Raw genomic sequence first — 42,910 nt, 5'->3', positions numbered from 1 at the left:
ACCTTGCTGTGTGCCAAAACGGTAATTTGTGGCCGACGTATTTACCTAACTGGTCTGTTTCCGGTTGGTAGTTTATTAATAAGTTGCTAAAAAACAAAAATAACCACCCACGACCCAATCGAAAAGCCGGGCAAAGCACTCAAATCGGGTACCCGAATCGCCACTCCCGGCTCACCCGACCAGCGGCCATACGACTTTGCCGGGCCCTGGCGCCTCACGCAAGGAAGGAGTCCTTCATGTACTCGGCATGGTGTGAAGGTCGAGTCTCCTCGGCTGAGCCGAGGGAAGGGCGCCTTCACGCGTGGCCGCTGTGACTGCTGGTGCGCGTGAGGCGAATGTGGCGACCCGCAAGTCTGTGAAGGCCTCCTTGAGGGACTCTGGGTCCCTCAAGGAGGCCTTCACAGACCAGGTCTGGCATCTACGCGGCAGGAGCGATGTAGGTACCCGAAACACGAGAACCGGCCGAAGACCAGCCGCTGGGAAAACGGGTCGCCCCGCCGTCATCCGGCCTCTACCCTCCGGCCGTGACCGCCGAACTCGCCGCCGCCCCCAGCCAGCACGTCGCGCGTCGCGGCCGGGGCATCACGCTGATCCTGCTGGCCGCGCTCTTCTTCGGCACCTCGGGCGTGCTGGGCAAACCGGCGATGCAGGCCGGGCTGTCCCCGGAGCAGGTCGCGGCGATCCGCATCGGGCTGTCGGCGATCGTGCTGCTCGCGCTGGTCGCCGTCTTCCGGCCGAAGCTCCTCAAAGTCACGAAGGGCGAGTGGCCGCTGCTGCTCGCGTACGGCTCGCTCGGTGTCGCGGGCGTCCAGCTCATGTACTTCCTCGCGGCGGGCCGGATCCCGGTCGGCATCGCGATCCTGCTCGAGTTCACCTCACCGGTGCTGATCGCGCTGTGGGTGCGGTTCGTGCGCCGGGTGCGGCTGCCGAGGGCGATGTGGGCGGGGATCGCGCTGGCGATGACGGGGCTCGTGCTGGTCGCGCAGGTCTGGGAAGGGCTCAGCCTGGACGTCCTCGGGTTGCTCGCCGGGCTGGGCGCGGCCGTCTGTTCGGCGGGCTACTTCCTCCTCGGGGAGCGTGGCGTCGCCGACCGGGATCCGCTCGGCATGGTCACCTGGGGGATGACGATCGGCGCGGTCCTGGTGTGCGCGGTCGCCCCGCCGTGGACGATTCCGTGGGGCGTCCTCGACGCGCCGACGTCGTTCGGGCCGTGGGAGCCGCCGGTGTGGTCGTTGCTGATCGCGCTGGTGCTGATCGCGACCGTCCTCGCCTACGCGACGGGCATGGCGGCGCTTCGTCATCTCCCGGCGTCGGTGGCGAGCGTCGTCGGGCTGGTGGAACCACTGATCGCCGCCGCCGCGGCCTGGCTGCTGCTGGGCGAGGCGCTCAGCTGGGTTCAAGCCGCCGGCGCGGTGGTGCTGCTGACCGGCGCGTACATCGTGCAGCTGAATTCGAACGTGGTCCAGACGGACTCAACCCTGCTGGAAGCCCCGTAGGTCGGCGATCTCCTGCTGCTGCGAACGTGAGGTCGTGGCGGCGAGGTCGCGGGCGTCGGGGTTGCGGCCGTGCTGGGTTTCGGCGTCGGCGATGCGGACGCCCGCCTCGCGCTGGCGCAGCAACCGCGCGACGAACTGGCGGTCGAAGTCCTTTCCGGACAGTCCGGCGAGTGCCGCCATGTCACCGGGGCCGATGTACCCGTCGCGCTGGATGTGTTCGAGGTTCGGGTCGTCCGGCGCGGGCTGCCCCCACGTCTCGATGAGCCCGGAGAGCCGCGCGATCTCCGGTTCGTGCGTGTCGATGATCCGCTTCGCGAGCGCCTTCAGCTGCTCGTTCGCCGAGCGGGTTTCCGCCAGGGAAGCCAGATCCACACCCTGCTGGTGGTGCGCGAGCGCCTGTCGCGCGAAGGCGACGTCCGCGTCGTTGAACGGAACGGCGGCCTGCTGCGCCACCGGTGACGACTCGGGAGGCGCCGTCTGCGACTGGGGCGCCTCGTCCGAGCAGCCCGCGAGCGCGACGGCGGCCAGGGCGACGGCGGGCAGGAACCGGAGGACGGCGTGCGGCATCGAAGAGCTCCTCGGAACGCGCGGTGGAGGCCACAAGGTTGGCAGAGTCCACATCGGCCGGTTCACCTGGGGTTGCGCAAACACTTTTCCTCCCGGCCCCGCGGTGCGACAATCCCGCGATCCACCGCAACTCCGACAGGAGGCCACCGCGAATGGGCGCAGAAACCACCCCGGAAACCACCACCGAGCGGGCGGGTCTGCGCCCGGACCTGCGGCAACGCCACGTCCGGATGATCGCCCTCGGCGGCATCATCGGCGCGAGCCTGTTCATCGGCAGCGGCGCGGTCATCCACACCGTCGGCCCGGCGGCCGTCCTCTCCTACGCCATCGGCGGCCTGATCGTCGTGCTGGTGATGCGGATGCTCGGCGAGATGGCGACCGCTTCGCCGTCACAAGGGTCCTTCATGGAGTACGCGCGGACGTCGCTCGGCGGCTGGGCGGGTTTCACCGTCGGCTGGCTGTACTGGTACTTCTGGGTCGGCGTGGTCGCGTTCGAGGCCGTCGCCGGGGCGAAGATCCTCCAGACCTGGATTCCCGTTGTGCCGCAATGGATGTTCTCGCTGGTCCTGATGCTGCTGCTGACCGCGACCAACCTCGCCTCGGCCCGTTCGTTCGGGGAGACGGAGTTCTGGCTCGCGTCGGTCAAGATCGCCACCATCGTGGTGTTCCTCGTGGTGGGCATCCTGTTCGTGCTCGGGGCCTGGCCCGGCGGATCGTTCTCGGTCGGCAACATCGCGCAGGACGGCTTCCTGGCCAACGGCCCGTTCTCGGTGGTGCACGGGGTGGTGATCGTGATCTTCTCCTACTTCGGCGCGGAGATCGTCACCATCGCCGCCGCCGAATCGCGTGAGCCCGAGACCGCCGTGCGCAAGGCGACCTCGTCGATCGTCTGGCGAGTCATCGTGTTCTACGTCGGCTCGGTGACGCTGCTGGTGATGATCACCGGCTGGCGCGACATCCCGACCACGACCAGCCCGTTCGCCGCCGCGTTCGGCCGGTTCGGCATCCCCGCCGCCGAGACGGTGGTCAGCGCGGTGGTGCTGACCGCCGTGCTGTCGGTGCTGAATTCGGGGCTGTACACCGCTTCCCGCATGTTGTTCGCGTTGCGCGGCAACGGCTGGGCGCCGAGGTGGATCGCGGACACGAACCGGCGCGGCGTGCCGTGGAAGGCGATCCTGGTGTCCACTTCGGTCGGTTACGTGGCCGTGGTGATGAACTTCGTGTCCCCGGACAAGATCTTCTACTTCATCATCAACTCCGCGGGCGCGGTCGCGCTGTTCGTCTACGCGATCATCGCCGGCTCGCAGCTGCGGATGCGGCGCCGCTTGGAGGCCGAAGCACCGGAACGGCTGAAACTGCGCATGTGGGGTTACCCGTGGCTGAGCTGGCTCACCCTCGCCGGAACGCTGGCCGTCGTCGCGTCGATGTTGTTCGTGGACGCGGACACGCGGGCCCAGCTTTACCTCAGCCTGATCAGCCTGGCGGTGATCCTCGGGGTCTACTTCATCCAGCGCCGGCGATCCGGGCGAGAGCGCCGTAAAACACCTCTTCGATCTTCGCGGGATCACGGCTGAGGAAGGCCTGGCCACCGGCGGGGGCGACGAGCTGCCCCAGTTCGGCCTCGTCGGCGTCCGGGCCGATCCCGATGGCGATCAGCGGCACCGGGCGGTCCGGGTCGCGCAGCTTTTCCAGCTCGGCCACCAGGTTTTCGCGGCTGATGCCGCCGGGATCGGTGTTGCGGCCGTCGGTCATCACGATCACGAGGTTCAGCCGTCCCCGCTCCCATTCCTTGTGCGCCAGCCGATAGACGTCGAGGACGCTGTCGTAGAGGCCGGTCTGCCCGTCCGGCACGGCGCGGACCGCGCGCAACCGGCCGACCGCCGCCAGCTGCTGCCCGACGGGGGCCATCGGCAGGATCTCGCGGTAGTCACGCTCACCGTCCACTTTGGTCGCGAAGGCCAGAAAACGGACCTGTGACGTGGCTTTGAACAAGTGCAGGGCGTTCTCCGCCGCCTCCAGCGTGAGCCGCAGGCGGGACTTCCCGGTTCCCGGGACCGGCGCGCTCATCGAACCGGACACGTCGATGAGGACCTGCACCCGGGCGCTCGCGTTCACTCCGGCCCACTGGCTGAGCACCTTGCCGACCTCGGTGGCGGCCGGGATCTCGGTACTGCGCTGCCCTTGCACCGCGACGCGCGGATCGTTTTCGGTCAGCCGCAACGCCTGTCCGCCGGGGGCGCGCAGCTCGGACCGCGTGCCGGTCGCGGCGCCGCGGAGCAGGACGCGTTTCAGCTCGGCGACGGCCTCGCCCTGCCGCGGGGTCGCGCCCGCGATCTCGACGAACGGATAGTCGAGCGCCGGAGCCGCGGGCGAGTACGCGGCCACCAGCGCGGTCTCACCCTCGGAGAGCTCGGAATTGTGCCGCAGCACCGCGTTCTCCGATGCGGGGAAGACTGTCGCGCCGACTGTGCCGGCAGCGAACTTCCGGAGCAAGGCGACGTACGCGGCCGCCGGATCCGAGGCGCCCTTCGCGGCCTCGCGCAGTGCCAGGAGCGCGGAGACTCCGACGGGGTCGTGCACGGGATCCGGCATTCCGGCGACGACGCCGCCGCCGTCGAGCACTTCCGGCCAGGTCAGCGGCTTGCGGGGCCAGCCGAGTCCTCGCGCGACCGGTTCGGCGACCGCGAGCACCACCGGTGAACTCGCGATCGACGGCCCGGAAACGGGAACCCCGTTGGCGCGCCTCAAGAACAGCGTCGAAGACGGGATCCAGGCCTGGGGTTTGGGCGCCGTTCCGGACAGCTCGTCCGCCACCTGGAGGGATTCCCTGGGCTGGACATCGAAAGCGACACACGCGAGATCGAGCGCGTCCGCGGCCCGAGTGACGGCGGGGGCGATGTCGGGCGACGCCGCGACGACCACCCGAGCGGGCTCGCAGGCCGGTTCGGACCGCGCCATGGCCACGGCCACCCAGGTCGCCGCGCCGAGCACGGCCGCCAGCGCGAGCGCCAGCAGCGGGAGCAGTATCCGTCTTCGGGTCCGGGTGGTGGCGTGGCGTCCCATCGGCTCTCCCGGCATGGGGCTCGAGGAGCGTCCGAGGGTACGCCGACAGCACCCCTAGGGGAAGGCTACGACTTTCGGCGTAGAGAAACCGTACCGAGGCGGGAGGTGCCCGGACTCCGGCCACGGAACACTTGCCTGGTAAGGAAAAGACTCGAAACCAGGGGAATCCGTGATGAACCGGCCCACTCGTGCGGAACAGCGCAAAGCCCGCAACGCCCTGTTCGGTCAGGCGATCATGATCGCCTTCGCTCTGCTGATGACGGCGGCCGCGAACCGGTCTTCATCGGGATGAGCCGTGCCTGAGCGACCGGCGAGGTCGCCCAGGCACGCCAAGGTGACGGCCATGAGTGCGCGGCGCCGGGCTGCTCCACTCGCGCGTCGGTGAAGTCGGCACCATGTACCCACTCGGCGTCGGCGAAGGTGGTCGTCCCGCTGAACATCGCGCCGACGAAGGTCGCGTACCTGGGGAACGAGGCGGCGCGGAAGTCGATGTCGCCGGTGAAGCACGCCCTGTCGAAGTTGACGTACGACAGGAACTGGGTCCGGCGGAAGTCCCCGCGGACGATCAGGCTGTCCCTGAAATCGGCGTCCTCCAGGACGGTGTCCCCGAAATCGGGTTCGACGAGCACCGTGTCCCGCAGGTCCAGGTAGTCGAGGTCCCAGAACTCGAGGGGCCGGGCCTCCCCCTGAGGCCAGCGAAAGTGCCGCGAGAGAATCCTTTGCGCGGCGAGCCGGATCTCGAGTTCCTTCTCGTCCTCGGCCGGGTAGTCGAAAGGTCTGCGCAGGTAAGTACAGACCAGCGAGACGACATCTTCTCGGTAGTGAGGGTCTTCGCGCCCGTAGCGCTCCAGCAGAGCGAAGCATTCGAGGCGCTCAGAGGCGTCCTTGCTGTCCAGCATCTCGTCGATGCGTTCCCAGTCGTCCCGCAGGAGCCCTGGCGTCGTGTTTTCGGGCTGTATCCGCTGGTCGCGACGGACGCCCTCGATGAGCATACGGACGACGTAGATCGCCCCCACGCCGAGTGCCACACCCGCCAGCGCGGCCACGACATGGACCCCCAGCATCACCATGCGCCGATTATGCGCGCGAAGGCCCCTTCACTCGACTGAGTAAAGGGGCCCTCTCGCGTACTACGGCTAAACGGGGATGACCGTCGGCACGATCATCGGACGGCGCCGGTAGGTGTCGGCGACCCAGCGGCCGACGACGCGGCGCACGGCCTGGGCGATGCGGTGCGTGTCGGTGATGCCCTCGGCCTCGGTCCTGGCGAGTTCCATCTCCACCATCGGGACCACGGCGTCGAGCGCCTTCGGGTCGTCGGAGAACCCGCGTCCGGACACCGTCGGCCGTGTCACCGCGCGGCCGGTGCTGGTGTCCACGGCGACGGTGATGGCGATGAAACCACCCTCGCCGAGCACGAGCCTGTCGGACAGGGTCGACTCGCCGACGTCGCCGACCGAGAGACCGTCGACGTACACGTGCCCGACCTCGACCCGGCCGGTCCGCGTGGCCTTGCCGTCGACGAGGTCGACCACGACCCCGTCCTCGGCGATGACCACGTTCTCCGGGGCGACGCCGGTGCGCACGGCCAGCTCTCCGTTGGCGCGCAGGTGTTTCCACTCGCCGTGCACCGGCATGACGTTGCTGGGGCGCACCGCGTTGTACAGGTACAGCAGCTCGCCCGCCGACGCGTGCCCGGACACGTGCACCTTGGCGTTGCCCTGGTGCACGACGTTCGCGCCGAGCCGGGTGAGGCCGTTGACGACACCGAAGACCGCGGTCTCGTTGCCCGGGATCATCGAGCTGGCCAGTACGACGGTGTCGCCGGCGCGGATCGAGATCTGCCGGTGTTCGCCGCGCGCCATCCGCGACAGCGCCGACAGCGGCTCGCCCTGCGAACCGGTCGACACGAACAGCACCTTGCTCTCGGGCAGGTCGCTCGCCTGGTCGAGGTTGACCAGCAGACCGGCGGGCACGTTCAGCAGGCCGAGATCGGCCGCGATACCCATGTTCCGGACCATCGACCGGCCGACGAACGCGACCCGGCGCCCGTGCCGTACGGCGGCGTCGAGCACCTGCTGGACGCGGTGCACGTGGCTCGCGAAACAGGCCACGATGACGCGCTGGCCGACCTTGCGGACGACGTCGTCGAGCACCGGGCCGATGTCGCGTTCCGGCATGACGAAACCGGGCACCTCGGCGTTGGTCGAGTCGACGCAGAACAGGTCCACGCCCTCGTCGCCGAGCCGGGAGAACCCGGCGAGGTCGGTCAGCCTGCCGTCGAGCGGGAGCTGGTCGAGCTTGATGTCACCGGTGTGCAGCACGACCCCCGCGGGCGTGCGGATGGCGACCGCGAGCGCGTCCGGGATCGAGTGGTTGACCGCGAAGAACTCGAGGTCGAACTCGCCGACCTTGCGTCGCTCGCCCTCGCGGACCTCGATCAGGTTCGGCCGCTGGCGGTGCTCCTTGGCCTTGGCCGCGAGCAGCGCGTTCGTGAACCGGGAGCCGTAGATCTTCAGGTCCGGCACGAGCCGCAGCAGGAACGGGACGGCACCGATGTGGTCCTCGTGCCCGTGGGTGAGGACGAGACCGTCGATGTCCTCGAGGCGGTCTTCGATCGCGCGGAAGTCGGGCAGGATCAGGTCGACGCCGGGCTGGTCGTCCTCCGGGAAGAGGACCCCGCAGTCGACGATCAGCAGACGGCCGGCGAACTCGAAGACGGTCATGTTGCGGCCGACTTCGCCGATCCCGCCGAGCGCGACCACGCGCAAGGCGCCTTCGGGCAACGCGGGCGGCGGGGTGGTCGGTCCGGGTCCGGTTGGCAATGAACTCACCGAGGCATGGTCCCTACGCTGGTATGTGAGGTCGGCGCCGTGTAGGCCGCCGCTGAATCTGCTTGTGCCACTCGTGCACCATGCCAGTCACTGGCGGCGCTTTCACCGAGCGGCACGCCCCCCTGGGCGAGATCGGCGGAAATCGCCTGGAGCTGCTCGTCGCTCGCGGCCACGATGGGCAGCCGCGGGTCGCCGATGTCGAATCCGCGCAGCTTCAGGGCCGCCTTCGAGAAGGCGACCCCGCCGACCCGGGACATCGCCCGCAGGACCGGCAGCATGCCGCGGTGGTTGGTGCGCGCGGTGGAGGTGTCGCCGGATTCGTAGGCGTCCATCATGCCGCGGATTCGGCCCGCCACGACGTGCCCGATCACGCTGACCACGCCCGCGCCGCCGACCGAGACCCACGGCAGGTTGAGGCCGTCGTCACCGGAGTAGTAGGCGAGCTGGGTGTTCGCGATGACCTCGGAGCCGGCGATGAGGTCGCCCTTGGCGTCCTTCACCGCGAGGATGCGCGGGTGCTCGGCCAGCCGCAGCAGCGTGTCGACCTCGATGGGGACGATCGAGCGCGGCGGGATGTCGTAGAGCATCACCGGCAGCTCGGTGGCGTCGGCGACCGTGGTGAAGTGCGCGTACAGCCCGGCCTGGCTGGGCCGCGAGTAGTACGGCGTGACGACGAGGATGCCGTGGGCGCCCGCCGCTTCGGCCTGCTTCGCCTGCTCGATGCTGTGCGCGGTGTTGTTCGTGCCCGCGCCGGCGACGATCGTCGCGCGGTCACCGACCGCTTCGACGACCGCGCGGACCAGCTCTGCCTTCTCGGCGTCGGTGGTGGTGGGGCTCTCCCCCGTCGTGCCGTTCACGACGAGACCGTCGTTGCCCAGTTCCACGAGGTGTTCGGCCAGCTCCTGCGCCCGCTTCAGGTCCAACGCGCCGTCGGCGTCGAAGGGGGTGGCCATCGCGGTGAGCACGCGCCCGAACGGTCTTCCCGGCGCTGCGGTAGGTGGAGTGGACATGCTGTGAAGGTACCTCCTGCGTGCGCCGAACCCTTGCCGACGTGGTCGTTCCCGCCGAATGCGGGAGATTTTCCGTGGCGAAGGCGAACTCGGCGCAAACTCTCTGTGAGCTATTTGACCTTGGTCGTGATCTGCGAGGGGATCTGGCTCCCGTCCGACTTGGCGAGCAGGCAGTAGTAGCCCCGCGAGTAGCTCGACGAGCTCGAGTCGTTCTTGTCCACGGGCCGCTTCCATTCCGCCTCGGTCGGGACGACCGCCCGCCAGGTCAGGGAGGCCCGCTGCGCCGCGGGCACGGCGTTCGAGTTGAAGGTCGCCGAGCAGGTCGCCTCGGCGATCCGGTTGACCGTTTCCGCCCCCGGATACTCGGCGACCTGCGCGTCGTCGTCACTGGCGGACTCCACTTCGAGCAGTGTCCGCTTGGCGAAGATCTCCAGCAGGTGGTCCTTGTCGCAGCTGACCCCGTCGTTCAGGTTGATGCCCTCTCTGAGGGGCACGTTGTAGCAGTCACCGGACGAACCGAGTTTGACCTGGCCGTTGATGCCGTAGGTCAGCGTCGCCTGCGCCTGCGCGTTGCCCTCGGGCGCGGCCATCCAGCGGCCGAGGAAGATCCCGCCGACCAGGGCGCCGATCACGGCGACCGCGGCCAGGCTCAGCCACAACGGGCGCAGGTTGCGCTTCGGCGGGGCGGGGGCGAGCCGGGTCATCGGCTGGCCGGACTGCGGCATCATCGCCGTGCCACCCGAAGGCGGCGTCGGCTGGGCCTGCACGCCCTGCGCGGCCGCGAGCAGGCTGCGCACCTGGTCGTACGACATCCGCGCCTCGGGTTTGGTGACCAGCAGGCCGAGGATCGCGGCGGCCAGCGGGCCCTGGACCCTGGTCAGGTACGGCGCCTCGGTCATGATCGCGTGCAGCGTCGCCGCGGTGGTCGACCGTTCGAACGCGACGATGCCTTCCGCGGCGTAGAACAGCGTCGTGCCCAGCGACCAGAGGTCGGATTCGGGCATCGCGTCCCGGCCCTCGACCCGTTCCGGCGCCATGAACGCGGGCGAGCCGACGATCATGCCGCTGGTGGTCAGGCGCGGGTCGTCGGCGGCGTGCGCGATGCCGAAGTCGGTGAGCTTCACCCGGCCGTCCGGCGCGACCATGATGTTCGCGGGTTTGACGTCGCGGTGCACGATCCCGGCGGCGTGCGCGGCCCGCAGCGCGGACAGCACCCGCTCCCCCACCAGCGCGATCTGCTGGGCGGGCAGCGGACCGCGGTCGCGCACCAGGTCGGCCAGCGTCGGCGCCTCGACCAGCTCCATCACGATGAACGTGGCGCCGTTCTCGGTGACGACGTCGTACACGGTGACCACGGCCGGGTCGTTGAGGCGCCCGGCGGAGCGGACCTCGCGCAGCATCCGCTCCGTCAGCACCGAAGCGTCCTCGGGAGCGTTCGGGAACTTCAGCTCCTTGATCGCCACCTGGCGGCCGATCACCTGGTCCTGCGCGCGCCAGACGATGCCCATCCCGCCGCGGCCGAGCTCGCCCAGCAGGGCGTATCGGCCGGCGACGATCCGCGCGCCGGTGGCCTGCTGGGTCTGCTGAGGCGGCCCGTACGGACGGGTCTGTTCGTCGGTCAAGGTTCGATGCTCCTTCGGTTCGCGCAGGATGCCAACTCGGACCCGTTCGCGTCCCGAAAGGTTCCTTCGCCTGGCTGGTGAGTCAGACCGTGACCTCGTGCCCGGCCTCCCGGAGCGCCTTCACGGCGCGCTCCAGCTCGGCGGCCCGGACCAGCACGTGGTCGGTGTCGAACGTGGACATCGAGAACAGCGCCACGCCGGCGGCGGCGAGCTCGCTCGACAGCGCGGCGATGATGCCGGTCAGCGTGAAGGCGAGCGGCCCGCGGACCGACAGCAGCCGCCAACCGTCCTCGACGGTGGCCCCGGCCGGCGCGAGACCGGCCGGGCAGATCACCGACAGCTCCTCGGGCGTCCGGGTGAGGGAGATCAGCACGGGCTCGCCGGGGTCGAGCAGGTTCGCCGGAACCGGCGCGTCCGGGGCGAGGCGGGCGACCGCGTACTCGCCGGGCCGGACATCGATCGCGAGGCGTCGCATCAGCCCTCGAGGACCTTCGGGCTGGACGCGACCTCGGTGCCGTCGGGCAGCGCGGAGATGGTGAAGTCGGCGAACACGTTGCTCGACGCCTTCTGCAGCTCACGCAGGCAGTCGATGGCCAGGGCGCGGATCTCGACGTCGGCGTGCTCGGTGGCGCGCATCGCGATGAAGTGCCGCCAGGCGCGGTAGTTGCCGGTGACCACGATGCGGGTCTCGGTCGCGTTCGGCAGCACGGCGCGGGCGGCCTGGCGGGCCTGCTTGCGGCGCAGGGTCGCGCTCGGCACGTCGGCGAACTTCTCCTCCAGCCCGGCGAGCAGTTCGGTGTAGGCGTCGACGGCGGCCTGCGAGGCGGCGAGGAACTTCGCGTGCAGCTCCGGGTCCTGCGCGATGACGTCGGGCTCGACGAACGCGGCGTCGCGCTCCGGGACGTAGCGCTGCGAGAGCTGCGAGTACGAGAAGTGACGGTGACGGATCAGCTCGTGCGTCAGCGAGCGGGAGATCCCGGTGATGTAGAAGCTGACGGAGCCGTGCTCCAGCACCGACAGGTGACCGACGTCGATGATGTGCTCGAGGTAGCCGGCGTTGGTGGCCGTCTTGGGGTTCGGCTTCTTCCAGGACTGGTAGCAGGCCCGGCCCGCGAATTCGGCCAGCGCCTCACCACCGTCGGCATCGGTCGACCACGGTACGTCGGACGGCGGGAAGAACTCCGTCTTCGCGATCAGTTGAACCTTGGGTGACACGGTCTCGGCCACGTTCGCACTCCTTTTCGACCCCTGCTCCACGACTCCGGGCAGCGTAACCGCAAGCGTCTTTGACGCCGGGGCGACATCACCGTGACGTCATGACCTCCTTGACTGACATCACAAGTGACGTCATAGTGGTGTCATGGACCTGACGCCGTACATCACAAGCCTTCGCGAGGACCTCGCGAACACGGCTTCGGCCGGCGACGAGCAGACGCGGCGCGCTGCCGCGCTGCTGTCGTCGGCGCTGGAGCCCGCCGCCCGCCTGACCATCATGAACGCCCTCGCGGACCTCGCCGCCGAAGTGACTTCGGCGCTGCCGGGGCACGTCGTCGACGTCCGGCTCGACGGCCGCGACGTGCGCGTCGTCGTCACCGGCTCGGCCGAGGGCGCCGAGCAGTCGGCACCCCGCACCGAGGCGCCGCGGGAGGCCCCGCGCGCGCCCAAGGTGGACACGGGCGACATCACCCGCATCACGCTGCGCCTGTTCGAGCAGGTCAAGGGCCAGGCCGAAGCCGCGGCCGCCTCGCAGGGCGTTTCGCTGAACACGTTCGTCTCGCAGGCCGTCCAAGGCGCGCTGGGCAAGAGCGGGAGCGAGCACTGGCAGCACAAGCAGAAGCCTGGCGGCGGTGCCGGTTCGCACCTGCACGGCTGGGTCCAGGGCTGAGGGGGACGAAATGACCGAGGAAAGCATTCCCGCCGGTGAAGAGACCGTGCGCGTCGAGGAATTCGAAGCCGAGGGCCCGATCGAGGTCGACGTGAGCGTGGCCATCGGCCGGGTGACGATCGAACTGACCGGCGAGACCGGGGCCCACGCCGAGGTCCGCCGGGACGGCGGCGAGCAGCAGCCGTGGGTCGACGGGATGACGAGCCTGCTCAGCTGGGTCGGGGAACGCTTCGGCGACCAGCTCGGCGGTTCGCCGGCGGGCTCGGTCGGCGACGCCGTGGCGCAGACGCGGATCGAGAAGGTCGGCAACCGGCTGGTCGTCCAGGCGCCGAAGGCCTGGCAGCTGAAGAACGTCCCCCTTGCCGTGACCGTCCGGGCGCCCGCCGGTTCACATCTGGAGGTGCGGGCCGGGGCGGCCGACGTCACGGTCACCGGCGCGGCCGGACGGGCCGACCTCATGACCGGGGCGGGCAAGATCGGCCTCGAACGGGCCGACGGTTCGGCGATCGTCCGCACCGGCACCGGCGACATCAAACTCGGCCCGACGCTGTCCGGTCTGCAACTGCGCACCGGCAGCGGCTCGGTCGAGGCCGCCTCGGTGAGCGGTTCGGCCACGGTCGCGACCGGCACGGGTGACGTCTGGCTCGGCGAAGTCGCGGGCGAGGTCCTGGCACGCACCGGCAGCGGCGACCTGTCGGTGGCGGACGCCGCTTCGGGAACGTTGGAGCTGACCACCGGATCGGGTGAAGTCCGGGTCGGGATCCGCGGCGGCGTTCAGGCGGAGATCGATCTCTCGTCGACGACCGGGTCAGTGTCGAGCGAGCTGGATGTCGCGGAGAGCGCACCTTCGGAGGTCTCGCTCAAGGTGCGGGCGCGCACCGGCACCGGCGACGCGGTGGTGACCAGCGCGGCCGGCTGAGCCGCGGACCCGCAGGGGGATCGAGGGACCTTTGCTCTCACTTTTCCACGGGGGTGGGAGCAAAGGTCCCTTGCTCATTTCTTCAGGTGGCCGGGGTTGAGCCACATCCGCAGCGGATGCCGTCGGCTCCAGCACCGGAGCTTGAACTTGTGCTCGACGGCTCGCCGGGACGAGGGGTGTGTGGAAATAGGGACACACAACGTCCCTATTTACACACACCGCTCCGGAACCGGTCGTGACAGGGACGGTGTCGCCTGACTGTGTGGATTTCGGGTCACCCAACGCACCAAAATCCACACAGTCACGAGGTCAGCGCACGAGGCGCGCAAGCACCGGAGCGAGATCGCCCCGCTCCCCCACCACGACTCCGTCCAGCCCCTGCCATTCCGCCATCAGCCGCAACTCTCCCGCCAGCTCACTGGCGACCCGCGCGACATCCACGCCAGGTTCGGCGAAGGCACCCTGAACGCGAAGCACGCCGGCGGCCCGATCGCATTTGAGGTCGACGCGGCCGACGAGTTCGCCGTCGAGCAGGAACGGGAACACGTAGTACCCGTAGATCCGCTTCGGCTCGGGCACGTAGATCTCGATGCGGTAGAAGAAATCGAAGATGCGCTCGGTGCGGGCGCGTTCCCAGATCAGCGGGTCGAACGGCGACAGCAGCGCGCGACCGGTGACCGTGCGAGGCGTCTTCGCCGCGACGTGCCGGTACGCCGGGGCGGGCCAGCCGTCCACGGTCACCGGTTCCAGCACGCCCTCCTCGACCAGTTCCGCCACCGCCCGCTTGCTGACGTCGGGGCCGAGCCGGTAGTAGTCCCGCAGGTCCGGCTCGGTGCCGATGCCCAGCGCGACGGCCGCGCGGGTGATCAGTTCGCGGGCGCCTTCCTCCGGGCTCACGGTCCGCGACAGGATCTCCGGCGGAACGACGCGTTCGGTCAGGTCGTACAGCCGCTCGAACGACCGGCGCGTACCGGTGGTCAGCTGCCCCATGCCGAAAAGCCACTCGCAGGCCTTCTTGACCTCCGAGCGCTCCCACCAAGAACCGGGTTTCGAACCTCCCGACTTGCCCTCCAGCGCGCGCTCGATGCCGCCCGCGCCGATCGGTCCCTGTTCCTTGACCACGGTCAGGATGTCGTCCACCAGCTGCGGCGTCTGCTCCAGCACCCGCGCGTAGTTCGTCCACCAGCCCATGCGTTTCGCGCCGGACCGCAGGAGCGGCCAGTCCGCCACCGGCAGCAGGCTCGCCTCGTGCGCCCAGGATTCGACCAGCATCCGGGGTTTGCGCGCGGAATGGGACCAGGCCGCGTCGTCCACCAGCGCGGGCTCGTACGCCCCGAGCCGGGAGAACAACGGCATGTAGTGCGCGCGGACCGCGACGTTCACCGAATCCAGTTGCAGCAACTGGATTCGCGACAGCACGCGCTGCAGATGCCGCCTGGTCACCGCCCCACCCGGACGTGCCTCGGCGAACCCTTGCGCGGCCAAGGCGATCCGGCGCGCGACCGGCCCGCTGATGGTCGTAGTGCTCATCGTCCGAATGGTGCCATCCACCACCGACAGTTTTCGGGCGCACCGATAATCTGCGCAGCATGGCCGCCGCCGAAGTCCGCCCAGCAGTCGTGTCCGACGCCCCCGAAATCGCGCGCATCCAACGCGACACCTGGCGAAGCGCCTACACGGAGCTGCTCGGCGAAGCGGCTGTCGCCGGGCTCGACATCGAGGAACTCGAAAAGACCTGGACCGAGACGATCGAGTACCCGGGCACGCGCGTCTTCCTCGCCACCGAAGGCGAGTTCACCGTCGGTTTCTGCGTCGCCGGCCGCGCCCCGGAGAGCGAGGTGGCCACGGCCGACGGATCGCTGCCCGACGACGCTTCGACGACGGCGCTCATCGCCTCGCTGCTGGTCGAGCCGCGCTGGGGACGCCGAGGGCACGCCGGACGCCTGCTGGCGAACGCGTCTGCCTGGCTGCGCGAGGACGGCGCCACGCGCGGGATCAGCTGGGTCGCCCAGACCGATCACGCGTCACTGGGTTTCTTCCGCCGCGCGGGCTGGTCGCCCGACGGGACCGTCCGCATCCTCGACACCGGGAGCACGAACGTGCGCGAAGTCCGGCTCACCGGCGGCCTCGACCTCGAGCTCACTCCCTGACTTCGCGAACACGACCCAGCGCATCACCGAGTACATGAACACGCCTTCGCACGCCCCGGCGATGAGCCGCGAGAGGCGGTAGTCGACGCCCAGCGCGGCCAGTCCCGCGCCGACGCCGAGCAGGAACGCCACGTAGTTGATGACGATCGCGATGACGTACAGCACCGCCTGCCTGCCGACGGGCGCGTGCGAGCGGAAGTTCATGCTGCGGTTCAGCACGAAACTCAACCCGAACGCCGTCGCGTACGCGAGCGTGATCGCCAGCCACACCGGCAGGCCGAGCCAGCCGCGGAGCAGGGTCAGCAGGAGCAGGTCGACCCCGAAGGTGAACCCGTTGATGAGCGCGAAACCGAGGAAACTCGGCGCCACCAGCCGGGAAAGCCCGAAGGGAAGGCGCCGCACCACGGCCGCGCAGAAGTCGGCGAAGCGATCCGCGAAACCCTTGCCGCGGACCGCGTCGTGCACGTCGGCCACGGATCCAGCATGGCAGCGACAGGTGGCCGCGAGCCGACGAACAGGTGATCTTCTGGTGCGCCCCGGAAGCCGGGAACGGGGGCTGGCCCCAGTGCGTCCTGGTTTTCAGCTGATAACTTGGAGAGAACGAAGATAACGGGGAGGCAACGATGGTGGGCTGGTTGCTCCTGTCGTTCGGCGTCGCCTTCGGATCGGCGATCCTGCCCGTCGTCAGTATCGAGATGTTCCTCATCGGCCTGTGCGCGAGCCAGCCGACCATGCCGTGGCTGCTGCTCGGCGCCATCGTCGCGGCCGGGCAGGTGGGCGGGAAGACGCTCTACTACCTCGCCGCGAAGGGCACGATCAAACTGCCGAAACCGCTGCACGACCGCCTGCACCGGGAGCGGCCGCCCACCCCGCGCCGGGAACGCTGGCGGGCGCGCACCAAGAAGATGCGCGCCCGGCTCGACGCCCTGCGCGAGCGGTGCCATCGGCATCCGCATTGGATGGCGGGCACGTACGGCGTGAGTTCCGTGGTCGGCCTGCCGCCGTACATGGCCACGAGCGTGCTCGCGGGCCTGGTGCGGATGCCGCTGGCGACCTTCCTGGCCACCGGTTTCGTGGGCCGCTGGCTGCGGTTCAGCCTGCTGGCCGCCTCCCCCGCCTTGTTCGCGGGCTGGTTCCACTACTGAGCGCGGAAAAGGGAATGCGCGCCGGCGCGGCCGGGCCCTAGGGTTTTCGCCCATGCCGACTTCGTCCGCGTATCCGCCGTTGAACGTGCAGGTGCACACACCCCGCTTGTCCTTGCTGGGGGCGACGGACGAACTCCTGGAGCGGTTGATCCCGACGGTCCGCAAGGGCGTGGTCACCGAACCACCGTGGCCTTTCGACGATCCCGCCTCGCTCTACGAAGACAGCCCGGAGCGCGAATGGCGGTGGCTACGCGGGATCTGGCGGGGCCGAGGTCAGGTGAGCGAGAGCAAGTGGCGGCTGTACTTCGTCGTGGTCGTCGACGGCGAGCCGGTGGGCATGCAGGATCTGATCGGCATCGATTTCGCCACGTTCGGCACGGTCACCTCCTTTTCCTGGCTCAGCCCGGCCATGCGGGGCCGCGGCCTGGGCAAGGAGATGCGGCAGGCCGTGCTGCATCTGGCGTTCGAGGGGTTCGGAGCGCGTGAGGCGTCCAGCGACGCCTTCTTCGACAACCAGGCCTCGAACGGCGTCTCGCAGGCGCTGGGTTACGAGCCGAACGGCGTCACCTGGGACACCCGGCGCGGCGAACCCGCGCAGATCAAGCAATGGCGCCTGACGCGCGAACAGTGGCGACGCCGGGACGACATCGAACTCACCGCCGTGCGCGAATGCCTGCCCGTCCTCGGGATCGAGCCCACGCATTCAGAGGACTAAATGCGGGAGGCGGCTTCCAGTTCCACAGCGCGCCGCATCGTCGCGCGGGCTCGTTTCCGATCGCCGGCGATCTCGTACGCGTACGCCAGCCGGTACCAGACGCGCCAGTTCTCCTGGTCCGCCTCGACCTCGGCGCGGCGTTCGTCGAACCACGCGTCGGCGGCGTCGCGATCCACCCGGCCCGAAGGCCTGCGGGGCAGATCGGAAACGTCGGGCAGGCCGCCTTCTTCGTCCAATCGCCGCGAGAGCCGCTGGATCTGGACGCCGGAACGCCAGGTGGTGACGATGATCCAGATCCCGAGCAGCGGCAGCAGCAGGACCCCGATACCGAAGAGCACCGGCACCGTCTCGCCGGTACGCAGCAACGCGATGCCCCGGCCCGCCAGCAGGACGACGTAGACGGCGAGCGCCGCCGTCATCACCAGCGCGAAGTTGCGGGCCCTCACAGGTCGAGGATGTTCTCGAGACCGACAGTGAGGCCGGGCCGCGTGAGCACCGAACGCACACCGAGCAGCACGCCCGGCATGAACGACGTGCGGTGCAGCGAGTCGTGCCGGATGGTCAGGGTCTCACCCTCGCCACCGAACAGGATCTCCTCGTGCGCCACCAGCCCGGGCAGCCGGACCGAGTGCACGCGGACGTCGTCGACGAGCGCGCCGCGGGCACCGTCCACTTCGGACGTCGTCGCGTCTTCGCCGGGAGCGAGACCGGCTTCCGCGCGGGCCTCGCCGATCAGCCGCGCGGTGTGCGCGGCCGTACCGGACGGCGCGTCTGCCTTGCGGTTGTGGTGCAGTTCGATGACCTCGGCCGAGTTGTAGAACCGCGCCGCCTGCTGGGCGAACCGCATCGCGAGCACCGCGCCGAGCGCGAAGTTCGGCGCGATGAGCACGCCGAGCGACGGGTCGGCCGCGAGCCACGAGCGCAGCTTCTCCAGCCGCTCCTCGCTGAACCCGGTGGTGCCGACGACGGCGTGGATCCCGTTGCCGGTCAGGAATTCGAGGTTGTCCATCACCGCGTCGGGATGGGTGAAGTCGACGACGACCTGCGCCTGATTGAGCGCCGAGAAGTCGTCACCGGCGTCGAGCGCGGCGACGAGCTCCATGTCGTCGGCGCCGTTGACGGCGTTCACCACTTCCTGGCCCATCCGGCCGCGTGCGCCCAGCACGCCGACGCGAATTCCAGCGGTCATGATGCGATCACCTCGTGCAGATCGTCCGGAAGGTCGTCGGCGTGAGCGTACGGCCCGACCACCGCCGCCGCCGACACGCCACCAGGGCGGTGCAGCAGAGTGCGAGCGAGCGCACAGACCTCTTCGGTGGTGACGGCGTCGATCCGCGCCACCGTGTCGTCGACGCCGAGATAGCGGCCGTAGTTCAGTTCGTTCTTGCCGATCCGCGACATCCGCGACGAGGTGTCCTCGAGGCCGAGCACGAGCCCGCCCCGCAACTGCCCCTTCGCCCGCGCGACCTCGGCTTCGCTCAGCCCGTCCTTGCCGACGAGTTCGAGCACCTCGCGGATCACGCCGGCGACCTCGCCGAGCTTCTCCGGCTGGCAGCCCGCGTACACGGCCATGTGCCCGGCGTCGGCGTAGCTCGCGACGGACGAATACACCTGGTACGCCAGGCCGCGCTTCTCGCGGACCTCCTGGAACAGGCGCGAGCTCATCCCGCCGCCGAGCGCGGCGTTGAGCACCGACTGCGCGAACCGCCGGTCGTCGTGCCGCGAAAGGGACCGCAGGCCGAGCATGACGTGCGCCTGCTCGGTGTCGTCGGTGTGCAGCGCGAGCTTCGGCGCCATCGCGATCCGCGCGCGACCGCCACGCGGCGCCACGGGTGTCGCCGTGCCGGTCAGCCTGTTCCGCAAAGCCTTGCGCACCAAGCGAAGCACCTGAGCGTGCTCGATGTTCCCGGCGACGGCGAGCACCATCCGCGGCAGGGTGTAGCGGCGCCGGTAGAACCCGCGCAGCGCCGAAGCGGACATCTCGATGATGGACTTCTCGCTGCCCAGCACCGGACGGCCGAGCGCGTGGTCGCCCAGGATCGCGCCGACGAACGTCTCGTGCAGCAGGTCTTCGGGGTCGTCGTCGCGCATCGAGATCTCTTCGAGCACGACACTGCGCTCGGTCTCGACGTCCTTGTCCGTGCACAGCGCCTCGAACACGACGTCGGTGACGAGGTCCATCGCGAGCGGCAGGTCCTCGTCGAGCACCTGCGCGTAGTAGCAGGTGTGCTCCTTCGCGGTGAAGGCGTTGAACTCCCCGCCGACCGCGTCGATCTCTTCGGCGATCTGAGTGGCGTCGCGGTTCGTGGTGCCTTTGAACAGCAGGTGTTCGAGGTAGTGCGCCGCGCCCTCGACCGACGACGGCTCGTCACGCGATCCGACCCCGACCCACAGCCCGACCGTCACCGAACGGGACGCGGGAACGTGTTCGGTGATGACCCGGAGGCCACCGGCCAGCACGCTGCGCTTGACCACCGCGCCGTCCGAAGTGGACTCCAGCGTGCGGGTGCTGCCGACGGGCTGTTCGTGCCCAAAGATCTGACGAGCCATGGATCCTTCTGCCTCACGTGCCGTGAAGGCCACCTTGAGGGACTCAGAGTCCCTCAAGGTGGCCTTCACGGATCACTGGTGCTGTGGAGCGGGACTACTACGCGTCGGCCTTCGGAGCCTCGGCCTTGTCACCCTCGGCGGGCTTCTCGGCGGCGGCGTCGGCGGCCTCGTCTTCCTTGACCACGACCAGGCTGATCTTGCCGCGGTTGTCGATGTCGGCGATCTCGACGCGGAGCTTGTCGCCCACGTTGACCACGTCTTCGACCTTGGCGATCCGCTTGCCGTTGCCCAGCTTCGAGATGTGCACCAGGCCGTCCTTGCCCGGCAGCAGCGAGACGAACGCGCCGAACGCGGCCGTCTTCACCACGGTGCCGAGGAAGCGCTCGCCGACCTTGGGCAGCTGCGGGTTGGCGATGGCGTTGATCTTGTCGATCGCCGCCTCCGCCGACGGGCCGTCGGCCGCGCCCACGTAGATCGTGCCGTCGTCCTCGATGGAGATGTCGGCGCCGGTCTCCTCGGTGATCGAGTTGATCATCTTGCCCTTCGGGCCGATGACCTCGCCGATCTTGTCCACCGGGATCTTCACGCTGGTGACGCGCGGGGCGTACGGGCTCATCTCGTCCGGGCCGTCGATCGCCTCGGCGATGACCTCCAGGATGGTGAGGCGAGCGTCCTTCGCCTGCTTCAACGCGGCCGCGAGGACCTCCGACGGGATGCCGTCGAGCTTCGTGTCCAGCTGCAACGCGGTGATGATGTCCTTGGTGCCGGCGACCTTGAAGTCCATGTCGCCCATGGCGTCTTCGGCACCGAGGATGTCGGTCAGCGCGACGTAGCGGGTCTCGCCGTCGACCTCGTCGGAGATGAGGCCCATGGCGATGCCGGCGACCGGCGCCTTCAGCGGGACACCCGCGTTCAGCAGACCCATGGTCGAGGCGCAGACCGAGCCCATCGAGGTGGAGCCGTTGGAGCCCAGCGCCTCGGAGACCTGGCGGATCGCGTACGGGAACTCGTCCCGCTTCGGCAGCACCGGGACCAGGGCGCGCTCGGCGAGCATGCCGTGGCCGATCTCGCGCCGCTTCGGCGAACCGACGCGGCCGGTCTCGCCGGTGGAGAACGGCGGGAAGTTGTAGTGGTGCAGGTACCGCTTCGTGGTCTCCGGGGAGAGCGAGTCGATCTGCTGCTCCATGCGGAGCATGTTCAGCGTGGTGACGCCCAGGATCTGGGTCTCACCGCGCTCGAACAGCGCGGAACCGTGCGCCCGCGGGATCACGGCGACCTCGGCGGCGAGCGACCGGATGTCGGTCAGGCCGCGGCCGTCCATGCGGATCTTGTCCGTGAGGACGCGCTTGCGCATGATCTTCTTCGACAGGGCCTTGAACGCCGCGCCGATCTCCTTCTCACGGCCCTGGAAGGCTTCGCCCTCGCCCAGGCCGACCTTCTCCAGCACCGCGGCCTTGACCTGGTCGGTCGCGTTGTCGCGGTCCTGCTTGCCCGCGATGGTCAGGGCGTTCGCGAGGTCGTCGGTCGCGATGGCGGCGACGGCGTCGAAGGCGTCCTGCTCGTAGGCCAGGAAGACCGGGAACTCGCCGGTCGGCTTGGCGGCCAGCTCGGCCAGCTGCTGCTGGGCCTCGCACAGCACCTTGATGAACGGCTTCGAGGCCTCGAGGCCCTCGGCGACGGCGATCTCGTCCGGCGCCTTGCCACCGTCGGCGATCAGGTCGAGCGTGCGCTCGGTGCCCTCGGCCTCGACCATCATGATCGCGACGTCGTCACCCACGATGCGGCCGGCGACCACCATGTTGAAGGTGGCGTCCTCGAGCTGCTTCCAGGTCGGGAACGCGACCCACTGGCCCTCGATCAGCGCGACGCGGACGCCGCCGACCGGGCCCGAGAACGGCAGGCCGGCGATCTGCGTCGAGGCCGAGGCCGCGTTGATCGCGAGCACGTCGTACGGGTCGTCCGGGTTGAGGCTCTGGACGGTGATGACGACCTGGATCTCGTTGCGGAGACCGTCGGCGAACGACGGGCGCAGCGGCCGGTCGATCAGGCGGCAGGTCAGGATCGCGTCGGTCGACGGGCGACCCTCGCGACGGAAGAAGGCGCCGGGAATGCGTCCGGCGGCGTACATCCGCTCCTCGACGTCCACGGTCAGCGGGAAGAAGTCGAAGTGGTCCTTCGGGTGCTTCGACGCGGTGGTCGCGGAGAGCAGCATGGTCTCTTCGTCGAGGTACGCGACGACGGCGCCGGCGGCTTGACGGGCCAGGCGGCCGGTCTCGAAGCGAACGGTGCGGGTGCCGAAACGGCCGTTGTCGATCACGGCTTCGGTTTCGTGCACGGTGACTCCGGTGGAGTCGGTCATAAGGTGTATCTCCTCTTTTGATCCTCTGTAACGGCGCGAGTCTCCCATCCTGGGACCTGTTTCGCCTGCGGACGCTCGAGGAGTGAGGCCGGTCTTCGATCGAAGCCCCCGGGCCGTTGCCCGGGAACCACTACCGAGGACCGGCGGACGGTTCCTCGTGCGCGCTCGCGCCCGTGTATCTCCACTTGGACCGAGGGGGAGTGACCGATGTGGTCACTCCCCCTCGGGTTCAAGCTATCGGCGCAGGCCGAGACGCTGGATCAGCGCACGGTAACGCTCGATGTCCACCTTCATCACGTAGTTCAGCAGCCGGCGGCGGCGGCCGACCAGCAGCAGAAGCCCGCGACGGGAGTGGTGGTCGTGCTTGTGAGCCTTGAGGTGCTCGGTGAGGCCGACGATGCGCTTGGTCAGCAGCGCGACCTGGGCCTCGGGGGATCCGGTGTCCGAGTCGTGCACGCCGTACTCGGCAAGGATCGACTTCTTCTCTTCGGTGGACAAAGCCACAGTGGTGCTCCTAGATATCTGTGCCGTGCGGCCCGGACGATGTCTTCACGCCGGGTGAGACGGTCACGGCCGCCACGGACTGCAGCCGGACCCAATCATCGAGGCTACCAGCCTCGTGATCAGCGGCTTCAGTCGCGGGCGTGGTTCAACGCGTACGACCGGATCACCCGGTAGCGCGACAAGCCCTGCTCACGGTCACTGCTCATCAGAACGGCCTCGGTCGCCGTCCAAGTCTCACTGGTGAACCCGGCCAGCCGCTCCACCCACGCGCTCGCGGCCTCCGGCCGGTCGCGGGGGAAGCGGGCCAGTGTCAGGTGGGCCACGTACGGCCTGCCTTCGTCCCCCGCGCCTGCCTTCACGGCCAGCTCGTGGAGCCCGGTTCCGGACACACTCAACCACAGCACCCCGGGGAATGTCGCGGCCTTTTCCAGCCGGAGGCCGACCGGGCCCGCGTCCGCCAGCCGTCCGGCGAGCCATTCGCCTCGTTCCGCCGGGTCGTCCGCGCCGTAGAAACCGAGGGTGATATGCCACTGTTCACGCTTTGACCAGCGGAAATCGCCTTCTTCGGGCGTACCGAGCGCGGCGGCGACCTGGTCGAGGACGCCGTCCGGCGGGATCAACGCGCTGAAGAGCGTCAGGAGCCGTTCCTCGCGGCGCGGCGGAGCAGGTCCGCCAGTGACGGGAAATCGTCGTCGAGCAGCTTCGCGGCTTCGGTGAGGTCTTCGTCTTCGCCGATGTCCCGCAGGGCCGCGAGGACACCCTGGTCGTCGGCGACCGCGCCGACCGGGATGCTGTCCCTGCCCACCGTCGGGCGCGAGTCGCGGACGTCTTCCAGTGCCTCCTGCATGGCCTTCCGGTCCCCCGCGGCGACCGCCGGGACCAGCACCTTGCGCTCCAGCATGATCATCTTGGCGAGGACGACCGGGTTCCCGATCTTCGCGCGGCGACCGCTCATCACCTGGCTGAGCATGGGCGCGCTGATGCCGAGGACCTCGGCGAGGAAGGCCTGGGAGATGTCGAACGCGACGACCAGTCTCCGCACGCGATCGCCGAGCGGCTCCCCGTACCACTCCCTCTGCAGCGCGATGTTCCGCTGGACGATCTTGTGGTCCTCCACCTGGTCCGCTCCCCTACCCCATCGAACGCCATGCGTGGTCCGTGACATCTTGCCACCGGAACGCACACGCACGGGCGTGTTTGTCGATTCTCGTCCGGCCAGGGCCGGGTCCGGTCAGTCCTGCCCGCCGAGCAGTTCCCTGGTCCGCGCGACGTCCTCGTCGATCTGCTTGACGAGACCTTCCGACGTGGGGAAACGGACCTGATCCCGCAGCTTGGCGACGAAATCGAGCGAAACGTGCTGTCCGTAGAAATCCTCGTCGATGTCGAGGACGAAAGCCTCGACGGTCCGCTCCCGCCCGGAGAAGGTCGGATTGGTCCCGACCGACACGGCGGCCCGCAGCCGGCGGCCAAGATCCGACGAACGAGTGAACCAAGCGCCGTAGACACCGTCGGCGGGCACCGCCGCGAACCGCGGCGTCGACAGGTTCGCCGTCGGGTAGCCGAGATCGTGCCCCCGGCCGTCGCCCCGGACGACGATGCCCTCCAGCCGATGCGGCCTGCCGAGCGCTTCGGACGCGGCCACGACGTCTCCGGCGTCGATGCACGAACGGACGTAGGTCGAGGAGAACGTGATGTCGTTGTCCGCCTGCTCCTGCGCGAGCAGGCCCTGCAGTTCCGCGCCCTGCGCCACGAAACCGAACCGCTTCCCCAGTGTGCGCAGCAGGTCGACGTCACCGGCCGCCTTGGCGCCGAAGGTGAAGTTCTCCCCCACGATCACGGCGGCCGCGTGGAGTTTGTCCACCAGCACCTCGTGCACGAACTCGTGCGCCGTCAGCCGCGACAGTTCCAGGGTGAACGGCAGCACGCAGAAGACGTCCACGCCGAGGCCCTCGACCAGTTCCGCCTTGCGGCGCAACGTGGTCAGCTGCGCGGGATGGCTGCCTGGCCGGATCACCTCCGACGGATGCGGGTCGAAGGTCAGCACCACACTCGGCACGCCGCGTTCGGCGGCGGCGCGGACCGTCCTCGAGATCAGCTCCTGATGACCGCGGTGCACGCCGTCGAAGACGCCGATCGTCACCACGCACCGTCCCCAGCTCCCGGGAAGGTCACCCAAACCACGCCAACGCTGCACTTGTGCCCCGTCTCCTCCAGGCCTGCTCCGTGCACCAGCCTAGGCTGGCAGCAACACGACCACCGACCGGGCCAGTTCGCCTTCGTCCGCCGCGAGGGCGAGCACCCGGCCGTCCGGTCCGAACATCCCGTACGTGCCCTCGATCCCGGCCGCGGGCACCCGCTGTCCATATCGGACCGACTGCGCCGTGCGGGCGTCCAGATCGCGGCGCGGGAACGCCGCGGCGACGGCGGCGTCGAGGTCCAGCGACAGCTCCGGTTTGTCTTCGAGCTGATCGAGGGTGCGGGCCTTGGCGAGGGTGAACGGGCCGACCGTGGTGCGGCGCAACGCGAGCAGATGCCCGCCTGCCCCGAGCCCGGCGCCGAGATCGCGGGCCAGCGCCCGGACGTAGGTCCCCGACGAACACTCGACGACGGCGTCGAGTTCGATCCGGCCGGCTTCGCGGCGGGTGGCGAGGAGATCGAAGCGGTGCACGGTGACCGGACGCGGCGGGATCACGACCTCTTCGCCGGCACGGACGCGGGCGTACGCGCGCTTGCCGTCGATCTTGACCGCGCTGACCGCGCTCGGTACCTGCTGGATGTCGCCGGTCAGCGCGGCGATCCCGGCGGCGATCGCTTCGTCGGTGATCTTCTCGACCACGTCCGGGGCGGCTTCGGCGATCGGCTCGCCCTCGGCGTCGTCGGTCGTGGTGGACAGTCCCAAGGAGAGGGTCGCGAGGTAGGTCTTGCGGTCCAGGGCCAAGTGGCCCAGGAGTTTCGTCGCGCGTTCGATGCCGAGCACGAGCACGCCGGTGGCCATCGGATCGAGGGTGCCGGCATGCCCGACCTTGCGGGTGCCCATGAAGCGCCGCGCCCTGGCGACGACGTCGTGGGAGGTCATCCCGGACGGTTTGTCGACGATGACGAGACCGGGCGGCGGAGCGGGACGTTTCTTGGCTTGAGCCTGATTGGGGCGCGACACGGGCCGAACCCTATCTTTCGGGCCTTCGCCTAGGACGAGACGGGCAGCGGCGCTTCGGCGTCCCAGCGGCGGCGCCGGATCTGCACCGGGATCGCCTCGCCGCGGGCCTCGGCCTCGAACAGCACGGCGCGGGTGCGCCGCCACCACACGAGCATCCGGAAGGTGCCGAACGCGAGCACCGCGATGACGGACAGCAGCGCCAGGCGGAACGTGCCGCCCGTCCACTCCAGCAGCACACCGACCGCGAGCGCCGAGATCGTCGTCGCCACGAAGCCGCCGACGTTCACCACCCCGGTCGCGGTGCCGACGCGCGAGAGCGGGTTGTAGTCCCGGGCCAGCGCGAAACCGATCATCGACACGGGCCCGCCGAGGGAAAGGAACGCGAAGACGGGCGCCAGGACCGCGACCGGCGTCGTCCCGCTCCAGCCGAGCAGGATCGCCCACATCACCGCGGCGCCGCCGATGTACCCGCCGACGAGCGGCATCCGCAGCGACGGACGCCGTCCGATCAGCCCGCCGATCACCGGGCCGCCGATCATCGAGCCGAACACGAACACGATCAGCAGCGAACTCGCGGTGGCCTTCGGATATCCCTGCCCCTGCACCAAAAACGGGACACCCCACAGCATGGTCAGCACGTTGGGCGCGAACATCGTGCTGAAGTGGACCCAGAACCCCAGCCGGGTCCCCGGCGTGCGCCACGCGTCGGCGACCTGGCGGCCCAGCACCTTCGGATGGACCTTTTCGCGCACGGGTTCCGGCATGCCGCGCGGGGTGTCTTCGACGCGGAGAGCGACGACCGCGGTGTAGAGCGCCGTCACCAGGCCGACGGCGAGGAACGTCGGGGTCCAGCCGGGACCGTCGAGCAGGAGGCCCAGCGGAAGGGTCGCGGCGAGGTTTCCGACGTAACCGATGGCCCCGGTCAGCGCGGCGAGCAGGGCGTACTGACGGCCGGGGAAATGCGCGGCGATCAGCCGCAGGATGCTCACGAAGGTGAGCGCGTCACCGAAGCCGACCACGGCGCGGGCGAGCAGGCCGAGCGGATACGAATCGGCGACCGCGAGCAGGAGCTGGCCGAGCCCGAGGAAGAACACGGCGCCGGTGAGCACGCGGCGCGGGCCGTAGCGGTCGACGAGGACGCCGGTGGGGATCTGCATCGCGGCGTAGACGCCGACCTGCAGGACGGTGAACGTGCCGAGCGCGGCCGCGCCGACGCCGAAGCGGTCGGCGGCCTGGAGCCCGGCGACGCCAAACGAGGTGCGGTGGAAGACGGCGAGGAGATAGACGGTGACGGCGGCCAACCAGATGAACCAGGACCGGCGGGTGGCTCGGCCTGTCACAGTGGTTCCTCCTTGGGCGGGTTCGGGCGGAAAGAGACGCCCGCGCTGCCGCCTCATATAGTTGTAGCTCCTAAGCAACGGCGAAACATACCCGTTACCCGGGTGGTTTTCGCCACAGCACGCAGCGCATTCAGAGGACTAAACGCGGACGGCGCCTTCCACGGCCCATCGGCCCGAGCGCCACCGCACCAGCAGGGTCGCCAGCCGCAGCAGCATGAACAGAGAGAGCCCGGTCCAGATCCCGGCCAGCCCCCAGCCGAAGGCGAGCGACAGCCAGATCAGCGGCAGGAACCCGACGGCCGCGCTCAGCAGGGTCGCGTTGCGGAGGAAGGCGGCGTCGCCCGCGCCGAGCAGGACGCCGTCCAGCGCGAACACCACCCCGGCGATCGGTTGCAGCGCGACGAAGAACCACCACGCGTGCGGGATCTGGCCGAGTACGGCCGCGTCCGAAGTGAACACTCGCGGCAGCACCCCGGACACCGACGCGAACACGACGCCGAGGAAGCAGCCGAACACCAGGCCGTAGCCGGTGATCTGCCGCGACAGCCCGCGCGCCCGTTTGCTCGCCCCCGCGCCGAGGGCGGCCCCGACGAGCGACTGCGCGGCGATCGCGAGCGAGTCCAGCACCAGGGCGAGGAACGTCCAGAGCTGCAGCACGACCTGGTGCGCGCCGACGGCCTCGGTGGACGTCCGCGCGGCGACCGCGGCGGCGGACACGAAGCACGCCTGGAACGCGAGGCTGCGCAGCACCAGGTCCCGGCCGAGGCCGAGCTGGGCGCGCATCACCTTCGGCTCCGGGCGCAGCGGGACCCGTTCCCGCACGAGGGCCGCGATGAACAGCGAAGCCGAGATCACCTGCGCGACGACGTTCGCGATCGCCGAACCTTCCAGCCCCCAGTCCGCGCCGTACACGAGCACGGGGCACAGCACGGCCGAGATCCCGTTGCCCGCCAGGACATAGCGCAACGGTTTCGCGGAATCCTGCACGCCGCGCATCCAGCCGTTGCCCGCCATCGTGATCAGGATGAACGGCGTGCCGAACAGCGCGATCCGCAGCCAGGAGACGGCGGCGTCGGTGATCGCGTCGTCCCCGGACAGGACGCGGGCGATCGGCGCGGCCAGCAGCTGTCCGGCGACGATCACCACGAGCCCGACGATCACCGCGAGCCACGTCGCCTGGACGCCTTCGCGGACGGCGTCACCACGCCGGCCGGCCCCGTGCAGCCGCGCCGTCCGCGACGTGGTGCCGTACGACAGGAACGTCAGCTGGCTCGAAACCTGCGACAGCACGACACCGCCGACGGCGAGACCGGCCAGCGGCAGCGCGCCGAGATGCCCGACGACGGCCGTGTCCACCAGGACGTACAGCGGTTCGGCCGCGAGGACGCCGAGCGCGGGCACGGCGAGACCGAGTACGCGTTTCGGCGGGACGCGCTCGTCGAGTTCGGAAGCTTCAGGCACCACCGCAGACTAGACGTCTGGTACGACAGGTCACGGTCAGCGGAGGAACGGTTCGTAGCGTCGCTGCTGACGCAGCGCCTCGATCTGCCGCGTGGTGTCGAGCGAGACACTGACCAGGAAGACGAGGACCACCTGCAGCGTCACCCCGGCGACGAACAGCGCCGGACCGACGCCCAGCAGGGCAAGACCGGCGACCGGGATCAGGGCCACCACTCCCAGGCTGAGCGCTCCGAAGGCGATGATCCGGCGGTTCACGTACTCGAGGTACTCGGCGGTCCAGTTCCCCGGCCGGATTCCGGGGACGAAACCGCCCACTCGCACCAGTTCGCCCGCCACCTTGTCCATGTCCTGCGCCACGGCGGCTCTGGCGAAGGCGAAAAGGCAGACGAGGACGAAGTAGACCGCGATCCACCAGGGACCTCCCAGGCCGAAGGGAAGCACCCACAACAGCACCGCGGCGAGCACGGCCGGGCTGTTCGCTTGAGGGAAGCGAAAGGGAATGTAGGACGGTGTCCCGCCGAAAGCGCGCCTGCCGATCATCCGCTTGGCGTACTGCACCGGGACGCGGCGCTGACCCTGCGCGACGACGATCGTGAGCACGGTGATCGACACCGTCACCACCGCCAGGACCGCGATGGCTGCCCAGCCCGTCTTTTCGTACAGGCGCAGGAATTCCGGCGGCAGCACCGCCAGGACCTGAGTGAGCAGCAGGATCCGGACGCCGTCGCCGAAGCCCCGGTCGGTGATCACCTCGGTCAGCCTCAGGACCAGCGCGGTGCCCGCCGTCAGGCACGCCACCGTCACGGCGCCGTCCAGGACGTCCTGCCCACCGGACAAGACCACGCCGACGGCACCCAGCAGGCCGAGCCCGACGACGAGCCGTCGCCGGCCCCGGGTCAGCACCCGGGCACCGGCGTCGCCTTCCGCCCGGAGCGCGGCCAGTCGCGGGATCAGGACGATCAGCGCTCGCAGGAGCGGCGCGGCGGCCAGACAGGGCAGGACGCCGAACGCGAACACCGCCACGGTGGCCAGGCCGCCGCCGGTGAGGAGGTCGAGGAGCCGGCGCAGCGGGTGATCGCTTTCCGGCACGACGACGGTCGTTTGGGGGACGGACAGGCTCTGGCCCAGCCGGAACACGGCGATCACACCCAGCGTGACCAGGATCCGGCGGCGGAGGGAGGCTCGGTCGTTCATCGTGGGGATCACGTTAGGAACGACCGATGAAATTACGATGACACCGTCGGTCAGAGGAGCGGTGCCCTCGACAAGGCTTCCCGGAGCTTGCCGAGCACCTCGTCCGCCGTGCCCTCCGCGGTGCACCCGGCCGCTTGGCGGTGTCCGCCGCCGCCCAGTTCCCCGGCCGCCGCCGAGACGTCGACACCGCCCGCCGAGCGGAGCGAGACCGTCCACCGCCGCCGCGGCCCGATCGGCTCGGCTTCCTTGAGCACCACGGCGACCCCGGCCTCCCGGGTGGACCGGACGACGTCGACGACCGCCTCGACCTCCTCGGCACGCACTGACCGCGCGGCGTCGAGCGTCACGACGGCGTGCGCGAGGCCGAAGCCGCGCGCCTCGTCCGGCTCGAGCCGCGCCCCCGCGAGGACCTCCGAAAGCATCGGCAGCCACGCGAACGGATGATCGTCGACGATCTCGCGGACCACCCTGTCCGGGTCGACACCGGCTTCGAGCAGCTTCGCGGCCATCAGATGGGTGGAGGGCCGGGCCCGGCGGAACCCGCTCGTGTCGGTGACGAGCCCCGCGTACAGGCAGCGCGCGATCGGCTCGTCGAGCTCGGTGCCGAGCTCGGCCAGCAACGCGAAGACAAGGACCGCGGTGGCTTCGGCGGTGTCGTCGACGACGTGGTGCGTGCCGTAGAAGACGTTGGACGCGTGGTGGTCGATCACCAGGACATCGCCGCCCGCCGCGCGGACGGCGTCCACCCGCGGCGCGAGCTTCCCGAGCCTGCCCGGCGTGGGTGTGTCCAGCGCGACCAGCAGCCGTTCGGTCTCCGGCAGCTCGCTCGCGGGAACGTAGAGCCCTCCGACGTCCAGGCCGCGCAAGGTCTCGGGCATCTCCTCGGGTTCGCCGACCGAGACACGGACCTTGACGCCGCCGCGCAGCTGAAGTGCCCGGCCCAGCGCCAGCGCGCTGCCGAGCGCGTCGGCGTCCGGGCGGACATGGCCGAGCAGGGTCACGTCGGTGGCGCGCGCCAGCAGGGCGGCGGCTTCCTTCAGGTTCGGCACTGGAGTCGCTGTCACAATCAGTCAAGCTACGCTCTACCGGATGTCCGAGTACGCGATCCTGGTCTACCCGTCCGCCAACCGGGTCTACACCGACTCCACCCCGGCCCTGCTCAAGGCGGAGCTGGCGGTGTTCGGTCTGTCCGCTTTGGAGACCGAGGTCTCCGAGATCGGCGAGACCCGGCTCGGCGGCGTCGGCTACCTCACCTTCACCACGCCCGCCCCGCTGAGCGAACGCGACCTCGCGCTCCTTTCGAACCTTTCCGCGCTGTACGCGCTGTTCGAGCTCGGCGACGGTGTCCTGAAGCCGGTGACGATCAGCCCGCTCGCGAACTTCGACTCGGATCTGCTGACCATCCAGAAGTACCCCGGCAAGACGAACGAGCTGTTCACCAAGCTGCTCGTCAACGTCACCCTGCTGTCGAGGGCGAACCCGGCCGCGATGCTGGACGAGCCGCTGCATCTGCTCGATCCGCTGTGCGGCCGCGGCACCACGCTGAACCAGGCGATGATGTACGGCTTCGACGCGACCGGGCTCGACGTCGACGGCAAGGATTTCGATTCCTACGAAATGTTCGTCAAGACCTGGCTGAAGCAGAAGCGGATCAAGCACAGCGCCGAATCCGGTCAGGTGCGGCGCAACAAGGTCCGGCTCGGCAGGCGGCTCGACATCGGCTTCGGGATCACCAAGGAGCAGTACAAGGCGGGCGAGGTCCGCAAACTGAGCTACCTCAACTGCGACACGCTCACCACGGACGAACTGCTGCGGCCGAACTCGGTGGACCTCATCGTCACCGACGCCCCGTACGGCGTGCAGCACGGCAGCCACCGCACCCAGGACGCGTCGCTCGCGCGCAGTCCGCGGGACCTGCTCGCGGCCGCGGTCCCGGTATGGACGCGGGTGCTGCGGCCCGGGGGCGCGCTCGGCATCTCCTGGAACACCAACGTCGCGCCGCGTGAGGAACTCGCCGCGATCCTGGACAAGGCGGGCCTGGAGGTCCGTGAGGACGGCCCGTTCGCGGAGTTCTCCCACCGGGTGGACCAGGCGATCGTGCGGGACCTGATCGTCGCTGCCAAACCGGCCTGACTCCCCGCGTTTCGTCCTCTGAATGCGGTCGTTGGCATCGCGCACCATGTCCGTGGTCTGTCGCGAGTGGGCCCGGCGAGGGAAGACACTACCGACGACCAGCCATGCTGGTGGCTTATCCGGGCGGGAGGGCGGTCGGGCCTACCTGGCGAGGGCCTCTTTCGCAGCACCCGATGTCCCCAATGTGGCATTGGAGACGCTCAGTGTCCCCAATGCGCCATTGGGGACACTGAGCCCCATCCAACCCTCCGCGTTTAGTCCTCTGAATGCGGTAGTGCGGGATCAGACGAGGCGTTCCCCCACGAACTTCAGCACGTCGGGCATGATCTCGCGCCAGTAGTCGTCGTTGTGCGCACCAGGGGACATCTTCGCGACGGCGGGGTCCAGCGCCGTGATGAGTTTGCGGTCGGCGCGGGCGAAGGGATCCGAATTCCCGCACCACACCCCCGTCGACCCGGCGGAAAGGTCACCGGTGTGCAGCAGCGGCTCGTGCGATTCCCATTGCGCGCGATCCGCGAAGACCTTGCGGGACTTGGCATCGGGCCAGCTCACGAACAGCGCCGCGCTGGCGACGGCGACGGCCTTGAGGTTCTTGTGCTCGCGGGCGTAGCGCAGCGCGCCGAACCCGCCCATCGAGATCCCGAACATCGCCGACGGCGGCCGCAGCTGGCGCTGGGCTAGCCAGCCGGGCAGCTCGTCGGACAGCATCCGTTGCGGGTCGTCGGCCTTGCCGACATCGACCCAGTAGTTGTCCCCGTCGACGGCGGCCACCGCGAAGCCGGGCAGCCCGGCCGAGACGGCCTTGTTCAGCGCGTCCTGCACGCCGAGGTTCAGGAACGTCCTGGCATCCGCGCCGCGCCCGTGCAGGGCGACGCAGACCGGCATCCCGACCCGGGACACGCCGTCTGGCGCGATGATGACGAGGTTGACGTCGCGGTTCCGCGCCGCCGACCGCATCTTCTGCACCGTGACCGCTTCGGTGAGCGGGGTCGGAGTGGTCGGCGGGGCCACCGGCGGCGGCCCCACCAAGGGTGGTTTCTCGGCGCCGCAAGCGGAAATCAGCGCCGAGCCGCCGAGAGCCGCGGCTCCCAGCAGGAGACCACGCCGGCTCACGGCGTGGTCCGGTCCCTCAGCGACGGGTCTCCTCGTCGGCGAACTCATCGTCTTCGGCCTCTTCCCGCGGCGGCTTGTACGGGTCGGCTTCGCCGGCGTGCTGCGCCCCAGTGGCCCGCCGGGCGACCTCGGCATCGGCTTCCCTCGCCTTCGCGAGAAGATCCTCGATGCGCTTGGCGTCCTCAGGAATACTGTCGGCCACGAAGGCCAGCGTCGGAGTGTAGCGGACTCCCGTGCCCTGACCGACCTTCGTGCGCAGGACACCGCGGGCGGATTCGAGCGCCGCCGCGGCACCGGCGTGATCGGGCGTGGACTCCAGGTTCTCGCCGAGCACCGTGTAGTAGACCGTGGCGTCGTGCAGATCCGCCGTGATCTTCGTGTCGGTGATCGTCACGTGGTTGAGCCGCGGATCCTTGATGTCGTGCTCGATCGCGTGCGCGACGATCTGTGAGATCCGCTTGGCGAGCTTACGAGCCCGAGCGGGGTCGGCCATGGGATTTCGTCTCCTCGAAAATTCGTCAGTCATCCGGGCCGAGCAGCCGGCGGTGGCTGGAGAGCAGGTCGAACTCCGGCCTTCCGGCCACGAGGCGCTCACACGAGTCGAGCACGTCACGAACCTGCTCGCCACTCGCCGCGACCACGGCCACACCGATCAGCGCGCGCCGGTGCAGGTCTTGATGGCCCGCTTCGGCGACGGAGACGTCGAAACGCCTGCGCACCTCGGCCAGCACCGGCTTGATCACGGATCGCTTCTGCTTGAGCGAATGGACGTCGCCCAGCAGGATGTCGAGCTCAAGAGCTCCTACGAACATATGGGGTTCTGGGTTGTTTCGAAGGTGAAGCGGCGCTCCCCCGCCCAGATGCGGAGGAGCGCCGCTTTGTCACTTACGCACGCGGCTTTTCGCGCTGCTCGTAGGTCTCGATGACGTCGCCGACCTTGAGGTCGCTGTACGACCCCAGCGTCAGACCACACTCGTACCCGTCGCGAACCTCGACCACGTCGTCCTTGAACCGCCGCAGCGAGCTGATCGGCAGGTTCTCGGCGATGACGGTCGCGTCGCGGAGCAGACGGGCCCGCGCGTTGCGGCGGATCTCGCCCGAGATGACGAGACAACCGGCGATGGTGCCGATCTTCGACGACTTGAAGACGTCGCGGATCTCCGCCTTGCCGAGCTCGACCTCTTCGTACTCCGGCTTGAGCATGCCCTTCAGAGCCTGCTCGATCTCCTCGATCGCCTGGTAGATGACCGTGTAGTACCGGACGTCGACGCCTTCGCGGGTGGCCCGCTCGGTCGCCTTGCCCTGCGCACGGACGTTGAAGCCCAGGACGATCGCGTCAGACGCGGTCGCCAGGTCGATGTCGGACTCGGTGACGCCACCGACACCGCGGTGCACGACGTTGAGTTCGACGTCGTCGCCGACCTCGAGCTGCACCAGCGAGGCTTCGAGCGCCTCGACGGTACCGGAGTTGTCACCCTTGATGATCAGGTTGAGGCTGTTCGTCTCCTTCAAGGCGGAGTCGAGGTCCTCGAGGCTGACCCGCTTGCGACGCGACGCGTTGAGGGCGTTGCGCGTCCGGGCGGAGCGGCGCTCGGCGATCTGCCGGGCGACGCGGTCCTCGTCGACCACCAGGAAGGTGTCGCCCGCACCCGGCACCGAGGTGAACCCGATGACCTGGACGGGACGCGACGGGTACGCCTCGGTGACGTCGACGTTGTGCTCGTCGACCATCCGGCGGACGCGGCCGTAGGCGTCACCCGCCACGACCGAGTCACCGACGCGCAGCGTGCCTCGCTGGACCAGCACCGTGGCCACCGGACCGCGGCCGCGGTCGAGGTGGGCCTCGATCGCGACACCCTGGGCCTCCATGTCCGGGTTGGCCCGGAGGTCCAGCGCGGCGTCGGCGGTCAGCAGGATCGCCTCGAGCAGGCCGTCGATGTTGATGTTCTGCCGCGCGGAGATCTCGACGAACATCGTGTCGCCGCCGTACTCCTCGGCGACCAGGCCGTACTCGGTCAGCTGCTGCCGGATCTTGTCCGGGTTCGCGCCTTCCTTGTCGATCTTGTTGATCGCGACCACGATCGGCGCCTTGGCGGCCTGCGCGTGGTTGATCGCCTCGACCGTCTGCGGCATCACACCGTCGTCGGCCGCCACCACGATCACCGCGATGTCGGTCGAGTTGGCACCACGGGCACGCATGGCGGTGAACGCCTCGTGACCCGGGGTGTCGATGAAGGTGATCAGACGCGGGTTGCCTTCGAGCTCGGTCTCGATCTGGTAGGCGCCGATGTGCTGGGTGATGCCACCGGCTTCACCTTCGCGCACCTTCGTCTTGCGGATCGTGTCGAGCAGGCGGGTCTTACCGTGGTCGACGTGACCCATGATGGTCACGACCGGCGGACGGACCTGCAGATCCTCTTCCTCACCCGCGTCTTCGCCGTAGGTGATGTCGAAGGTCTCGAGCAGCTCCCGGTCCTCTTCCTCGGGACTGACGACCTGAACGTTGTAGTTCATTTCGCCGCCGAGCAGTTCCAGGATGTCGTCCGACACCGACTGCGTCGCGGTGACCATCTCACCGAGGTGGAAGAGCACCTGCACCAGCGAAGCCGGGTTGGCGTCGATCTTCTCGGCGAAGTCGGTCAGCGAGGCACCACGCGGCAGGCGGATCGTCTCGCCCTGCCCCTTGGGCAGACGGACACCACCGACGCTGGGCGCCTGCATGTTGTCCATGTACTCCTGGCGCTTCTGCCGCTTCGACTTGCGACCCTTGCGCGAGGGGCCACCGGGACGCCCGAAGGCACCCGCGGTACCGCCACGGCCACCGGGGCCACCACGGCCGCCGCCACCACGGAAACCGCCGCCACCGGCCGGGGCACCGCCGCCGCCACCGGGGCCACCGCCACCGGGACGGAAACCGCCGCCACCGCCACCGCCGGGACGGAAACCGCCACCGCCGCCGCCACCACCACCGGGACCGCCGCGGAAACCTCCGCCGCCGCCACCGGGACCGCCACGAGCGCCGCCGCCGGGGCCACCACGGGCTCCGCCACCGGGACCACCACGGCCGCCACCGGGACCACCGGCCGGACGAGCCGGGCGGCCCGGCATCATGCCGGGGTTCGGGCGCGGGGGCATGTTGCCCGGGCTCGGCCGGTTACCACCGGGAGCGCCGCCACCGGGACGGGGAGCCGGACGGTCGCCGCCCTGGCCACCACCGGGACGCGGAGGACGGTTGTCGCCGCCCTGCTGGCCGCCACCGGGACGGGGGCCGGACGGACGCGGGGCCGGAGAACCGGAACCCACACCGAACGGGTTGTTGCCGACTCGCGGGGTGCGCGGGCCGGGCTTCGGGCCGCCGGGCTTCGGGCCCTGCGGCTTCGGCGGCACGACCGAACCCTGCGACGGCGTCTGGGACGCCGGCGGGGTGGCCGGTGCTGCCGGGGTTTCCTTGGTCTCGGACTGCTTCGGCTCGGCCGGAGCGGCCTTCGCCGCCGGAGCGACCTCTTCCTTGGGCGCCGGCGGCCGGGGGCCGGGGCGCGGACCCGGGCGGACACCCGGGGTGGAAGGACGGGACGGCTGCTGAGCCGGAGCCGACGGAGCGGACGCCGCGGGGGCGGCCGGGGCCTCGGACTTCGCCGCGGGCGCGGGCTGAGCGGGCTTCGCGGCCGGAGCCGGGGCAGCGGGCTTCGCCGGCGGGCGCGGGCCGGGAGTCGGGACGGGCTTCTTGCTCTGGCCGTCCTTGGACGAATAAGCGTCACGAAGACGCCGGGCCACGGGTGCCTCGACGGTCGACGACGCGGACTTCACGAACTCGCCCTGATCCTTCAACTTGGCGAGAACTTCCTTGCTGGTGATGCCGAGCTCTTTCGCGAGCTCATGTACTCGGGCCTTGCCTGGCACAGCTCTCCTCATCTGGGGAGGCCGGCGGCAGACCCGCAGACCTCGTCCTATTGTCGCGCGTTCATTGATTCAGCTTCACGGCTGACTCATGACGGGTCGACCTGCTTCCTGATTCCATCCGGCACCGGGGATGTCCCGGCGCCCTTTAGCCTTCGGCGTGCCGCTCCAGGCGTTCGTGGACACCCTGGGCGTCGAGCGACCCTGGAACACGAAGTGCCCGGGGGAACGCCCTGCGCCGCTCGGCCTTGGCCAGACAGTCCGGCACGGGGTGCAACCAGGCACCCCGGCCCGGCAACCGCCGACGTTCGTCGACGATCAACCGACCGTCCGCCGCGACCACTCGCAGCAACTCGCCGATCAAGGCCCGCTTACGGCAACCCACACAGGTGCGAACCGAGGATTCCCGGTCATGCTGGAGGTCGGTTCCCGGCCGCGGGCTCTGAACCACTCGTAAGTCTAGCGCTTCGACCTTCACTCAGCCGAACCGGTTGCCGCGGCGGGCCGCGCCTGCCCGGCGTGTGCTTCGTCACCCTGCTCAGGGGCGGCGTCGCTGCGGATGTCGATCCGCCAGCCGGTGAGCCGGGCGGCGAGGCGGGCGTTCTGCCCTTCCTTGCCGATCGCGAGCGAAAGCTGGAAGTCCGGGACGACGACGCGAGCGGTCTTGGCGCGCTCGTCGACGACCCGTACCGATACAACCTTCGCGGGCGACAGCGCATTCCCGACGAACTTCGCCGGGTCTTCGGAGAAGTCGATGATGTCGATCTTCTCGCCCGCCAGTTCGCTCATCACGTTGCGCACACGCGCGCCGACCGGGCCGATGCACGCGCCCTTGGCGTTGACGCCGGGCACCGTCGAGCGGACCGCGATCTTGGTGCGGTGTCCCGGTTCCCGGGCGACGGCGGCGATCTCGACCGTGCCGTCGGCGATCTCGGGGACCTCGAGGGCGAACAGCTTGTGCACCAGCTTCGGGTGCGAACGCGACAGCGTGATCTGCGGGCCGCGGTTGCCGCGCGAAACGGTGACGACGTAGGCCTTGATCCGGTCGCCGTGCTCGTAGGTCTCGCCGGGCACCTGCTCGATCGCGGGCAGCACGCCTTCGATGTCGCCGACCTGGATGACGACCATGCCGCGGGCGTTGGCGCGGGCGTCGCGCTGCACCACGCCGGCGACGAGCTCGTTCTCCTTGGCGGAGAACTCGCCGAAGGTCTTCTCGTGCTCGGCGTCGCGCAGGCGCTGCAGGATGACCTGCCGCGCGGTGGTCGCGGCGATCCGCCCGAAGCCTTCGGGGGTGTCGTCCCATTCCTCGTCGGTCTGGCCGTCCGGGGTGAGGGTGTGCGCGAGGACGCGCACCAGCCCGCTCTTGCGATCGATGTCGATCCTGGCGTGCGGCTGGTGGCCCTCGGTGTGCTTGTACGCGGTGAGAAGCGCGGTTTCGATCGCTTCGATCACCGTCTCGAAGGGGATGTCCTTGTCCCGTTCGATCGCGCGCAGCGCGGCGATGTCGACGTTCACTTCGGCTCCTCCTTCGGCTCCGTGGTGGCGGCGTTCAGGGCCGACGCATCGTTTTCCAACAGTTTCAGGTCCTCGGCAGGTGGTTGCTTGAATTCGATCTCGATGACCGCCTTGGTCACCGAGGCGTAGGAGACGTCCCGGATCTCGCCGTCCACGAGCACGCGCGCGGACTTCTCCCCCGCGTGCCCGACGCGGCCGATGAACGCCGCGCCTTCGGCCGGGGTGATCTTGACGAGCCGGAACTTCGCGCGCCGCCAGTGCCGTTGCACGGTCAGCGGCCGGTCGAGGCCGGGCGAGGTGACTTCGAGCGTGTACGCGCTCGCGATCACGTGCTCGTTCTCGTCGAGCGCGGCCGAGACGGCGCGGCTGACGCTCGCCACCTCGTCCAGCCCGACGCCGTCGTCCCCGTCGACGACGACCTTGACCAGCTGGCGGCGGCCTGCCTGCTGGACCTCGAAGGAATCGAGGTCGAAACCCGCGGCCGTGACGGCTTCGGCCACGATGGGCTCCAGCCTGCTGGCGAGGTCGTTGGGCACGGTGGAGCGCTCCTGTTCGGCTGTGGGCGACCCGGCGGCGTGGATCCGGGTTCGGTAGTGGTCCAGCTTATCCGGTCACCCCCGCGTGACGCGCGAGCGGCGGCCCCGTGCGGGGTACTGGCAGGATGGGGCGGCGTGACCGGAAGATCGACAGAGCCGAGCCGTCGCACTTTCCTGCGGATGGGAGCGCTGGCCGCGCTGGCCGTGCCGCTGGCGTCCGCCTGCTCCCCCGGCTTCGACGAAAGCCCCGACCCGCTGGGTCCCTTGCTGCGCGCGGCGGAGACCGACGCGGCCGGCGCGAAGGCTCTGGGCGCCGAGGGTGAAGCGGTCGCCACCGCGCGGGCCGCGCACGCGGCCGCGCTCAAGACCGAGGTCGACCGGCTCAACCGGCCGAAGCCGGAGCAGCCGGGTCCTGGCGCGATACCGCCGCCGTCGTCGCTGGACGGGCTCAAGGAACGACTCGCCACGGCCCGCAAGCAGGCCGAGGGCCTCGTGCCTTCGCTGCCCCGCTACCGCGCCGGGATCGTCGCCTCGATCGCGGCGGGCTGCGCGGCACTGCAGCAGAGTTCGGAGAAGCTCGGCCGCGGCGACGACGCCGGACCGGTCGAAGTGCCGGCCGGGGTCCGGCTCGGCGGGGAGACTGCGGAGGCCGTCCAACAGGCGTTGGCCGCCGAACACGCGGCGATCTGGGTGTACGGGCTGGTCAGCGCCTATCTGCCCGCGGCCTTCACCGGCGCGGTGTCCCGGGGTACGGCCGAGCACGTCAAACGGCGCGACGTCTGCGAACGGATGCTTTCCGCGGCGGGCCAGACGCCCACCGGGCCGGAGGCGGCGTACGTGCCGCCGAGGCCGGTGACCGAGGCGAACTCGGCGATGGAACTGGTGGCGACAGCCGAATCGGACGCGTCCTCGGCCTGGCTCGGCGTGCTCGACCGGACCGACGACGCGGCGTTGCGGACGACCGCGCTGAACGCGCTGATCGGGTCGGCGCGGCGGGGAACGGCGTGGCGGGCGGAGTTCGGCGCGAAGCCGGTGGCGATCGCGATGCCGGGCCAGGCGGCGTAGCTGAAGAACGCTTTCAGCCCACGGGGTCAGCGGCGCAGGTCGCCCGAGAGCCGCAGGGCGTCGGTCGCGATCCGCTCCAGTGTCTGCTTGTCCTTCTGCTTGTCGTAGAAACCGGCCAGCACGATGGCCACCTCGGGCCCGGTGACGTGGGAGTCGTAGGCCGCGTCCTGCCCCGAGATCTTCGGGGCGCCCTGCGCCTTGAAGGTCCCGTCGCGCACCAGGTCGGACACGTTGCCCGTGCCGTCCTTGTCGGTCAGCGCCTTGAGCTGGGTCGCGGTGACCTCGCCGGGCATGGTGACCAGGACGACCGACACCAGCGCCTTCTTCCCGCCGGTCTCGGTGGTGTATAGCGCCCGCGAAAGCCGCGTGCACGGCGTATCGGTGAAGAACTTCTTGGTGTCGCCGTAGGCCTTGCTCGCGCAGTCGGTGGTGACCTGCGGGCCTTCGACCAGCGTGTACTGGAACTGGCCGCTCTTCGCCTGCGTGTCCGCGACGGGGGCAGGCTCCGGCTCGTGCCGGATCAGCCACCAGAGCAGGGCCGAGACGACCGCGATGGCCACCAGCCCGCCGCCTTTGAGCGCCAGGGCCTTGGTGTCCCTCGGCGGCTTCGGCGCGGACGGCGGTCCGCCCGGCCCTGCCGGTCGCACCGGCTGAAGCCGGGCCGTTTCCGTCGCTCCCGGGGTAAATTGCGCACCAACCACGGGAACATACGGTAGTTCACGCCGGTCCGGCGGTTCACCTGAACGTGCTTATCACCCGTTCGACGTCGTCAGCCGTGTTGTAGAGATGGAACCCGAATCGCTGCCTTCCGGCCCGGGTACCGGCCACGATGCCCGCTTCCCCCACCCGGGCGGCGTCGGCGTCGAGCGAGACGATCGCGCTCCCCTGACCGGGTGAGCCGACCGCTTCGAGGAGTGAGTCGGCGAGGCCCACGCAGTGCGTTCGGACGGCCTCGAGGTCCAAGGACGCGAGGTAGTCGAGCGAGACGGCGGCGCCGACGAACGAGAGCCAGGCCGGGGACAGATCGAGCGCCCGCGCACCCGCCGCCAGGCGCAGCGGGAGGCCGTAGACGGTCTGCCAGCGGTCTTCGCCCGCGTACCAGTTCGCGGCGACCGGCACGGCCCGCTCCAGCACCCGCGGATGCGCGGCCAGCCAAGCCGCCCCGCGCGGCGCGAGCAGCCATTTGTAGCCCGCGGCGACCACCCAGTCGGCCCAGCCCAGCTCCAGTGGCCGCCACCCGGCGGCCTGGGTCGCGTCGAGCAGGACGGCCGCGCCCGCCGCCTCGGCCGCGGCACGGAGCGCGGCGAGGTCGACCTGGGCGCCGTCCGTCGACTGGACGACGCTGACCGCGACGAGGTCGTGCCCTTCGACGCGCTCGGTCAGCTCGGCCAGCGGGACTTCGGTGACCTTCACCCCGCGGTGCGCTTGGGCCGCGAACGGGAAGGTGACGCTCGTGAAGTCGTTCTCCGCGGCCAGCACACTGGCGCCGTCGGGCAGCCCGGCGGCCACGTTCGCGATCAGCTGCGAGACGGACGACCCGATCGCGACCCGTTCCGCGGGGACTCCGATCAGCGCGCCGAAGCCCGCCCTGGTCCGCGCGACGGGCTCGTCGAAGTCCGTCGGGCGGGCCTCTCCGCGCCGCCACCGCTCGACCGCCTCCGCCACCGCGTCGGCCACGTGCGACGGCGGGATGCCGATGCTGGGCGTGTTCAGATAGCCGGGCGGGACGGCGAATTCGGCTCCGAAGGTCTGCATGCTCCCGAGATTAATGAGATTCCGGGAGCAGGGCCGCGATGTCGGCGTAGGACGGTGGGGCCAGCTGGAATTCCGCGCCGTCGCGAACGGCCTCCACCGTGCGCAGGGTGGCGGCCAGCGCCATCCGGTACGGCAAGGAGCCGAGGCTGATCCGCGCGACGCCGAGTTCGGCCGCTCGCGCGACGGTGACCTTGCCGGGGAGGAACAGCAGGTTGAGCGGTTTCGCGACCGCCTTCACCAGCCGTTCGACATCCGCCGGTTCGGCGAGCCCGGGCACGAACACCCCGTCGGCACCGGCGTCCACATAGGACAGACAGCGGTCGATCGCGGTGCCGATGTCGGGCCTTCCCAGCCAATGCGTGTCCGTGCGGGCGTTGACGAAGAGATCCGGAGCCTGTTCCTTCGCCGCCGCGATCTTGGCCGCGTGCCGGACAGGGTCGCCCAGGACGTCTTCGAGGTTGATACCTGCGACACCGGCTTCGGCGAGCTCCGCCGCCAGTGCACCGACCTCGCCCGGGTCTTCGCTGAACCCGTCGGCGAGGTCGACGCTGATCAGCGTGTCCAGCCCGGCGAGCCGCCGCGCCAGCCGGACGGTGGTGTCCTTCGAGGACGGGGCACCGTCCGGCTCGCCCTCGGCGGCCGAGACCCCGAGGCTGGTCGTGCCGAGCGCCGGGAAGCCTTGCGCGGTCAGGAAGGCGGCCGTGCCGAACTCCCAGACGTTCGGCAGGAGCAGCGGGGAGCCGGGGACGTGCAGTGCGGCGAATGCGGTCATGGCACGACGGTAGCCAGCGGATGTTTCGGTGACGGCCGAAGTGTCGCCGCCGGTGGGGGGGGGGGGGGGGGGGGGGGGGGGGGGGTGGGGGTTAGCCGCGCCCCCCACACAACCGGCACGGCGGCCGGGGGGGGACCGGGCCGAAGGAGGGGC

At 69.9% G+C, this 42,910-nt stretch carries 41 protein-coding genes and 1 pseudogene; 9 read left to right on the top strand and 33 right to left on the bottom strand.

The genetic code is table 11. The annotated features are described in order from the left end of the window. Positions 1-524: 524 nt before the first annotated feature. Entirely contained in the window at positions 525-1,496 is a 972-nt protein-coding gene (locus ACIRGA_RS35315) for an EamA family transporter (RefSeq protein WP_400949784.1), read from the top strand. Here the strand turns inward: ACIRGA_RS35315 and ACIRGA_RS35310 are convergent. Beyond that, on the bottom strand, positions 1,473-2,063 hold the full coding sequence (locus ACIRGA_RS35310; RefSeq protein WP_400949781.1) for a DUF305 domain-containing protein: 591 nt from the start codon (positions 2,061-2,063) through the stop codon (positions 1,473-1,475). The two genes, ACIRGA_RS35315 and ACIRGA_RS35310, sit on opposite strands and share 24 nt — an antisense overlap. A gap of 152 nt (positions 2,064-2,215) precedes the next feature. Between ACIRGA_RS35310 and ACIRGA_RS35305 the strand changes: the two genes are divergently transcribed. After that, complete coding sequence (locus tag ACIRGA_RS35305; protein WP_400949779.1) at positions 2,216-3,637, top strand: amino acid permease; 1,422 nt, start codon at positions 2,216-2,218, stop codon at positions 3,635-3,637. Here ACIRGA_RS35305 and ACIRGA_RS35300 read toward each other — a convergent pair. The 7 genes from ACIRGA_RS35300 to thyX all read right to left on the bottom strand — a co-directional run bounded on the left by ACIRGA_RS35300 (position 3,567) and on the right by thyX (position 11,819). After that, on the bottom strand, positions 3,567-5,126 hold the full coding sequence (locus tag ACIRGA_RS35300; RefSeq protein ID WP_400949776.1) for a VWA domain-containing protein: 1,560 nt from the start codon (positions 5,124-5,126) through the stop codon (positions 3,567-3,569). The genes ACIRGA_RS35305 and ACIRGA_RS35300 overlap by 71 nt on opposite strands. 233 nt (positions 5,127-5,359) lie before the next feature. Then, complete coding sequence (locus ACIRGA_RS35295) at positions 5,360-6,196, bottom strand: pentapeptide repeat-containing protein (RefSeq protein WP_400949773.1); 837 nt, start codon at positions 6,194-6,196, stop codon at positions 5,360-5,362. Positions 6,197-6,262: 66 nt separating this feature from the next. Next, positions 6,263-7,960, bottom strand: coding sequence for a ribonuclease J (locus tag ACIRGA_RS35290; protein WP_400949769.1), 1,698 nt, complete (start codon positions 7,958-7,960; stop codon positions 6,263-6,265). Beyond that, entirely contained in the window at positions 7,957-8,970 is a 1,014-nt protein-coding gene (dapA, locus tag ACIRGA_RS35285) for a 4-hydroxy-tetrahydrodipicolinate synthase (protein ID WP_240598077.1), read from the bottom strand. The genes ACIRGA_RS35290 and dapA overlap by 4 nt, the downstream gene beginning before the upstream one ends. A 110-nt stretch (positions 8,971-9,080) precedes the next feature. Continuing rightward, on the bottom strand, positions 9,081-10,592 hold the full coding sequence (locus ACIRGA_RS35280; RefSeq protein ID WP_400949767.1) for a serine/threonine-protein kinase: 1,512 nt from the start codon (positions 10,590-10,592) through the stop codon (positions 9,081-9,083). Positions 10,593-10,674: 82 nt separating this feature from the next. Beyond that, on the bottom strand, positions 10,675-11,067 hold the full coding sequence (locus ACIRGA_RS35275) for an ACT domain-containing protein (RefSeq protein WP_016332627.1): 393 nt from the start codon (positions 11,065-11,067) through the stop codon (positions 10,675-10,677). Further along, a complete protein-coding gene (gene thyX, locus ACIRGA_RS35270) occupies positions 11,067-11,819 on the bottom strand; it encodes an FAD-dependent thymidylate synthase (protein ID WP_400949763.1) in 753 nt (250 codons plus the stop codon). Before thyX ends, ACIRGA_RS35275 begins: the two co-directional genes overlap by 1 nt. Positions 11,820-11,952: 133 nt before the next feature. Here thyX and ACIRGA_RS35265 point away from each other — a divergent pair, with 133 nt between their 5' ends. Beyond that, positions 11,953-12,477: a toxin-antitoxin system HicB family antitoxin gene (locus tag ACIRGA_RS35265; protein WP_400949760.1), complete on the top strand. Its 525-nt coding sequence runs from the start codon at positions 11,953-11,955 to the stop codon at positions 12,475-12,477. Positions 12,478-12,487: 10 nt separating this feature from the next. Next, a complete protein-coding gene (locus tag ACIRGA_RS35260; RefSeq protein ID WP_400949756.1) occupies positions 12,488-13,396 on the top strand; it encodes a DUF4097 family beta strand repeat-containing protein in 909 nt (302 codons plus the stop codon). Between the two features lie 309 nt (positions 13,397-13,705). Here the strand turns inward: ACIRGA_RS35260 and ACIRGA_RS35255 are convergent, their stop codons facing one another. Then, a complete protein-coding gene (locus ACIRGA_RS35255; RefSeq protein ID WP_400949753.1) occupies positions 13,706-14,926 on the bottom strand; it encodes a winged helix-turn-helix domain-containing protein in 1,221 nt (406 codons plus the stop codon). 59 nt (positions 14,927-14,985) lie between these two features. Here ACIRGA_RS35255 and ACIRGA_RS35250 point away from each other — a divergent pair, with 59 nt between their 5' ends. Beyond that, positions 14,986-15,546: a GNAT family N-acetyltransferase gene (locus tag ACIRGA_RS35250; RefSeq protein ID WP_400949751.1), complete on the top strand. Its 561-nt coding sequence runs from the start codon at positions 14,986-14,988 to the stop codon at positions 15,544-15,546. A 66-nt stretch (positions 15,547-15,612) separates the two neighbouring features. Here ACIRGA_RS35250 and ACIRGA_RS35245 read toward each other — a convergent pair. After that, positions 15,613-15,915 (bottom strand): annotated as a pseudogene (locus ACIRGA_RS35245) (GtrA family protein); the annotation flags it as partial. A gap of 254 nt (positions 15,916-16,169) precedes the next feature. Here ACIRGA_RS35245 and ACIRGA_RS35240 point away from each other — a divergent pair. Further along, complete coding sequence (locus ACIRGA_RS35240; RefSeq protein WP_400949748.1) at positions 16,170-16,691, top strand: YqaA family protein; 522 nt, start codon at positions 16,170-16,172, stop codon at positions 16,689-16,691. A 52-nt stretch (positions 16,692-16,743) separates the two neighbouring features. Next, positions 16,744-17,406, top strand: coding sequence for a GNAT family N-acetyltransferase (locus tag ACIRGA_RS35235; protein WP_400949745.1), 663 nt, complete (start codon positions 16,744-16,746; stop codon positions 17,404-17,406). On the opposite strand, the gene ACIRGA_RS35230 is transcribed toward ACIRGA_RS35235, so the two are convergent. From ACIRGA_RS35230 to ACIRGA_RS35170, 13 genes are all read right to left on the bottom strand, one after another. Then, positions 17,403-17,852 carry a tetratricopeptide repeat protein gene (locus ACIRGA_RS35230; protein WP_400949742.1) on the bottom strand — a complete coding sequence of 150 codons (450 nt, stop codon included), beginning with the start codon at positions 17,850-17,852 and terminating at the stop codon, positions 17,403-17,405. The two genes, ACIRGA_RS35235 and ACIRGA_RS35230, sit on opposite strands and share 4 nt — an antisense overlap. Next, entirely contained in the window at positions 17,849-18,595 is a 747-nt protein-coding gene (dapB, locus tag ACIRGA_RS35225; protein WP_400949739.1) for a 4-hydroxy-tetrahydrodipicolinate reductase, read from the bottom strand. Before dapB ends, ACIRGA_RS35230 begins: the two co-directional genes overlap by 4 nt. After that, the gene (locus tag ACIRGA_RS35220) at positions 18,592-19,956 is read right to left on the bottom strand and encodes a M16 family metallopeptidase (RefSeq protein WP_400949736.1); all 1,365 of its coding nucleotides are present in this window, start codon (positions 19,954-19,956) and stop codon (positions 18,592-18,594) included. Before ACIRGA_RS35220 ends, dapB begins: the two co-directional genes overlap by 4 nt. Before the next feature lie 97 nt (positions 19,957-20,053). Continuing rightward, complete coding sequence (locus tag ACIRGA_RS35215; RefSeq protein ID WP_400949733.1) at positions 20,054-22,315, bottom strand: polyribonucleotide nucleotidyltransferase; 2,262 nt, start codon at positions 22,313-22,315, stop codon at positions 20,054-20,056. Positions 22,316-22,549: 234 nt separating this feature from the next. Then, positions 22,550-22,819, bottom strand: coding sequence for a 30S ribosomal protein S15 (gene rpsO, locus ACIRGA_RS35210; RefSeq protein WP_003084034.1), 270 nt, complete (start codon positions 22,817-22,819; stop codon positions 22,550-22,552). Positions 22,820-22,947: 128 nt separating this feature from the next. Next, entirely contained in the window at positions 22,948-23,457 is a 510-nt protein-coding gene (thpR, locus tag ACIRGA_RS35205) for an RNA 2',3'-cyclic phosphodiesterase (RefSeq protein WP_400949789.1), read from the bottom strand. Further along, complete coding sequence (locus ACIRGA_RS35200) at positions 23,454-23,936, bottom strand: XRE family transcriptional regulator (protein WP_400949730.1); 483 nt, start codon at positions 23,934-23,936, stop codon at positions 23,454-23,456. The genes thpR and ACIRGA_RS35200 overlap by 4 nt, the downstream gene beginning before the upstream one ends. A 114-nt stretch (positions 23,937-24,050) precedes the next feature. Further along, positions 24,051-25,013: a bifunctional riboflavin kinase/FAD synthetase gene (locus ACIRGA_RS35195; RefSeq protein ID WP_400949727.1), complete on the bottom strand. Its 963-nt coding sequence runs from the start codon at positions 25,011-25,013 to the stop codon at positions 24,051-24,053. 39 nt (positions 25,014-25,052) lie between these two features. Beyond that, positions 25,053-25,976 (bottom strand): tRNA pseudouridine(55) synthase TruB, encoded by a 924-nt coding sequence (gene truB / locus ACIRGA_RS35190; protein WP_400949725.1) that lies wholly within the window; start codon positions 25,974-25,976, stop codon positions 25,053-25,055. 29 nt (positions 25,977-26,005) lie between these two features. After that, positions 26,006-27,316, bottom strand: a complete 1,311-nt coding sequence (locus ACIRGA_RS35185) for a nitrate/nitrite transporter (RefSeq protein WP_400949722.1) — start codon at positions 27,314-27,316, stop codon at positions 26,006-26,008. Positions 27,317-27,454: 138 nt separating this feature from the next. Continuing rightward, positions 27,455-28,780, bottom strand: coding sequence for an MATE family efflux transporter (locus ACIRGA_RS35180; protein WP_400949719.1), 1,326 nt, complete (start codon positions 28,778-28,780; stop codon positions 27,455-27,457). A gap of 33 nt (positions 28,781-28,813) precedes the next feature. Beyond that, a complete protein-coding gene (locus ACIRGA_RS35175; protein ID WP_400949715.1) occupies positions 28,814-29,971 on the bottom strand; it encodes a preprotein translocase subunit SecY in 1,158 nt (385 codons plus the stop codon). 50 nt (positions 29,972-30,021) lie between these two features. Further along, positions 30,022-31,020 (bottom strand): bifunctional oligoribonuclease/PAP phosphatase NrnA, encoded by a 999-nt coding sequence (locus ACIRGA_RS35170; RefSeq protein WP_400949786.1) that lies wholly within the window; start codon positions 31,018-31,020, stop codon positions 30,022-30,024. A gap of 40 nt (positions 31,021-31,060) precedes the next feature. Here ACIRGA_RS35170 and ACIRGA_RS35165 point away from each other — a divergent pair, with 40 nt between their 5' ends. Beyond that, positions 31,061-32,104, top strand: coding sequence for a TRM11 family SAM-dependent methyltransferase (locus ACIRGA_RS35165; RefSeq protein WP_400949713.1), 1,044 nt, complete (start codon positions 31,061-31,063; stop codon positions 32,102-32,104). Positions 32,105-32,386: 282 nt separating this feature from the next. On the opposite strand, the gene ACIRGA_RS35160 is transcribed toward ACIRGA_RS35165, so the two are convergent. The 7 genes from ACIRGA_RS35160 to rimP form a co-directional block, all read right to left on the bottom strand. Further along, positions 32,387-33,217 (bottom strand): alpha/beta hydrolase, encoded by an 831-nt coding sequence (locus ACIRGA_RS35160; RefSeq protein WP_400949710.1) that lies wholly within the window; start codon positions 33,215-33,217, stop codon positions 32,387-32,389. 16 nt (positions 33,218-33,233) lie between these two features. After that, positions 33,234-33,710 (bottom strand): 30S ribosome-binding factor RbfA, encoded by a 477-nt coding sequence (gene rbfA / locus ACIRGA_RS35155; RefSeq protein WP_007029396.1) that lies wholly within the window; start codon positions 33,708-33,710, stop codon positions 33,234-33,236. A 25-nt stretch (positions 33,711-33,735) separates the two neighbouring features. Further along, positions 33,736-34,029, bottom strand: coding sequence for a DUF503 domain-containing protein (locus tag ACIRGA_RS35150; RefSeq protein WP_400949707.1), 294 nt, complete (start codon positions 34,027-34,029; stop codon positions 33,736-33,738). A gap of 73 nt (positions 34,030-34,102) precedes the next feature. Continuing rightward, complete coding sequence (gene infB, locus ACIRGA_RS35145) at positions 34,103-37,117, bottom strand: translation initiation factor IF-2 (RefSeq protein WP_400949705.1); 3,015 nt, start codon at positions 37,115-37,117, stop codon at positions 34,103-34,105. Positions 37,118-37,262: 145 nt separating this feature from the next. Continuing rightward, positions 37,263-37,457: a YlxR family protein gene (locus tag ACIRGA_RS35140; RefSeq protein WP_395863464.1), complete on the bottom strand. Its 195-nt coding sequence runs from the start codon at positions 37,455-37,457 to the stop codon at positions 37,263-37,265. Between the two features lie 131 nt (positions 37,458-37,588). After that, the gene (gene nusA / locus ACIRGA_RS35135; RefSeq protein WP_400949703.1) at positions 37,589-38,629 is read right to left on the bottom strand and encodes a transcription termination factor NusA; all 1,041 of its coding nucleotides are present in this window, start codon (positions 38,627-38,629) and stop codon (positions 37,589-37,591) included. Then, positions 38,626-39,165, bottom strand: coding sequence for a ribosome maturation factor RimP (gene rimP / locus ACIRGA_RS35130; protein ID WP_400949700.1), 540 nt, complete (start codon positions 39,163-39,165; stop codon positions 38,626-38,628). Before rimP ends, nusA begins: the two co-directional genes overlap by 4 nt. Before the next feature lie 135 nt (positions 39,166-39,300). On the opposite strand from rimP, the gene ACIRGA_RS35125 reads away from it, so the two are divergent. Next, the gene (locus ACIRGA_RS35125; RefSeq protein ID WP_400949698.1) at positions 39,301-40,230 is read left to right on the top strand and encodes a ferritin-like domain-containing protein; all 930 of its coding nucleotides are present in this window, start codon (positions 39,301-39,303) and stop codon (positions 40,228-40,230) included. A gap of 26 nt (positions 40,231-40,256) precedes the next feature. On the opposite strand, the gene ACIRGA_RS35120 is transcribed toward ACIRGA_RS35125, so the two are convergent. The 3 genes from ACIRGA_RS35120 to ACIRGA_RS35110 form a co-directional block, all read right to left on the bottom strand. Continuing rightward, positions 40,257-40,877 carry a hypothetical protein gene (locus ACIRGA_RS35120; RefSeq protein ID WP_400949696.1) on the bottom strand — a complete coding sequence of 207 codons (621 nt, stop codon included), beginning with the start codon at positions 40,875-40,877 and terminating at the stop codon, positions 40,257-40,259. 88 nt (positions 40,878-40,965) lie between these two features. Then, a complete protein-coding gene (locus ACIRGA_RS35115; RefSeq protein WP_400949693.1) occupies positions 40,966-41,985 on the bottom strand; it encodes an aminotransferase class V-fold PLP-dependent enzyme in 1,020 nt (339 codons plus the stop codon). A gap of 10 nt (positions 41,986-41,995) precedes the next feature. Beyond that, entirely contained in the window at positions 41,996-42,757 is a 762-nt protein-coding gene (locus tag ACIRGA_RS35110) for an isocitrate lyase/phosphoenolpyruvate mutase family protein (protein ID WP_400949691.1), read from the bottom strand. Positions 42,758-42,910 lie beyond the last annotated feature (153 nt).

Origin of the sequence: Amycolatopsis sp. NPDC102389 (assembly GCF_044765885.1) — a bacterium.
GTDB lineage: Bacteria > Actinomycetota > Actinomycetes > Mycobacteriales > Pseudonocardiaceae > Amycolatopsis.
Note: the sequence above shows the minus strand (reverse complement) of the source record. Positions and strands in the feature narration are given on the sequence as shown.

Bases quoted from the DNA above. Each gene is read 5' to 3' on its own strand.
- ACIRGA_RS35310 (WP_400949781.1), bottom strand. From the start codon at position 2,063: ATGCCGCACGCCGTCCTCCGGTTCCTGCCCGCCGTCGCCCTGGCCGCC.
- ACIRGA_RS35305 (WP_400949779.1), top strand. From the start codon at position 2,216: ATGGGCGCAGAAACCACCCCGGAAACCACCACCGAGCGGGCGGGTCTG.
- ACIRGA_RS35300 (WP_400949776.1), bottom strand. From the start codon at position 5,126: ATGGGACGCCACGCCACCACCCGGACCCGAAGACGGATACTGCTCCCG.
- ACIRGA_RS35295 (WP_400949773.1), bottom strand. From the start codon at position 6,196: ATGGTGATGCTGGGGGTCCATGTCGTGGCCGCGCTGGCGGGTGTGGCA.
- dapA (WP_240598077.1), bottom strand. From the start codon at position 8,970: ATGTCCACTCCACCTACCGCAGCGCCGGGAAGACCGTTCGGGCGCGTG.
- ACIRGA_RS35275 (WP_016332627.1), bottom strand. From the start codon at position 11,067: ATGCGACGCCTCGCGATCGATGTCCGGCCCGGCGAGTACGCGGTCGCC.
- ACIRGA_RS35265 (WP_400949760.1), top strand. From the start codon at position 11,953: ATGGACCTGACGCCGTACATCACAAGCCTTCGCGAGGACCTCGCGAAC.
- ACIRGA_RS35260 (WP_400949756.1), top strand. From the start codon at position 12,488: ATGACCGAGGAAAGCATTCCCGCCGGTGAAGAGACCGTGCGCGTCGAG.
- ACIRGA_RS35255 (WP_400949753.1), bottom strand. From the start codon at position 14,926: ATGAGCACTACGACCATCAGCGGGCCGGTCGCGCGCCGGATCGCCTTG.
- ACIRGA_RS35250 (WP_400949751.1), top strand. From the start codon at position 14,986: ATGGCCGCCGCCGAAGTCCGCCCAGCAGTCGTGTCCGACGCCCCCGAA.
- ACIRGA_RS35240 (WP_400949748.1), top strand. From the start codon at position 16,170: ATGGTGGGCTGGTTGCTCCTGTCGTTCGGCGTCGCCTTCGGATCGGCG.
- ACIRGA_RS35235 (WP_400949745.1), top strand. From the start codon at position 16,744: ATGCCGACTTCGTCCGCGTATCCGCCGTTGAACGTGCAGGTGCACACA.
- dapB (WP_400949739.1), bottom strand. From the start codon at position 18,595: ATGACCGCTGGAATTCGCGTCGGCGTGCTGGGCGCACGCGGCCGGATG.
- ACIRGA_RS35220 (WP_400949736.1), bottom strand. From the start codon at position 19,956: ATGGCTCGTCAGATCTTTGGGCACGAACAGCCCGTCGGCAGCACCCGC.
- ACIRGA_RS35215 (WP_400949733.1), bottom strand. From the start codon at position 22,315: ATGACCGACTCCACCGGAGTCACCGTGCACGAAACCGAAGCCGTGATC.
- ACIRGA_RS35175 (WP_400949715.1), bottom strand. From the start codon at position 29,971: ATGAACGACCGAGCCTCCCTCCGCCGCCGGATCCTGGTCACGCTGGGT.
- ACIRGA_RS35165 (WP_400949713.1), top strand. From the start codon at position 31,061: ATGTCCGAGTACGCGATCCTGGTCTACCCGTCCGCCAACCGGGTCTAC.
- rbfA (WP_007029396.1), bottom strand. From the start codon at position 33,710: ATGGCCGACCCCGCTCGGGCTCGTAAGCTCGCCAAGCGGATCTCACAG.
- ACIRGA_RS35150 (WP_400949707.1), bottom strand. From the start codon at position 34,029: ATGTTCGTAGGAGCTCTTGAGCTCGACATCCTGCTGGGCGACGTCCAT.
- ACIRGA_RS35115 (WP_400949693.1), bottom strand. From the start codon at position 41,985: ATGCAGACCTTCGGAGCCGAATTCGCCGTCCCGCCCGGCTATCTGAAC.
- ACIRGA_RS35110 (WP_400949691.1), bottom strand. From the start codon at position 42,757: ATGACCGCATTCGCCGCACTGCACGTCCCCGGCTCCCCGCTGCTCCTG.